The following is a 52219-nucleotide window of genomic DNA, read 5'->3' as shown; positions in this document are numbered from 1 at the left end:
GGACTGGGCCTGGCGGCGAAACCCGCGCCAACCATGCAGCCGATAGGTCGCCACCCAGCGCCTGACCGTGGAGAACTCCAGGCCGTAGCGACGAGCAACGGCTTTGACCGATGTGGAGGTCTTGCAGGCCTCTTTGGCGACTTGCAGTTTGAAACGCGCGTCGTATCTGTTCATGTATCCCTCGGGGTTGGATCTGATGTCCAACTCCCGGGGGTCACTTCACCATGGGGGCTCGATCGGCGCATCCATGCGCCTCACGGTCCTGGCCAGGGTGCCCCACCGCCGCCAGACAGTTTCCCGCGCGGGCGGCAGCACATCACCGCGCCGAAGGGATTGCGCTTGAAAAGCAAAGAGCCGGGCAATGCCCGGCTCTTTGCTTTTGCTCTTCTTTGCCTTCCGCACCGTGGCGCGGGAAGCCGTCGAGCAGGGTCGGATGGGCCGGCGCAGGACCGTTGGCGCCATGGATGGCGCCATCGAGCCCCCATGGATGGGTTTACGGCGTGTCCTGCGCCGGCCCATCCGGCTCTGCCCCGCGATGATAATCAAGACGCCACGGAGCAACGCTTTCGATTTAGAACTCCGCCGCCACCGTCATGAACAGCTGCCGCGGCGCGCTCGCATGGATCGCATAGCGCGTGCCCTTCGGATCGGTGGGTGCGAACGAGCTCAGCTGGCCGGCGTAGCGCTTGTTGGTCAGGTTGGTCGCATTCAACGACACCCGAACGTTGCGCAGGCCCAGGCCCGGGCCGAAGTCGTAGCCTGCACCGGCGTCGAAGGTGGTCACGCCCGGCACCGACTGGTCGTTGGTGTAGGTGTAGTAGCGCTTGCCGGTGTACTTGGCACGCAGGCTGGCGAAGAAGCCATCGCGGTTCCAGCTGATCTCGCTGGAGGCCATGCGCTGCGGCGTATCCACCGTGATCTTGCCGGCCACCGGCACGATCGCGCCGCCCGAGGTGTAGTCATCCTCGTAGGTGGTCTTGTTCCAGGACAGCGCGTTGTACCACTGCAGGCCGTCGATCGGCTTGAGGATGAAGGTCAGTTCCGCGCCGTGGCTCTTTACCGAACCGACGTTGATGAAGCGCGTCACGCACTCCGGACGCGTGCCGACTTCGATGCTCGAGCACGGGTTCAGCGACAGCAGGCGGTTGTCGAATTTCACGTTGTAGGCGGCGATCGAGGCCTGGTACTTCTCGCCGAAGGTACGGAAGCCGGCTTCCAGGCTCTTAGACTTCTCCGGTTCCAGCCCGGCGCTGGCCGCGAACGATTCCGGCGACACCTGCAGCGGGCCACCGCTGCCGCCACCGACAAAGGCGGCGATGTTCTCGGCGTACGAGGCAAACAGTTCATTGTTGGCGTTGAGCTTGAAACCCAGGCCCACCTGCGGCAGCACCGACTTCTTGGCGGTCAGCGTGCCCGAGGCGATGCGGGTTTCCACGCCCGGCTGGGCGGTGGCGCGCATGCGGGTGTTCGGGCTCTTGATGCCCACGTCCACGGTCAGGCGCTGGTCCAGGAAGCGCATGCGGTCCTGCACGTAGAACTGGCGCGTGCGGATGTCGAAGTCCTGGTTGAACAGCAGGCGGTCCGGGTTCTTCAGGTACAGGTCGTCCAGGAACGGGCCACTGATGTAGTAGAAGTTGCGCGAGACGTTGTGGTCGTTCTGCTCGTACCACAGGCCGGCTTCCAGTTCGTGGATGCCCACCGTCCACGACAGCGCGGCGGTCAGACCATCGCGGTTGATCGTGTAGTTGGTGCTGCGGATCGAAATCGGCAGCATCCTGTCGGTGCCCGGGTAGGACGGCTGGCCCGGTGCCCACCAGTGGCCCTGGCCACGGTTGTCGTGGTGGTAGGCCAGCAGCTTCAGGCGACCCTGCTCGCCCAGGCGCAGGTCGGCATCGACCGAATACAGGTTGTCGTCGCGCAGTGCACGGCTCTGGTAGTACGCATCGTCGATGCTGTTGACGCCGCCGCTGAACCTGCAGCGCGCCTTGTTGTAGGTGCCCGGCGCGCAGTACGCGGCGGCGACGGCGCGATCCCAGTCCGGCGCGTAGATGTTCCAGTCATAGCCCAGGCCGCGGGCCAGCATGTCCTTGGACAGGTAGGCGTAGTTGGCCTGGCTGGCGCGCGAGGTCGCCACGAACGCACCGAAACGGTGGTCGCCGACATTCCACACGGCCTTGGCGTTGAACTGGCGGGTGGTCTGGTTCTGGTACGGCGCCGCCCACATGTCCTGGTCCTGGTGCACGCCGGACACATAGGCCGAGAAGCCGTTGAGGTCGCCGGTATCCACGCGCAGGTAGCCGCGACGCTGGTTGTTGTCACCCACGGTGACGCTGGCGCGGCCACCGAATTCGGTGGACGGGTCCATCGAGAAGTACTGGATGGTGCCGCCCAGGTTGCTGGTCGAAGCCACGCCCAGCGAGCCGATGCCCTGCGACAACTCTGCGCCGGCCAGGTTCTCGGCGATGATCGCGCGGGCAATGCTCAGGCCGTTGTAGTTGCCGTAGCTGTTGTCACCCAGCGGAATGCCATCAAGCGTGTAGCCGAGGCGGCTCTTGTCGAAGCCGCGCAGGCTGATGGTCTGCGATTCTTCGTTGGCGCCGAAGGCGTCGTTGGACTGCACCGACACGCCCGGCAGGCGGTCGAGGATCTTCTGGCCACTGGAGCCCGGCGGCAGCACCTGCTTGTCGACGGCGGTGATGCGCTGTACCTGGCGGGTCTCGCCCTGGCCGATCACGGAGACGGTATCCAGCGTCTGCGCGCTCAGCGCGGCTTCGGTGCTGGTGCCGGTATCGGCGGTGGTGGCGGCATGTGCGCTGGCGGCGGCGAAGAGCGCGATCGCCACGGCGATCGTCAGGTGTCGGGTCTGCATGATGGTCCGTTGCATGGGGGGTGGTCACCGGCACGGGTGCGCGGTGCATGGCCACTATGCGAACGGAACATGAAACCTTCTTTACGAGAAACCAACGAACGACGCAGGCCCCCGTGCGTGTCCTGCAACCCGATAGAAAAAGGGGCCGGATCCCCCTCGCGAACGAAGATTCACCGGCCCCGCGCACTCCGTGGGGGAGGGCTCAACCCATGTACAGGCCACCGTTGACCGGATAGTCGGCACCGGTCACGTACGAGGCTTCATCCGAGGCCAGCCACGCGCACAGGCCGGCCACTTCCTCGGGCCGACCCAGCCGGCGCACCGGCACCGAGGCGGCCAGCCGATCCAGTACATCCGGCGGGAAGCTGCTGATCGCCTGGCTGGCGATGTAGCCTGGCGACAGCGTGTTGACGGTGACCCCGCGCGAGGCCACTTCGGCGGCCAGTGCACGGCTGAAACCGTGCATCGCGGCCTTGGCGGTGGCGTAGTTCACCTGGCCGATCTGGCCCTTGTGGGCGCTGACCGAACCGATGTTGATGATGCGGCCCCAGCCGCGCGTGGCCATGCCATCGACCACCTGCTTGGTCAGGTTGAACAGCGCATTGAGGTTGGAGGCGATCACCGCGTTCCAGTCTTCCACCGTCATCTGCCGGAAAAGAAGGTCGCGGCTGCCGCCGGAGTTGTTGACCAGCACGTCCACCTCACCGACTTCTGCACGGACCTTGGCGAACGCGGCGCTGGTCGAGGCCCAGTCGGTGGCGTTGCCTTCGGAGGCGATGAAGTCGAAGCCCTGTTCGCGCTGCTCGCGCAGCCAGTTGGCCTTGCGCGGCGAGTTGGGCGCGCAGCCGGCGACCACGGTGTGGCCGCTGCGGGCCAGGCTCTGGCAGATGGCAGTACCGACACTGCCCATTCCACTGGTGACGTAAGCGATTCGAAGCGTCATTGCAGAAGGCTCCTTGGCAAAGGGTCAGGCGGCGAGGGGATACAGGCCGAACACCAGGCTGCCGATCATCAGCAGCATCGAAATGGCGATGGCCCACTTCAGGGTGAACTTCTGGTGGTCGGCGAATTCGACCTTGGCCAGGCCCACCAGCAGGTAGGTGGACGGTACCAGCGGGCTGAGCAGGTGCACCGGCTGGCCGGCCAGCGAGGCGCGCGCCATCTCCACCGGGGTGATGCCGTAGTTGCCGGCGGCCTCGGACAGGATCGGCAGCACGCCGAAGTAGAACGCGTCGTTGGACATGAAGAAGGTGAACGGCATCGATGCCACGGCGGTGATCACCGCCAGGTACGGGCCCCACGACTCCGGAATCACCGCCAGGAAGCTGTGTGACATCGCCTCGACCATGCCGGTGTTGTTGAGGATGCCGGTGAAGATGCCCGCGGCGAAGATCAGCGACACCACCGACAGCACGTTGCCGGCGTGGTTGACCACGCGGCGGCGCTGTTCGGCCAGGTTCGGGTAGTTGATCACCAGGGCGATGGCGAAGCCGACCATGAACAGCACCGGCATCGGCAGCACGCCGATGATCAGCGCGGTCATCAGCGCCACGGTCAGGGCCAGGTTGACCCACAGCAGCTTCGGACGCTTGATGTCCTCGGCGTCTTCCACGGTCGGCAGCGGATTGCTGTCATCGGACACGCTGTTGTCCAGCCAGCTGCCGCCCTTGGGCAGGGTCACCACGCCAAGGCGACGGCGTTCCTTCAGGCCCAGGTACCAGGCCAGCAGCAGCACGCCGGCACAGGCGATCACCATCGACGGGATCAGCGGCACGAACACATCGGCCGGGTCCACGTGCAGCGCGGTGGCCGCGCGTGCGGTCGGGCCGCCCCACGGGGTCAGGTTCATCACGCCGCCGGCCAGGATGGTCACGCAGGTCATGTTCAGCGCGTTCATGCCGAGGCGCTGGTACAGCGGCAGCATCGCCGAGACGGTAATCATGTAGGTGGTCGAACCGTCGCCATCGAGCGAGATCAGCATCGCCAGCACTGCGGTGCCGAGCACGATCTTCATCGGATCGCCCTTGACGAAGCGCAGGATCACCCGTACCAGCGGATCGAACAGGCCGGCGTCGATCATCACCCCGAAGTAGAGGATGGCGAACATCAGCATCACGCCGGTCGGCGCGATCTTCTTGATGCCCTCCAGCATCATCTCGTCGATGCCGGCACCGAAGCCGCCGATCAGCGCGAACAGGATGGGGATGGTGATCAGGGCGACGAGCGGCGACAGGCGTTTGCTCATGATCAAGTACATGAACGTAATGACCATGCCAAAGCCGAGGATGCTCAGCATCATCTGCGGACTCCTTGCGAAAACAGGATGTGGGGGAGTGGAAGGGGGGGGCGGTCGGTTTGCCCGGGACAGCTGGCTTAGAAGTCGTACTGCAGGCGGCCGGTGACCGCGCGCGTGCGGTCCACTGTGACCCCGGCCAGGCGGTCGCGATTGCGGCTTTCGATCACGTTGAGCATGAAGCGCAGGTTGTCGCGCAGGTACCAGTTGCCACCCAGCGTCCACGCTTCGGTGCTGCCACGGCGCAGGTCCGGCGCACCATCGAGATGCTGCGCACCCCACATCTGGTCGTAGCGCAGCGCTACTTCGAAGGCACCGGCCTTGTGGCGGATGTCCTTCACCCGCGCAAAGCGGCCGGTCTTGCGGTCGTAGGCACGGCTTTCGCCGGTGACGAACCAGCTGACCATGCCGTAGGCGGCCATCACGTCGCCACGCTGCGCACCGTCATCGAAGGTGGCGCCACTGAACTCGCCCTGCCACGACAACGGGCCGCGCACCTGCGCGTATTCCAGCGACCACTTGTTGACGTCGGTATCGCGGCCGGCGGAGAAGTCGACCAGGGTCAGGCGGCTGTTGTCGGACAGGTGACCGGCCGGGCGCGGGCGGATACGCAGGCCGGGCACGCCGTTGGCCCCCGGGTTGTCGTAGGCCTCGCGGGCCAGCGACAGGCCCAGGTGCAGCACGTCACCGTCGCTGGGCGAGGGCGCCCAGGTGACGCGACCACCCGCCGCGCGGCCCTTCACCTGCCAGGCGTCGATGCTCTCCAGGCTGTAGATGCTGGCCGCCCAGGTGAAGTCACCCGGGTTGGCCTGCCAGGACGCACCCAGGCGGTACAGCGGCGCCAGCGTGGTGCCGGCGTTGCCGCGCTCCAGGAAGCTGCCGTAGTTGGAGCTGGTACGGTCATCCAGCGAGAAGTACTGCTTGAACTGGCCCACGGTCAGCTTGCCGGCCTTGCCGAAGCTGCGCGCCAGGTACACGTCCTTGGCCTCGACGCGGTCGCCGGAGAAGTCGGCTTCCAGCTTGTAGTCGACCACGAAGAACCTGCCGGACACGTCCAGCCAGGCACGACGGATCTCGGTGTCGTCCTTGTTCGGGGTGCCGCGGTTGTCGTTGTCGAAGGTGGCGAAGTCCAGGTGCAGGCGGCCACCGAGAGTGGCGGTGACCGGGCGGTCGTCTTCGGCAGCGAAGGCCGGCGCCGACAGGGCAGCCAGCGCCATCATGGCGGCAGGACGCCGCCAGGCAAACGTGAATTCCACAAACCCTCCCAGGTGCGCGCCAGGCGCGCGGCAATCGTGGGCACCGGACGGTGCGCGGCCGCAGTCTGGGTCGGGCAAGCTGTCATCGTCCTGTCAGCGGTTTGTGCGGTGCAGCGTAAATCCGGCCGCTGCGCTCACTGGGCCACACCCGGCAAGCGCGGCGGCGGCATGCGGTAGCATTCGGTTCCCCTCCCACCCGTGTGCCCATGCGCCTGCTGCTGGTCGAAGACAACCCGGATCTGGCCGATGCGATCATCCGCCGGATGCGCCGCAGCGGGCACGCTGTGGACTGGCAGGCTGATGGCCTGGCCGCCGCCAGCGTGCTGCGCTACCAGAGCTTCGACCTGGTGGTGCTGGACATCGGCCTGCCCAAGCTCGATGGCCTGCGCGTGCTGGCCGGCATGCGCGAGCGCGGTGACAGCACGCCGGTGCTGATGCTGACCGCGCGCGATGGCATCGAGGATCGCGTGCAGGCGCTGGATGTCGGTGCCGACGATTACCTGGGCAAGCCATTCGATTTCCGCGAGTTCGAAGCGCGCTGCCGCGTGCTGCTGCGGCGTGCGCGTGGCCAGGCCAGCGAAGTGGTGCAGATCGGCGGCTTCCAGTTCGACAACGCTGCGCACCGGGTCAGCCTCGACGGCGAACCGATCGAACTGCCCAACCGCGAGTACCGCCTGCTGGAGATCCTGGTCGGGCGCCTCGGCCAAGTGGTCGGCAAGGATGAGATCGGCAACGGCCTGTTCGGTTTCGATGACGAAGCGGGCCCGAATGCCATCGAGTTGTATGTTGGCCGCCTGAGAAAGAAGCTGGCCGGCGCACCGTTGCGCATCACCACGGTGCGCGGTGTCGGCTATCTGCTGGAAGCCAGCGACGCCAGTGCCGACGCCGATGGCTGACATGCGCGCTGCAACGGCCGCGCCGGGCTCGCTGCGGCGCACGCTGCTGCTCTACCTCGGCGTGCTGCTGGCGGTGTTCGCAGTGGCCCTGCTGTTCGCCGCGCGCGATTACGGCCAGCGCGCCGCCAATCGATCCTACGATCACCTGCTGGTGTCCTCGGCGCTGTCCATTGCCGATTCGGTGGCCCTGGTCGATGGCCAGTGGCAGGTCGATCTGCCGTATGCGGCGTTGGACCTGCTGGCGATGGCACCGGAAGACCGCGTGTTCTACAGGGTGGCCGACAACCGCGGCAACCTGATCACCGGCTATGGCGACCTGCCGGCACCGCCGCGCCGGCCCGGTACCCAGCCGCAGCTGTTCGATGCCACCTACAGCGGCGAGACCGTGCGCTTCGTGGTGGTCGGTCGCAGCTTCGCCGCTGCCTCGGCGCAGGGCGAGGTGCAGGTCCAGGTCGGCCAGACCCGGCGTGCGCGCGAAGCGGTCGCGCAGGACATGGTCAATCGCGCATTGCTCGCGATCAGCGTGCTGTCCGGGCTGCTGCTGGCACTGGTGGCGTTCGGCGTGCATCGCGCATTCCGGCCGCTGGTGCGGGTGGAGCGCGAGCTGTCGCGACGGGAGCCGTCCGACCTGAAGCCGCTGGATGCCCGCGTTCCGCGCGAGATGGACCAGATGGTGGCGGCGCTGAACCGCTTCATGGAACGCCTGTCCAGCAGCAACGAGACACTGCGCGCGTTCATGGCCGAGGCTGCGCACCAGATGCGCACGCCGCTGGCTGCATTGCGCGCACAGGCACAGCTGGCGCTGGATGATGACGATCCGGAGGACATGCGGCGCAGCCTGCAGGCGATCGAGCGCAACGCCACCCATATGAGCCGGCTGCTGAACCAGCTGCTCAGCGATGCCAGCGTGATCCATCGTTCGCATCTGCAGCGCTTTGCAGCGGTGGACCTGGCCGAGACCGTGCACCAGGCCTTGCATGAAGCGCTGCCGCAGGCCGGTCCGGCGCCACGCGTGCAGTTGGCGATGACCGCCGAACCGGCACTGGTGCACGGCGATGCGCTGCTGCTGCGCGAGGCGATCAAGAACCTGGTCGACAACGCATTGAAGTACGGCGGTGACGGCGACTTGCAGATTGCCCTTACCGTGGAAGGCGAGCATGCCGTGCTGACCATCGCCGACCACGGCGCAGGCATCGCCCCGGCCGATGCCGAGCGCGTATTCGAGCGTTTCGCCCGTGGCGAAGGCGCGCCATCCGGCGGTGCCGGGCTGGGCCTGGCCATCGTCAAGCGCGTGGTCGACAGCCATGGCGGCCGCATTGACCTGAGCAACCGCCCGCAGGGCGGGCTGGTCGCCACCATCCGCCTGCCCCGGAGCAGTCCATGATCCGCTTGTTCGCGACGACTGTTGCGCTGCTGCTGGCCCTGCCGGTGTTGGCCGCGCCCGGCGATGTGCGCCGTTTTCCCGCACAGGGAGCGGCCACCGCGCAGCTGCGCATCCACGGCACCACCGACATCGAAGTGTTCGCGGTGGTCATCGCCGACTACCAGCGCCTTCATCCCGGCACCGAAGTGGTGTACGAGGACATCATCACCCAGGACCTGTACGCGCGTTACCTGCACGACCGTGGCGGGCCGGCATCACCGGACCTGCTGATCTCCAGCGGCATGGACCTGCAGACCAAGCTGGTCAACGATGGCCATGCGCTGCCGCACCGCTCGGCGCAGACCGCGGCGCTGCCGGCGTGGGCGCAATGGCGCAACGAGGCATTCGGCATCAGCTACGAGCCGGTGGTGATGGTCTACAACACCCGCGCACTGCCGGCAGCGAAGGTGCCGCACACGCGCCGCCAGCTGCTGGACCGGCTGCGTGCTGAAGGTGCACCGCTGCGCGGCAAGGTCGGCACCTATGACATCGAGCGCAGCAGTGTCGGCTACCTGCTGGCGACCCAGGACGCGCAGCGCGGCAGCATTGCCGGCGCGCTGCTGGGCGCGCTCGGCGACAACGACGTGGTGCGCGAGGAGCGTACTGGCGTGCTGCTGGACCAGGTGGCCAGTGGCCAGCTGTCGCTGGTCTACAACGTGCTCGGCTCCTACGCGCAGGCACGTGTCGATGCCGGCGCGCCACTGGCCATCATCGAGCCCGAGGACTACACGCTGGTGGTGCTGCGCACCGCGGTGATCCCGCGCACCGGCCCGCACCCGGAAGAAGCGCGGCGCTTCCTCGATTACCTGCTGTCGCCGCGTGGCCAGCAGGTGCTGTCGCGCGAGGCGCGGCTGATGCCGATCGTGACCGGCAACGCACGCGGTGACGATGCGCCCGGCCGCAGCCGCCGTCCGATCCAGCTCGGCCCGGGCCTGCTGGTGTACCTGGACGCGCTCAAGCGTCGCCAGTTCCTCGATGCCTGGCGCAGCAGCGTCGAGCCGGCCGGGCGCTGAGGCGGCGACCTGCCCGTACAATGGCGGCATGAGCGAATACACCATCCTGATCGCCGATGACCACCCGCTGCTGCGTTCTGCGGTGGTGCAGTCCTTGCGGCAGAGCCTGCCGCTGGCGCAGGTGCGCGAGGTGGCCAGCGCCGAGGCATTGGCAGAGGTGCTGGATGCACAACCGGACGTGGACCTGGTGCTGCTCGACCTGACCATGCCCGGCGCACACGGTTTTTCCGCACTGCTGCACGTGCGCGGCTCGCATCCGGATATCCCGGTGGTGATCCTCTCGTCCAACGACCATCCGCGGGTGATCCGCCGTGCCCAGCAGTTCGGCTCGGCCGGTTTCATCCCGAAGTCGGCCCCGGCCGAGACCATCGGCGAGGCCGTGCAGGCGGTGCTCGACGGCGGCCTGTGGTTCCCGGCAATGGCCGCCGAGCGCTCGGAGGCCGATGCGCTGCTGGCCAGCCGCCTGGCCCAGCTGACCCCGCAGCAGTTCCGCGTGCTGCTCTGCCTGGCCGATGGCCTGCTCAACAAGCAGATCGCCTACACGCTGGGGCTGGCTGAGAACACGGTGAAGGTGCATGTCACCGCCATCCTGAAAAAACTCGAGTGCCATAGCCGCACCCAGGCCGCGGTGCTGGTGAAGGCGCTGGAGCCTGAAGGCGACGCCGGCATCGGGCTGTAGTTTCCAGCCAACGGCATAGCCCCTCGTGGGTAGACACGTAGAGCAGTTCATGGGGGAGGCCGGGCAGGTTCCGTGCGCGTCCACCCACGGAAGAGAAAAGAGGATCAAAAGCAAAGGCAGCCTGGCAGGCCGCTTTTTGTAGAGCCGAGCCCACGCTCGGCTGCTTTCTGGCTGGTCGGTGAAGCCGAGCATGGGCTCGGCTCTACACAAGCAAGCGCAGCGCGCGACTCGCTTTTGATCTTATTTTCTTCTCCGCGGGTGGACGCGCACGGCACGTGTCCGTGGCCGGGTAGATGGGCTGCGCCGTTGGCTGGAAACTACCCGCGATGCCGGATCAACAACTGACTCATCAGCGCCCGCAGCGCAGGCGGCTTTACCGGCTTGGCCATCATTCCCCAGCCGCGCTCGGCGGCCATCTCACGCAATCCCGCATCGCGCTCTGCAGTGACCAGCACCACCGGCGGGCGTGCCTGCCACAACTCCGCCAGCGTCTCGTACAGCACCGGCCCGTGGTGATCGCCCATGCGCACATCCAGCAGCACCAGCTCCGGAACCGTCTCGGCACTGGCCAACTGCAGCGCCGCCGGTGGCCCATCGGCCAGCGCCACCTCGCAGCCCCAGCGCTCCAGCAGCGCACGGCTGGCCGCACACACGTGCGGATCGTCGTCGATCACCCACACCCGACGCCCACGCAGCGGGTTGTCCGCGCCCGGTTCCTGCGCCAGTACCGGCGCAGGCGCGGTGGCCGGAATCGCGCTGGCTTCGCCGAACGGTACGCCTACCGCGAACACGCTGCCCCGGCCCAGCTGCGAGCGCAGCCGGATCGGATGGCCGAGGAGGCGGCCGATGCGGTCGACAATGGCCAGGCCAAGGCCGGCGCCGCGCTGCTGGCCGTCGTGCAGGCGTCGGAACTCCTCGAAGATCTCGCCCTGCAACGCGTCGGGAATACCCGGGCCCTGGTCGTGCACTTCGATCCACAGCAGTCCTTCACGGCGGCGGCAGCCAAGCAGCACGCGGCCGCGCTCGCTGTAGCGCAGTGCATTGGACAGGAAATTCTGCAGGATGCGGCGCAGCAGCGCTTCGTCGCTGACCACCACGGCATGGGTATCGACCCAGTCCACCACCAGCCCGCGTGACTGCGCGGCGATGCCGAACTCGCGCGCCAGCGTCTGCAGCAGGGGGCCCAGCCGGAACGCCTGTACGCGGGTGGGCAGGCTGCCTGATTCCAGCCGCGCGATATCCAGCAGGCTGTTGAGGATCGCGTCCTGCGCCGCCAGCGCGGCATCGATATGATCGGCAGTCTGCTGCTGCGCCGGGTCGCCCAGCTTGCCGCGCAGCACTGAGACGAACATGCGCGCAGCGTTGAGCGGCTGCAGCAGGTCGTGCACCGCCGAGGCGACGAAGCGGGTCTTGTAGCGGTTGGCCTGCTCGGCCTCGCGCCGCGCCTCGTCCAGGTCGCGGGTGCGTTCGGCGATGCGGTGTTCCAGCGCATCGGCCAGCGAGCGTAGTTCGCGCGCAGCGTTCTTGTAGCTGGTGATGTCCGCATAGCTGGTGACGAAGCCGCCGTCGGGCAGCGGATTGCCGCGGATCTCCAGCACCGTGCCGTCGTCCTTTTCGCTCTCGCGCATGTGCGGGCGGCCACTGCGCAGGTGGTTCAGGCGGCGCTCGATGGCCTCGTCCACCGGGCCGGGACCGAGCAGGCCACGACGGGCATTGAAACGGAACAGTTCCTCGATCGGCCGGCCCACGCGCACCAGGTCTGCCGGGAACCGGAACAGTTCCAGATAGCGCGAATTCCACGCGACCAGGCGCAGGTCGCGGTCGATCACCACCACACCCTGCGGCAGGTGTTCGAGGCTGCGGCTGAGACCACTGTCGGCGTCGGTGGCGGCCTGCAGCAGGCCATCCTGTGCGGTGCGCAGCTCCTGTGCGTGCTGCTTGAGCAGGGTTTCCAGTTCGCGGCGGCTGCGCAGGCGATGCTTGGCCAGGCGCCTGCGCTGCTGCACGAACAGCACCAGGAAGCCCAAGGCCAGCCACGCGGCACCGCCGGTCAGGGCGGCCGCGCGACCTGCTGCAGTAGCGGCGCCGGCGTCGTGCAGCAGGTGCAGGTTCCAGCCTTCGGCGGGCAGCGCCAGGCTTTGCCACAGCATCGGCTGCGGCAGCGCAGGATCCAGCAGCCGCACCATGCGGCCGCCATCGGACAGCACGTCTTCGGTACGTGCACGCAAGGGCTGCAGGGCACGGTCGGCGTACTGACGGGCATCGAGCATTTCGCGGCGCTCACCGGCACGTAGCGGACGCAGCAGCCGGTAGCGCCAGCTGTCCCGGTTGGCCAGGAACACGACGTCATGGTCGTCGCTGGCCAGCACCACGTCCGGGCTGCTCAACCATTCCTGTTCCAGCGCGGACAGCTCGACCTTGATCACCACCACGCCGAGCCGCTTGCCGTCATCCTCGATGGCCTGCGAAAGGTAATAGCCGGGCACCCCGGTGGTCATGCCGATGCCGTAGAAGCGACCACGGCCCTGCGCCAGCGCTTGGCGGTAGTAGGGGCGGTAGCTGTAGTTCTCGCCGACGTTGCTGGTCGGTTGGTCCCAGTTGCTGGCCGCCACCGCCACACCATCGTGGCCGACCAGGGTCAGGGTCGAGGCCCGGGTGACTTCATTGGCACGTTGCAGCTTGAGGTTCAGTCGCTGCCGTTCGCCGGGCGAGGGCGGCACACGCAGTGCGTGCAGCAGATCCGGATCCAGCGCCATGACCTGCGGCAAGGTGCCGAAGCGGTCGATGCGCTGTTGCAGGCCCTGGCCATACAGTTGCAGCTGGCGTTGCACCTGGCTGCTTTCGTCGCCGAGCGCGCGCCGCCAGGCGTAATGGCCAGCGGCGACCGCGCACAGCACGGTGCCACCGACCATCACCAGGATGGTCAGCAACAGCATCCGGTGGCGGCTGAGCCAATACATGGCGGCAGTCTACGCAGGGCCGGCGGGCGTGGCGTGCACGCCCGCCGGGGTCTGACGTGGAAGGGGTCAGAAGTGCATCTGCGCGCGCAGTTCGAAGATCTCCGGCGTGCTGTGCACGCCACGACGGCTGGCGTCGACCTTCACGTAGTTGGCCTGGAACTTGAAGTGGCTGGTCAGGTACCAGTTCGCACCCAACGTCAGGTCGTGCTGGCGGCCACCCAGGATGTCACCATCGTCGAGGTCCAGGCGGCTGTAACGCGCCACCAGTTCGACCGCACCGTAGTTGTGAGCCGGCTTGATGTTGGCCACCGCGCCGGCGTTGTACGGCCGCGATTCGCCGGTCAGCACCCAGCTGGCCATCGCGTACTGGCCGCTGCCGGTGAAGTCGGGCTTGCCGTCATGGCGGGTGACCGTGGCGCGCAGCGCTTCGGCCTGCAGCGAGAACGGGCCGCGGATCCAGATGCCTTCCAGGCCGGTGCGGCGGATCTGGTCGGCAGTGACCAGCGCGCCGGAATCGACGTAGCGGATGTCGGTCAGGCCGGCTTCCGGGCGCGCGCGCAGGCGCGCGCTGGCCTCGTGGTGCACGTCGCGGCCATCGCTGTAGCCGCGTGGGTTCTCCTGCGAGTAGGCCAGGCCCAGGTGGATAACGTCACCCGGTGCCTTCACCGGCGTCCACACCGCACGCACCGCCTGGGTGGTGCCGGGGTTGTCGCCCTGCAGGTCCTTGCCGCCATAGGCGCCTGCCTGCAGCAGGTACTGCGGGCGCTCCAGCACCCATTCCACACCGGTACGGCGGCCTTCGTAGAAGGCCTGCACCGGCAGCGAGGTTTCCAGGAAACTGCCGGCACGCGAAGAGGTGTTCGCATCCAGGCCGACCGGCGTCTTCATGTAGCCGAAGCGGAAGCGGCCGACGTCACGGCCGAAGAAGGCCTTGCTCTCGAAGCGCACGAACACGTCCAGCCAGGTATCGGCCTGGAAGTCGTAGTAGACCATCGCGTCGTACACGCCCTTCTTCTTCAGCGTCGCACCGAATTCCTTGCGGCGCATGGCGTCGTCGTCCTCGAGGCCACTGGCCGAGGAAAAGTCGTTGTAGTCGTAGGCGATGTTGGCGGTAGCGGCCAACTCGGTGCCATCGCCGAAGGTGTACTTTGTCGGCCAGTTGTCGAAATCGGCAGCCGAAGCGAAGGCGGGAAGGGCGGCCAGCGACAGGGCCAGCAAGGTGGGATTCGGGCGCATGTAGGGTGCGGCTCTCTCAGATTGCGTGTGGACAGGACATCAACGGCCGCAGGGGCCGAAACTTTCGCAGGGACATGCCCAGCCGTTCAGCCCGGGCCACCGGCCTTCCCGTTTCCGGGCGGTGCGGCGCCAGTGTAGGCACCTGTGCCACCTGAACCGGGGGGCTAGTACCAATAGGTTATCTGCGCCGGCGTGCCTGGCGCGTACAAAGGCGTCCATTGGTCGCACCCCCTGTGCGTGCAGTACAGGGCCTGCGATCAGTTTCCACGGTAACGGCTCCCGTGCAGTCCCGGGGCCGTACGTGCCTGAAAACGCCCCTTCCGGAGTCCGCCATGCACATCCCGACCGCAGCACCGGTGCCTGCAAAGCCGTTGCCGATCTATCGCCAGCTGTACTTCCAGGTGATCGTGGCGATCGTCCTGGGTGCCATCCTCGGCCATTACGAGCCACTGGTCGGCGAGAAGATGAAGCCGCTCGGCGATGCCTTCATCAACCTGGTGAAGATGATCATCGCGCCGGTGATCTTCCTCACCATCGTCACCGGCATCGCCAGCATGACCCACCTGCGCACGGTGGGCCGGGTGTTCGCCAAGGCGATGGCGTACTTCCTGTTCTTCTCCACGCTGGCGCTGATTGTCGGCATGATCGTGGCGCACGTGGTACAGCCCGGCGCGGGCATGAACATCAACCCGGCCGAGCTGGACCAGACCGCAGTGCACAGCTACGTCGAGAAGTCGCATGACCTGACCCTGGTCGGCTTCCTGATGGACATCATCCCGAAGACACTGATCAGCGCGTTCGTCGATGGCAACATCCTGCAGGTGCTGTTCGTGGCCGTGCTGTTCGGCATCGCGCTGGCATCAGTGGGCGAGAAGGGCAAGCCGATCGTGAACTTCCTGGAGGCGCTGGTCGCCCCGGTGTTCAAGCTGGTGCACATCCTGATGAAGGCCGCCCCGATCGGTGCCTTCGGTGCGATCGCCTTCACCATCGGCAAGTACGGCGTCGGCTCGCTGATCAACCTCGCCTGGCTGGTGGGCTCGTTCTACCTCACCGCGTTCCTGTTCGTGGCGGTGATCCTCGGTGTGGTCTGCCGCCTGTGCGGCTTCTCGGTGTTCAAGCTGGCGCGCTACCTGAAGGCCGAACTGCTGCTGGTGCTCGGCACCTCCTCGTCGGAGTCGGCGCTGCCGTCGCTGATGGAGAAGATGGAACGCGCCGGCTGCAGCAAGTCGGTGGTGGGCCTGGTGGTCCCGACCGGCTACTCGTTCAACCTGGACGGCACCAACATCTACATGACCCTGGCGGCACTGTTCATCGCCCAGGCCACCAACACCGAACTGACCCTGGGCCACCAGATCGCCCTGCTGCTGGTCGCCATGCTCAGCTCCAAGGGCGCGGCCGGTGTCACCGGCGCCGGTTTCATCACCCTGGCCGCCACCCTGGCCGTGGTGCCGGAGGTGCCGGTGGCTGGCATGGCGCTGATCCTGGGCGTGGACCGCTTCATGAGCGAATGCCGCTCGCTGACCAATTTCATCGGCAATGCGGTGGCCACCGTGGTGGTCTCGCGCTGGGAAGGCGCGCTGGACCGCAACCGCCTGCAGCTGGCGCTGGATGGCCGCGAGAGCGAACTGCCGCCGCCGGTCGATGCGCTGCCCGAGGCGCTGCCGGCCAAGGGCTGATCCAGGTGTGTGGTACCGCGGGGCCGATCACGTCAGTGGTACGGCCCCGCGGCGTTTCAGGGCGTCCCATGGCTGTCATGGGCAGCGCCGAAGCTGGTATCGCGGTACCGTCGCATACGGCACGGAATTGTGCGGTCGCAGCATGCTTGCGACAGGATAGCGACAGGTCCGGACGCTCCAACGGGGGTATCATCCCCTGTCCCTTCTGCCCATTCATGTAACCCACATCGATGTCCAACGAAGATTTCAAACAGGCCGCCCTCGATTACCACCGGATGTCCCCGCCGGGAAAGATCAAGGTTTCCGCTACCAAGCCCATGCTGACCCAGCGCGACCTGTCGCTGGCGTATTCGCCGGGCGTGGCGTACGCCTGTGAAGCGATCAAGGCCGACCCGCAGCAGGCCAGCGAGCTGACCGCCCGCGGCAACCTGGTGGCGGTGATCTCCAACGGCACCGCGGTGCTGGGCCTGGGCAACATCGGCGCGCTGGCCGGCAAGCCGGTGATGGAAGGCAAGGGCGTGCTGTTCCAGAAGTTCGCCGGCATCGATGTGTTCGACATCGAAGTGGATGAGACCGACCCGGACAAGCTGGTCGACATCATCGCCTCGCTGGAACCGACCTTCGGCGGCATCAACCTGGAGGACATCAAGGCGCCGGAATGCTTCGTGGTCGAGCGCAAGCTGCGCGAGCGCATGAAGATCCCGGTGTTCCATGACGACCAGCATGGCACGGCGATCATCGTCGGCGCGGCCGTGCTCAACGCGATGGCGATCACCGGCAAGAAGATCGAGGAAGTGAAGCTGGCGACCACGGGCATGGGCGCGGCCGGCATTTCCTGCGTGAACATGCTGGTGCAGCTGGGCCTGAAGCCGGAGAACATCCTGGCCTTCGATCGCGAGGGCGTGATCCATACCGGTCGTACCGACCTGGACCCGGAAAAGCAGCGCTATGCGCGTGACACCGACAAGCGCACCCTGGCCGAGATCGTCGACGGCGCGGACATCTTCCTGGGCCTGTCGGCACCGGGCATCCTGACCGCCGACATGGTCAAGACCATGGCGCCGGATCCGGTGATCTTCGCGCTGGCCAACCCGACCCCGGAAATCATGCCGGAGGTGGCGCGCGCTGCGCGTCCGGACGCGATCATCGGCACCGGCCGTTCGGACTACCCGAACCAGGTCAACAACGTGCTGTGCTTCCCGTATCTGTTCCGTGGTGCGCTGGACGTGGGTGCGACCGCGATCAACGAGGAAATGAAGATCGCCTGCGTGCGTGCCATCGCTGCACTGGCACGCCGTGCAGCCACCGACATGGGCTCGGCCTACGGCGGCGAGACCCCGAGCTTCGGCCGTGAATACCTGATCCCGCGCCCGTTCGACCGCCGCCTGCTGGTGGAACTGTCGGCCGCCGTGGCCCAGGCCGCGATGGACTCGGGCGTGGCCTCGCGCCCGATCGAGGACATGGGCGCCTACCGCGACAAGCTGGCCCAGTTCGTCTACCGCACCAGCCTGATGATGAAGCCGGTGTACGACCGCGCGCGCAGCGACAAGCAGCGCGTGGTGTACGCCGAGGGCGAAGAGGAAGTGGTGCTGCAGGCGGTGCAGAACGTGGTCGATGACGGCCTGGCGCATCCGATCCTGATCGGCCGCCCGGAAGTGATCGAGTCGCGCATCGAGCGCCTCGGCCTGCGCCTGAAGATCGGCGAGAACGTTGAAGTCACCAACATCAACGACGACCCGCGTTTCAACGAATACTGGCAGTACTACCACGGCCTGACCGGCCGTCGTGGCGTGACCGTGGCCGCGGCGAAGAACCTGATGCGGTCGCGCCCGACCCTGATCGCAGCGGTGATGGTCGCCCGTGGCGAAGCCGATGCGATGCTGACCGGCATCGTCGGCCGCTTCCACAAGAAGCTGGGCTACGTGCGCAGCGTGCTGCCGCTAGAGCCGAAGGTCACCTCGACCTCGGCGATGACCGGCGTGATCAACCAGCAGGGCGTGTTCTTCTTCGTCGATACCCATGTGCAGGAAGATCCGACCGCCGAGCAGCTGTGCGAGGCGACCCTGCAGGCGGCCTATCGCATGAAGCTGTTCGGCATCGAGCCGAAGGTGGCGCTGCTGTCGCACTCCAACTTCGGCAGCCATGATTCGAAGGATGCGCTGAAGATGCGCCAGGTGCGCGAGCTGCTGCTCAAGCGCAACCCGCGCCTGAACGTGGATGGCGAAATGCAGGGCGACACCGCATGGGATGAAGCGCTGCGCCAGAAGCTGCTGCCGGGCTCGACCCTGCAGGGCCGCGCCAACCTGTTCGTGCTGCCGAACCTGGAAGCGGCCAACATCGCCTACAACCTGGTGCGCGTGTTCACCGACGGCGTGGCGATCGGCCCGATCCTGATGGGCGTGAACAAGCCGGTGCACATCCTGACCACCAGCGCGACCTCGCGCCGGATCCTGAACATGACCGCCATTGCGGCGGTCGATGCGCAGATCCGCAAGCAGATCGAAGCGGAGAAGAAGGCGTAAGCCTTCGCTCCGCTGCGATCTGCAGAAACGCGCCCTTCGGGGCGCGTTTCGTTTCCGCCCAGCGGAAACCGGATCGGGTAGCGCCGGGCCATGCCCGGCGAGCGCGCAGCGCGGCGCTTCTCGCATTCCGCCGGGCATGGCCCGGCGCTACCCGGTGAATTGCAGTCCGGCGGTCATTTCCCTGCAACGCCGCTGCGGCCCAATACGCCCACGCGGCCCGGCCGTGGGAAGGGACCGGACCGGCCTTCCCACCCTGGGCCCGACCAACTTCCCATCGGCGAGGGTGTCATGCGCAATCGAGTGACGCGGCGGTACTTCCAGCAGCTGTTCGCGCTGTACGCCGGTTTCGTGCAGTCGCGCTGAGGCGCCGGCGACAGCGTGGGCGTCAGCGCCGCTTGCCGCGGCGTGCAGGGGCCGGCGGCGGAGCGTCGGAACGCGGCTTGGCGTACTGCGCCCACAGCGCCGGCAGTGCCTTGCCGGTGTGCTTCTGCCACAGCGCCGGTGCATAGCGGCCGTCGCGCAGGGCCTTGTCCAGTGCGAGCACCAGTCCCGGGTGTTCGGCGTCGGCCCACTTCAGGAACGCACCGGTCACCCGGTAGCCACTGTCGAAGTTCTGTCCCTTCTCGACCTTGCCCGGCAGTGCCCAGCCCGCGGCGGCATTGTCCATGCCGTAGCGGTCGCGTGCGTAGTCGGCGATGCCCTCCACCAGCCAACCCGGCACCCGTGCGTCGCCATAGCCCGGATAGCCCTGCACGATGTGCATGGCCTCATGGGTGACCAGGTCGATGTCGTTGGGGTGCTGCGCCAGCCAACCCGGGTTGATGGTGATCGTTGCGGCCTGGTCCTTGTCACCGACGAAGGCGATCCCGGTGTAGGCCGGGTCGATCACGATGCGCACCATCGACGGCGCGGCCGGGTGGAAGTCCGCACGTTCGCGCAGGTAGGCGAAGTAGAACGTATCGATGATCCGCTTGCGCTGCGGCGCGGCCAGGGCGCCACGGGCGTCCTGGTAGTTCAGCGTCACGCCGTCGCGGGTCAGCTGCGCATCAAAGGCCTGGGTCTGGCCGAAGCTGGAGAAGGAAAGGGCAACAAGGGCCAGAGGCAGCAGACGGTAGCGCATGGGGCTCATTGTACGGCGCTGGGCGCCAACAGTTCGATCTCCGCCAGCGGCAGCCGGCCCGGTGCGGCCAGGCGCAGCCGATACTCGCTGTAACGACCGGGTTTGGCGATGCGGAACGGTCGGGTCTGGCGGGCAGACTCGAAGGCTTCGCCGCTGCGCTGGTCGAGCACGATCCAGCGGCCGTTGCCACTGCGCGCTTCCAGCGTCCATTCGCCGCCCTGGATGCGGCCGTCACCGCTGGTGAGCGTGTACATGGTCGGCACGCCGTCGCCCAGGCCGGTCAGTGCGATGGTTGCGCCGCCGCCCAGGCCGACGGTCGTGGCGGCATCGTCGTCGACCAGCGCTGGCAGGGCGCGACCATCGGCCAGCGTCGCCTTGGCGCCACTGCCGAGCAGGTCGTGCAGCAGCTGCGGGCGCTGGCCCCGCGCGGTCAGCGAGCGCGGCACATCGTCCACGCCGCTGCCCCAGCGCGAAGGCTGCGGCCCCATCACGAAGTCCAGCGTCGCGCCCTTGGCGATCAGCTCGTGCGGCACCCAGGTCTTCGTCCACGGCTTGCCATTGATCTTCAGCGACTGCACGTAGACGTTCTCGCGTGAGTTGTTGGCCGCGTTCACGGTCAGCACCGCACCGCCCTGCAGTTCCACCCTCGCATGTTCGAACGCCGGTGAACCGATCACGTACTCCGGGGCGCCCATGCGCAGCGGATACAGGCCCAGCGAAGCCAGCACGTACCACGCGGAGGTCTCGCCGTTGTCCTCGTCGCCCGGATAGCCCTGGCCGATCTCGCTGCCCACATACAGCCGCGACAGGATCTCGCGCACGTGCTGCTGGGTCTTCCACGGCTGCCCGGCGTACAGGTACATCCATGGGATGTGGTGCGCCGGCTGGTTGCTGTGCGCGTACATGCCCATGCGCACATCGCGCGCTTCGGTCATCTCGTGGATGGTGCCGCCGTAGGATCCGGCAAACGCGGGGTCGGCGGTTTCCGGGGTGGAGAAGAAGGCATCCAGCTTCGCTGCCAGCTTGTCACGGCCACCATAGAGCGCGGCGAGTCCTTCGCCATCGTGGGCGGCGGTGAAGGCGAAGGTCCAGCCATTGGATTCGGTGTAGTCGTGGCCCCACACGCGCGGGTCGTAGGCCTTGGCGTCCACGCGCCACTGGCCATCGGCCTTGCGGCCCTGGAAGAAGCCGGCGGCCGGATCGAACATCGTCGCGTAGCTGGCGGCGCGATGGCGGAAGTAGTCGGCCTCGGTGCTGTAGCGCTCGCGTGCGGCCGGCGTGGTCGCGCGTTTGGCCAGGGCCTCGGCCATGTTGGCGATGCCGAAGTCATTCAGTGCGCCTTCCATCGTCCACGACATGCCTTCGTGCACGTCCGCGCTGGCATAGCCACGGAAGGTCGAGCGGTCCATGCCCTTGCGGCCGACGTGGCGGTCGGGGGGGACCACGGTCGCGTTCTTCAGCGCGGCCGCGTAGGCCTCTGCCGGATCGAAGCCACCGACGCCTTTCAGCCACGCATCTGCAAATGCCACGTCCGAGCTGGTACCGACCATCAGGTCGGCGTAGCCCGGCGACGACCAGCGTGCGATCCAGCCACCGGCACGGTACTGCTCGATGAAACCCTGCACCATCTGCCCGGCATCGTCGGGCGTGAACAGCGCATAGGCTGGCCAGGTGGTGCGGAAGGTGTCCCAGAAGCCGTTGTTGACGAACACCTTGCCATCGCGCACGCCGGTGAAGCTGCGGTTCGCGCTGCCCTCGGTGTTGTCGTCGCTGGCGCTGGCCTGGTTGGCGTAGCGCCAGTCAGGCGCGGCCGCGCTGCCGGCATTCTCGTGGCCGGAGTTGGGATACAGGTACAGCCGGTACAGGCTGGAATACAAGGTGGTCTTCTGGTCGTCACTGGCATTGCCGATGTCGAAGCGGGCCAGGCGCGCGTCCCATGCATCCTGCGCACGGCCGGCCACGCTTTCCAGCGTGTCGGCGGCGGCGATTTCCAGCGCCAGGTTGTGACGCGCCTGTTCCACCGAGATCAGCGAGGTGGCGATACGCATCGTCACCTGCCGGTCGCTGCCGGCATTGAACTTGATGTAACCGGTCGGGCGGTCGGTGTCGAGGCGGCCGCTGCTGCGCCACGGCTTGTCGAAGCTGGCCACCACGTACATGCGGCTGGCGCCGTTGGACAGGCCACTGCGCGTATCGGTGTAGCCGCTGAGGGTCTGCGTGGCCGTGTCCAGGGTCAGGCCACCACGCGCATCGACATTGTCGAACAGCAGGTTGGCGTCGCCGCCCTCGGGGAACTCGAAGCGGAACAGCGCGGCATGGTCGGTCGGTGCGATGGCAGCAGCGATGCCATTGTCGAAGCGCACGTCGTAGCGGTAGGGGCGCGCGCTTTCATGACGGCGGTCGAACGACAGCGCGCGCTTGCGGCGGTCGGCGTCCGGCACGCCACGGCTGGCCGAGGGCATCACCTGGAAGGTCTGGCGGTCGCCCATCCACGGGCTGGGCTGGTGGCTCAGTGCCAGTGCCTGCAGCTGCGGGCGGTTCTGCGCATCGTTCTGTTCGTTCCAGCGGTACAGCCAGTTCAGTGCGCCGGCGTCGGTCACCGGGGTCCAGAAGTTGAACCCGTGCGGCACCGCCGTGGCCGGGAAATTGTTGCCGCGCGAGAAGGTGCCGTTGGCCTGGGTGCCGCGGGTGGTCAGCACCCAGTCGGAGACGCGCTGCGGCCGCTGCCGCGGTTGGGCATCCAGGCGCACGTCATCAATCCAGCCAGAGACCGGCGCGCCCTCGGCGCTGGCCACCTCCAGCTCGATCGCCACCACGCGGCGGCCCTTCAGCGTGGGCACGTCGCCCAGCCGCACCGCCTTGCGGGCCCACTGTTGCGGGTACAGCGTCTTCGATTCGCCCTGCGCGCGCGCGCCGATCGCCACGCCATGCTGGTCGCGTGCCGCACCGGCCGAGACGCGGCTGCCATCGTCCAGCAGCAGGTCCAGCGATACATAGGTCGAGGCGACGGTGTCCTTGCCGACGATTTCCGGCAGCACCAGCCACGACAGCGTGGTATCGGCCTCGATGGGCAGGTCGGCCTTGAACAGTTCGCGCCGCGCGCTGCCGCCTTCGCTGCTGTAGCGCAGCGCATGCAGGCCGCTGTAGCCGGCGTTGCGCTTGGCGGCGTAGGGCGCGGCCGGTCCATTGCCGATCGTGACCTGCAGCGCACCGGTGGCCTGCGCCGGGACAGGTTCGCCCGGTTCGAACGAGGTCTGCAGCCCCTGCGCCCGCGCCGGCATCGCAGGGGTCGCACAGGCCAGGGCCAGGGCGAGCGGAAGCAGGGCGCGGCGCGGATCGGACAGGGTCATGCAAGGGTCTCCCGGAAGGGCTGGCGGCGGGCGAACCCGCATCGGCGGACACCACGGACAGCATCGCTCCGCCCGCCAGGCTGGCAGTGGAAGAGGCGATGCCGGTCCGGTGGGGGCGGGCCATGCGATCGGGTTGGATTGGGTGGGTCGAGGTGCGACCTGGCCCGATCCTGCAACAGCCGCCGCGCGCTGGCAAGTGCCATTTAGTTCGATCCAAATGCGGGAAATATCGCTGGAGTCGATTCTGGCGAGCGAACCTGCCGGAACGACCGCGAAATCCCCGGAATCACCGCCGCCCGGCGTGCGGCGGGGAGATGCGAGGCATCGGCGGCGGCGTGCAAAGGCCCGTTGCGGGGCAATGTCGTTGCGGCCCAGATGCTAGAATCACAGGCCTCGCAACCCGTTCACCGAATCCGCCATGAGCCATACCGCCACCGCGCCCGCCAACGCCGAGAAGCGCTACACCGTGCACCGCAGCGATCTGCCGTTGAGCTGCCCGACCCCGGAAATGGCGCTGTGGAACTCGCATCCGCGCGTGTACCTGCCGATCGAGGACGAGCCCAACGGCGAAGCGCAGTGCCCCTACTGCGGGTCCGTGTTCGTGCTGGCCGACTAAACGGCGGCCCCTTCGATGCGCCGATTGACCGTGGTGCAGTTGCTGCCGGCGCTGCACTCCGGTGGTGTCGAGCGCTCGACCCTGGAAATCGCTGCGGCCCTGGTTGTCGCCGGCCATCGCGCGCTGGTGGTGTCTGCCGGCGGCCGCCTGGTGCAGCCGCTGCTGGACAGCGGTGCCGAGCACCTCACCCTGGATATCGGCCGCAAGTCGCTGCTGACCCTGCGCCATCTGCCGACCCTGCGCCGGCTGTTTGCCGAAGTTGGTGCGGACATCGTGCATGCCCGTTCGCGGCTGCCGGCCTGGTTGGGCCTGTACGCGATCCGCGCCATGCCCGCCGCACAGCGCCCGCATTGGGTGACCACCGTGCACGGGTTGAACTCGCCCAGCCGCTACAGCGCGGTGATGACCAGTGGCGAACGCGTGATCTGCGTGTCCAACACCGTGCGTGCCTACGTGCAACGCCATTACCCGACGGTGCCGGAAGAAAAACTGCGGGTCGTACCGAGAGGTGTCGACGTCAACCAGTTCCCGCGCGTGGCGCGCGCCGACCGCCGTCCGCGGCTGGCCCTGGCGGCCGACTACCCGTGGCTGGCGCAGGTTGAGGGCCCGCTGCTGCTGCTGCCGGGGCGCGGCACCCGACTGAAGGGCCACGCCCACGCGCTGCAGCTGCTGGCCGACGTGCGTGCCGCCGGCGTGCCTGCCCAGCTGTGGATGCTGGGCACCGACGAACCCGGGCGCGAGGCCTACGTGGCTGGCCTGCGCCGCCAGGCCGCGGCGCTGGGCGTGGCCGAGGCCGTACAGATCAGCACGCCTACCGTCCGCATCGCCCAGGCCTACGCCGCCAGCGATCTGGTGCTGCAGCTGTCGGACAAGCCGGAAGCCTTTGGCCGCACCGTGCTCGAGGCGCTGTCGGTCGGCCGCCCGGTGCTGGGCTGGGACCACGGTGGCGTCGGCGAACTGCTGCAGCAGCTGCAGCCCAGCGGTGCGGTGCCGCTGGGCGACGCGCACGCGCTGGGTGAACGTGCGCTGGCCCTGCTGGCGCAGCCGCCGTCCCTGCCGACCCGCATCCCGTTTACCCTGCAGGCCATGCAGCGCGACACCCTCCGCCTCTATGCCGATCTCGCCGGCTGACCCCGCTGCCATCGTGCGCGACGACCGTGCCGGGCGCTGGGCGCCCTGGTGGGTGCTGGCGTACGTGGCGATGTGGCCGCTGCCGGGCATTGCCGAAACCGTGCTGGGCCTTGGCGCGGTCTATGCTGCCGCGCGCATGGTGATGCGCCGGCTGCAGCGCCGCCCGCACCTGTTGAGCACGGCGGCGTGGGCGCTGACCTCGATCCTGTTCCTCGGCTACTGGCTGCCGCAGGCGTTTTCGGCCATCGATGCGATCGACCCTTCGGCCTCGTGGACCAAGGCGGCCGCCGGACTGCGCTACCTGCCCTTCATGTGGCTGGTGGCGATCGCGGTGGCCACGCCGGAACGGCGGCGCTTGACCTTCGGTGGCCTGGCGCTGATCACCGGCGTGTGGACGCTGGACGCGCTGGTGCAGGCGCTGGCTGGCACCAGCCCGTGGTTCTGGTCGCTGGAACACCTGAAGCTGGCCGTGAGTGGCCAGGCGCTGTGCCCGGCCGACGAAGCCGCACTGGCCGACCGCCTCAGTGGCGCGCTTGGGCCCTGCAATCTGAAATTCGGCCAGGTGCTGGCCAGCCTGTCACCGTTCCTGCTGCTGCCGATGGCGCGGCGTTTCGGCAATGCAGGGTGGTTGCTCGCCGCTGCGACACTGGGGTGCGTGCTGCTGCTGGCAGGTTCGCGCGCCTCGTGGATCACCTTTGTGCTGGTGCTGGCCTACAGCGGCGTGCGCCAGTTCGGCTGGAAGCGGCTGCTGCTGCTGGCCCTGGTGGCAGCGCTGGGTACGGCCGCACTGACAGCGGGCGTGCCGCAGCTGCGCGAGCGTGTCGCGCGCACGGCGCAGGCATGGAACGAAGACGGGCAGGGCGTTGACGAGGCCCTTTCGGGGCGCGCGCGCATCTGGACCGCGGCGGTGTGCATGATCGAGGAGCATCCGGTCAACGGTGTCGGTGCGCGCGGCTTCCGCGATGCGTATCCGGCCTGCGTGTCAGATGAGGGCCCCGCCGTGTGGGGCAACCAACCGGCGTTGCACGCCCACCAGATCGTGCTGGAAATCCTTGCCGAGACCGGCGTTCTGGGCCTGCTGCTGTGGTTGGCGGCGGTGGCGCAGGCCTGGCGGGCCTGGCGCTATGCCCCGGCGGCTGCGCGTGATCGCGCCCGGCCGGCGATGCTGGCGCTGGCGGTCACGGTGTTCCCGCTCAATACGCACCTGGCGTTCTATTCCGCTTTCTGGGGTGGCCTGACGGTGCTGCTGGCTGCGTTGTTCGCCGGCAGCCTGCTGGCGCGGGACGCGGGCGACACGCCGACGGTGGTCTGATCGTCCATCCACGCATGGCGCGGCTCTACTGCATGTACCGGACGGAGCGTGCTTTGGTAGATCCACGCCATGCGTGGATGGAGCATTCCCGACGCACCGCTATTTGTAGAAATCACTCCGGCCGCCGGGCTGGCGCTTGAAGCGGCGGTGGATCCACAGGTACTGGTCGGGAGCCTCTCGCACCATCGCTTCGATGGCCTGGTTGACCCGGGTGGTATCGGCTTCCACATCCTCGCTGGGGAAGTTCTCCAGCGGCGCGCCGATCTTCAGGAAGTACTTTCCGCCTTCGCGCCGGTGGAAGTACGGAATCACCGCACAGCCGGTCATGCGTGCCAGCTGATGGGTGGCGGTGATGGTCGAAGCGGTGTGGCCGAAGAACGGCACGAATACGGTGTCTTTGCCCCGCATGTCCTGGTCTGGCGCGTACCAGAGGAAGCCGCCCTTCTTCAGGTGGCGCACGGTCGCGCGGATGTCCTCGTTGGCGAACATCGCCTTGGCATAGCGCAGGCGGCCGAACTTGACCGCCCACTCATACACCGGGTTCTTGTGCTTGCGGTACATGCCGGAAAGATCGACGTAGTCGCACAGCAGGCGGCCGCACATCTCCAGGGTCATGAAGTGGCCGGAGACCAGCAGGACGCCGCGGCCTTCGGCCTGCATCTGCCGCAGGTGTTCCAGGCCTTCGACCCGTACCTGCGGGCGGATGCTGTCGATGCTGCCCCACCAGGCGCGGATGCACTCGAACACGCCGACGCCCAGCGCATCGAAACTGTCGCGCACCAGGCGCTGCCGCCACGCTTCGTCCTTCTCGGGGAAACACAGCTGCAGGTTGACCTCGGCGGCGCGGCGGCGGCTGCCGAGCAGGCGCCAGGTGATCCAGCCGACGCCCCGGCCCAGCGCGCGCTGCAGCATCCACGGCAGGCGGGCGATGGCGAAGGCGCCGAACATGGCGGCGAACATCGGCCAGTTGCGCGGATCGCGCAGCGACGGGCGGACGGCGGTGGAGGCATCTGACATGGGGCCATTCTACCAAGGCGGCCGCGTGTCTTTCCCGGGGGGCTCCCGTATCCTTGCCGCATGCGTAAAGACCCTGTCGAATGGATCCTGCGCGGCCTGTACTCGGTCGTGCTCTATATCCTGCTGCCGATCACCGTGTACCACCTGGTCTGGCGCGGTTTCCGGGTCCGTGAGTACTTCCGGCGCTGGGACGAACGCTACGCCTCCTATCCGCAGCCGACCGGCCAGCCACGGGTGTGGCTGCACGCGGTCTCGGTGGGCGAGGTCAATGCCGCCGCGCCGCTGGTCAATGCCCTGCGCCAGCAGCGCCCGGACATCCGCTGGGTCATCACCACCATCACTCCGACCGGCTCCGAGCGCGTGCGTGCGCTCTGGGGCGACGCGCTGGACCATGTCTACCTGCCGTACGACGTGCCGGGCAGCGTCAACCGCTTCCTCGGCCATTTCCAGCCCAGCCTGGCGCTGATCCTGGAAACCGAGTTGTGGCCGAACATGCTGTTCGGCTGCCGTGACCGTGGTGTTCCGGTCTACATCCTCAATGCCCGGTTGTCGGCGCGTTCGCTGCGCGGCTACCGGCTGCTGGCCGCATTGATCCGCCGCGCCCTGCGCACCGTCACCTGCGTGGCCGCGCAGTCGCAGGACGATGCCGAGCGCTTCGTGCAGCTGGGGGCGGAGCCCGGCCAGGTGCAGGCACTGGGCAACCTGAAGTTCGACATCACCACGCCGGACGTGCAGGGCTTCGTCGAACAGTTCCATGCACGGGTGCCGGGCGCGCGCCCGGTATGGATCGCCGCCAGTACCCATGACGGCGAAGAGCAGGCGGTGATCGACCTGCACCGCCGCCTGCGCCAGCAGCATCCGGATCTGCTGCTGCTGTGGGCACCGCGCCATCCCGAACGTTTCCCGAAGGTGGAAGCGCTGGCGCGCGAACAGGGCTGGAGCGTGGCGACCCGCCGCGTGGACCAGTGGCCGCACGCCGCCACAGACGTGTTCGTCATCGATACCCTCGGCGAGCTGATGCCGTTCTACGCCTGCGCCCAGGTCGCCTTCGTCGGCGGCAGCCTGCAGGCCATCGGTGGCCACAACCTGCTGGAGCCCGCTGCGATGGGAACCGCGGCGGTGACCGGCCCGCACCTGCACAACTTCGCGGAAATCTCCCGGCGCATGCGCGAGGCCGGTGCGCTGCTGATCGGCGAAGATGCGCAGGCGGTGGGCGACCTGCTGCAGCATCTGCTTGAAGATGCGCAGGCCCGCGAGGACATGGCGCGTGCGGGCTGCACGTTGGTCAGCAATGGCCGTGGCGCGCTGCAGCGCACGCTTGCGCTGGTCGCACCGCACCTGCCACCGGCACGCGATTGATCCCGGCAGCGCGGCGTCGGCGGCGCTGCGCTGCGTTGTCGTGATCAACTTCATCAATTCTGCTTAGCGACGATTTTTCTGTCGTTGCTGGACCGACCCTGCCGATGGCAGCGTGCCTGCCATCACATCGTGGCGCACGCAGCACCGATTCTGATTCCGCAGGACGACGCAGGCTGCCAGCCTGCTGTCGACCGCGCTTGGGCGGATATCAAGGGAACTTGCGATGGACGGCGACAGGGGCAGGGACGGCACCGGTGGGGCGCGCTTGGGGATGGACCACCTGGCTGTGGTGGCACTGACGTTGCTGGTGGGCGGCAGCGTGATCGCGCTGGTGGGCCAGCACACGGCGGCACAGGCTGGCCCCGCCATCGTACTGAGCCTGTTGCTGGCCGCACTGGGGGCTGGCCTGGTGCTGTGCTGCCTGCAGGATCTGGTGCTGCGACTGCCGGCGGCCGATGGCCTGTACGGGCTGCTGGCCGCCAGCTGGGGGCCACGGGTGGCCGTCGTTCTGGGCACGATCCTGTTGCTTGAGCTGACGGCGACCACGGCGGGCGCGGCACAGTCCATGGCCCGCCATGTACATGCGGTGCTGGCTACCGGAGGCCTCCATGCCAACGACTGGCTGCCCGTGCAGATAGCGGCGGCCGTGGGCCTGCTGACGTTGAGCGTGCTCGCGTTGCTGCCGCCGCGGGGTGTGGCCCTTGCGGCCTGTGCGCTGCTGACGGTGAAGATCGGTGTGGGGGTGTTGCTGCTGGCGCTGGCGGCGCGTCACGTGCACTACGGGCATTGGATTCCCTGGCTGCCTCCGGCGACCGCGCCGTATCGCTTCGGGCTGGGGGGCGTGCTGGCGGCTGCGGTGCCGCTGCTGGGCATATTTGCCAGCGTGGGCCTGGCACTGGGCTTTCCTGCGCTGCGCCGCCAGGGTGCGATGTGGCAGCCGGCGGTGCTGGCGCTGGTCTCGTTGCTGGCGATGCTGCTGCTGATCGTGCTGGCAGCATTGCAGGCCGGGCTGGTCGAGTTTTCCGCGCTCGCCAGTACCCGGCCACTGGCCGTGGCGCTGCAGGTGCACCCCCAGCTGCAGTGGATGCTGCCATTGTTGCCCCTGGCCGGGGCAGCGGGCCTGGCCGCCCTGCAGTTGGTGCTGCTGATGCTGGCCGTCCGGTTGGCTACATCGTTGTGGCTCCGCGCAGCTGACGCGGCGGGACGATCCCGCACGCGCCTGAGCGCAATGGTGGTTGCGCTGCCGGCGGTGATGCTGGTGCTGGGGCTACCGCAGGGCACCTTGCCGGCGCTGCCGGGTCCGGCAACGCTGGTGGTGATGGCGGCGCTGTGCCTGGCGGTGCTGCGGCGGCGTCGGGATGACACCCCGCAAGGCGCAGCCGGCTGCGGGCTGATGATGTCGATGCTGGCCCCCTTGGCAGCCGCGCTGTGCGTGCTTGCGGCGTTGGAACGCCTGCGCGCATGGCCGGGCTGACGGTTCGTGGGGCCACGCCGGGGGGGGGCGCGTGTGGATGCAGCACCTGCAAAAAAGCCACCCTCGCGGGTGGCTTTTTCGTTGCAGGGGCGGCGACTCAGTGCGTGGTCGTGGCCGGGTTGCCCGCGTCCTGGGTCAGCAGTCGATTGACGTCCTGCAGTTCGGCCACGTCCAGCGCACCCAGCGACTGGCTCAGCAGCAGGCGGTTCTGCAGGAAGGTGTAGCGGGCCTGGGCATAGTCCAGCTGCGCCGAGAACAGGATGCGCTGGTTCTGGATCACATCCAGCACGGTACGGGTACCGACTTCCAGGCCCACCTGCGAGGCGTCGTACGCGCTCTGTGCCGAAACCACCGCCAGGCGGCGGGCTTCCACTTCGCTGATGCCCTGCATCAGGGTCTGGTAGGCATTGCGGGTATTGCGATCCAGGGCACGCTTCTGCTGCTCGTAGCCGTCCTGGGCGATGTCACGCTGCGCCAGAGCCTGGCGCACGCCGGACTGGGTGGCGCCACCGGAGAAGATCGGCACGCTCAGGGTCAGGCCGATGCTGTTGGTGCGCGCATCCGGCGACAGCGAACCGGCACCGGTGCTGTCGCCCCAGGTGGCGCTCTTGCCCCAGCTGCCGCCCAGCGACAGGGTCGGGTAATGGCCACCACGGGCAGCCTGCACGCCGGCTTCAGCGGCACTGACCTTCAGCTCCTGCGCCTTCAGCGCCGGATTCTGGGTGGTAGCCTGCTGCACCAGCTCGTCGATGTTGCCGCGGTTGGCCGGCACTTCCGGGCGGAAGTCCGCCGGCAGGCCACGCAGGTTGGTCACCGGCTGGCCGGTCAGTTCGGTCAGGGCCTGGTAGTTATCGGCCAGGGTGTTCTGCGCAATGATGGTGTTGGCGCGCGCCTGGTCGTACTGGGCGCGTGCTTCGTGCACGTCGGTGATCGGCGCCAGACCCACTTCCAGGCGCTTGTCGGCGAAGTCGAACTGCTTCTTCGCGGCCGCTTCATTGGTCTGTGCGGCGTTCAGCGATTCGATCGCCACCAGCACATTGAAGTAGGCCGCCGAGGTGCGCACGATCAGGCTGTCGTTGGCCGACTCGAGGGTGAAGTCCGCTGCCTTGCTCAGCTCACGCTGCGAACGCAGATTGTTGATCTGGGTCCAGTTGAACAGCGTCTGGCTGCCGTCGATCGCGTAGGTGCGGCGCTTGTTGGTGAACGAGCCGGAATTGGCGTCGGCGTTCGGCTCGCTGCGCGTGCGGTTCAGCGTGGCCTGGCCGTTGATCTGCGGCAGCAGGGCGGCACGCGCCTGCACGGCGCCTTCCTTGTCGTACAGCCGGGTCGATTCGGCGGCCGACAGCTGCGGATCGCCGTTGCGGGCCATTTCGTAGACCTGCAGCAGGTCGGCGGCATGGGCGGACAACGGCAGCAGGGCAGTGGCCAGCGCAACAGCGAGGGATCGGCGGATCATTGCGGCTTCCTTGGACTCAGAGGTGGAACTGGGGGGCCGGGGCGGCACCACGCAGGTAATCGATATCGGTCTCGAACAGGGACTCGGAGCTGCCGTCGGCCTTGACCAGCAGGGCCTCCATCGCCGGCGAGCGGCCGTGGATCACGAACAGGCGGCCACCCGGACGCAGCCACGAGGCGAACTGTGACGGCACCACGTCGACCGCACCAGTGACACAGATCACGTCAAAGCGGCGTTCGGTCTGCCAGGACAGGGCATCGGCCACTTCCACGCGGACGTTGCTGCCCAGGCCGGAGGCGTCCAGGCGGGCACGCGCAGCGGCGGCCAGCTCCGGGTCGATTTCCAGGCTCAGCACATCGCGCGCCAGCGCGCCGATGCAGGCCGACAGGAAGCCGCTGCCCGTGCCGATTTCCAGTACTTCGTCACCCGGCTGCAGGTCCAGTGCCTGCAGGGTACGGCCCTCGATGACCGGCTTCATCATCTTCTGGCCGTGGCCGATCGGCAGTTCGACATCGGCGTAGGCCAGTGCCCGGTGCGCGTCGGCGACAAAGGCCTCGCGCGGCAGGCGGGCCAGGACGTCGAGCACCTTGATGTCCAGCACGTCCCAGGGACGGATCTGCTGTTCCACCATCAGTTCGCGGGCGTGGGCGTAATCAATCGTCATGAGGTTCAAATCCAGCGCAGTGGGCCGGCCATTTTACCGGTGCCGGAGGCCGGCGGCGCGCCCAGAGCATCAGCTGCCGGGGGCCGGGGTCGCAGTGCCGGAAGTCATCGCGACCTCCGGTTCGTTCAGTTTTGGTTATTCAGCCGGTCCGGCCCCTCGCGGCGCGTAGGCGCGCAGGAAGAAGTCGATGCTGGCGGTCACGTGGGCAACAGGGTCGCATTCCACGGGTGACAGTGGCATGCCGCACATCATATGCATGTGCACTTCGCCCTTGACCAGGGTCAGGAACTGCTCGCCGGCCAGAGCACAGTCGGCGATCTCCAGTTCGCCACGTTCGGCGCGGGCGCGCAGGAAATCGGCCAGCGCCTCGCAGGTACGCTCGGGGCCGGCTTTCCAGAACAGCGCGCGCAGGCGTTCGTCGGTCTCCGGCGCCATCATCATGCGCTGGATCGAGATCGCCGCGTCGGAGGTGATCAGCTCGAAGAAGGCCAGGCCGATACCGATCAGCTGGTCGCGCAGCGGGCCGTCCGCGTCGGCTACGAACAACGCGTCGGGCAGCATTTCAATGCACTTTGACTGCACCGCCTCGGAGAACAGCGTCTCCTTGTCGCCAAAGTGGCTGTACACAGTCAGCTTCGAGACGCCGGCCTGAGCGGCGATGGTGTCCATGCTCACGCCGGTATACCCCTGTTCGATGAACAGTGCCTTGGCTGCTTCAAGGATCGCCGCGCGCTTGCCGAGGTCCTTGGGGCGCCCGGGTCCGGCGGCCTTGGCAGCGGGCTTGGCCGACGGCTTGCGGGAAATGTGGGAACTCATCGCGACAATACTAGACCAAGCGGTTCGATATTTATACTATACCGGCCGGTTTATTAAATTGGGCCGGCAGTCGCGGCTCCCTCCTTAGTTGCAACCCTGCGTTTCAGGACGTTGACCGATGAAGATCGTGCGCTGGATGGGCGGTATGGTGTGGATGGCTGCGCTGGCAGCCTGTTCGGGGCAGGAACAGGCGCCACCGGCGGCCGTACCGGTGCTGGTGGTTCACCCCGGCGAGCAGGCCGGGCAGGCGCCGGCGGCGTTCCCGGGCACGGTGCGTGCCCGGCAGGAAAGCCCGCTGTCGTTCCGCGTTGGCGGCAATCTGGTCAAGCGCCACGTCGATGCCGGGCAGCGGGTCAAGAAGGGCGACGTGCTGGCCGAGCTGGACGTGGCTGACTTCGCGCTGCAGGCCCGTGCCTCGCAGGCGCAGCTGGCGGCAGCCGAAGCCGATCTGGTGCGTGCCCGCGATGACCTCAAGCGTTACCAGGTGCTGGCCGACCAGCAGCTGGTCAGCCGCTCGCAGCTGGACCAGCAGTCCGCCGCGTTCAAGGCTGCGCAGGGCCAGGCCAACGCCGCCCGCGCCAACCTCGATGTGTTGCGCAACCAGGCCGGCTACGCACAGCTGCGCGCGCCGGCCGACGGTGTGATCGCCAGCCGCGAGGCCGAGGCCGGGCAGGTAGTGTCCGCCGGGCAGACCATCTTTAACCTGGCCGCCGACGGTGGCCGCGAAGTGCTGATCGACCTGCCCGAGGCCACCATCCGCGACTATGCGGTGGGCCAGCCGGTTGAGGTGGAGTTGTGGAACCGCCCCGGCCAGCGCCTGCCGGGCACGATCCGGGAGATCGCCGCCGCTGCCGATCCGCAGGCACGTACCTATGCGACCCGGGTCAGTCTGCCCGCCGATGCGCTGGCCGACGTCGAACTGGGCCAGAGTGCCCGCGTCTACAGCAGCGCCGGTCGCCACGGCACCCTGCAGCTGCCGCTGGGCGCGCTGCAGCGCGGTGCCAACGGTGCCGCCAGCGTATGGGTGGTCGATCCGGCCAACAGCACGCTGAGGGCCGCACCGGTTACCACCGGTGCGTTTGGCAGCGAGACGGTACCGGTGCTGTCCGGCGTGAACGCGGGTGACTGGGTGGTTGCTGCGGGTGGCCACCTGCTGCGGGCCGGTCAACCGGTGATCGCCGTGGACCGGCAGAACCGTCCCGTGCTGAAGCCGGCTACGCCGGCCGCTGCCGCCAAGGCCAGGGAGTAAGCCGGTGCGCCGCTTCAATCTTTCCGAGTGGGCGTTGTCCAACCGCCCGCTGGTGCTGTTTGCGATGCTGGCCTTCGCGCTGATCGGCGCATGGTCGTACAAGCATCTGGGCCAGTCCGAGGACCCGCCGTTCACCTTCAAGGCGATGGTGGTGCGCACGTTGTGGCCCGGGGCCACTGCCGAGCAGGTCTCGCGGCAGGTGACCGAGCCGCTCGAGAAGGCGCTGATGAATACCGGCGAGTACGAGTTCATCCGCTCGTACTCGCGTCCGGGCGAATCGCAGATCATCTTCATGGCGCGCGACAGCCTGCGCTCCAGGCAGATCCCGGACCTGTGGTACCAGGTGCGCAAGCGCGTGGGCGACATCCGCCCGACGCTGCCACGCGAGATCGTCGGTCCGTTCTTCAACGATGAGTTCGGCGACACCTACGGCAACATCTATGCGTTGACCGGCAAGGGCTTCGACTATGCGGTGATGCGCGACTACGCCGACCGCATCCAGCTGGAACTGCAGCGGGTGCCCGACGTCGGCAAGATCGACCTGGTCGGCCTGCAGGACGAGAAGGTGTGGATCGAACTGTCCAACACCCGGCTGGCCACGCTGGGCGTGTCGATGCAGCAGGTGCAGCAGGCGCTGGCCGACCAGAATGCAGTGACCGGCACCAGCTTCTTCGAGACCGCCACCGATCGCGTGCAGCTGCGGGTGACCGGCCAGTTCAACGACATCGAAGCGATCCGCCAGTTCCCGATCCGCGCCGGTGACCGCACCGTGCACCTGGGCGACATCGCCGAGGTCAAGCGCGGCTTCGCCGATCCGGCGTCGCCGAAGATGCGCTTCATGGGCGAAGAGGCGATCGGCCTGGCGGTGGCGATGAAGGATGGCGGTGACATCCTCAAGCTCGGCGCCAACCTCGATGCCGAGTTCGAACGCCTGCAGAAGACCCTGCCGGCCGGTATGCAGCTGCGCAAAGTGTCCGACCAGCCGCAGTCGGTGGAAGAGTCGGTCGGCGAGTTCGTGCAGGTGCTGACCGAGGCGGTGGTGATCGTGCTGCTGGTCAGCTTCTTCTCGCTGGGCCTGCGCACCGGCCTGGTGGTGGGCGTGACCATCCCGCTGGTGCTGGCGATGACCTTCTTCGTCATGCACTACTTCGACATCGGCCTGCACAAGATCTCGCTGGGTGCATTGGTGCTGGCGCTGGGCCTGCTGGTGGACGATGCGATCATCGCGGTGGAGATGATGGCCACCAAGATGGAGCAGGGCTATGACCGCCTGCGCGCCGCCAGTTTCGCCTGGGAGTCGACCGCGTTCCCGATGCTGACCGGCACCCTGATCACCGCGGCCGGCTTCCTGCCCATTGCCACTGCGGCATCGAGTACCGGTGAATACACCCGCTCGCTGTTCCAGGTGGTGACCATCGCGCTGGTGGTGTCGTGGATCGCGGCGGTGCTGTTCATCCCGTACCTGGGCGACAAGATGCTGCCGGACCTGTTCAATCCGCAGCCGCCGAAGCCGGGCAGCCTGTCCGCGCGCTGGCTGGCCAGGCGCCAGCAGTGGGCCGACCGCTACCCGGCGCTGGCCAACCTGATCGCGCCGCCGCAGCACGGGCATGACCATGATCCGTACCAGCGCCCGTTCTACCGCAGTTTCCGTCGCTTCCTCGATGGCTGCCTGCGTCACCGCTGGTGGGTGATCGCCGCGACCATCGCGCTGTTCGTGTTCTCGCTGATGATGTTCCGCTTCGTGCCGCAGCAGTTCTTCCCGGATTCGACCCGGCCGGAATTGATGGTGGACATCGAGCTGGCCGAGGGCGCCTCGCTGCGCTCGACCCAGGCCCAGGCCGAGAAGCTGGAGAAGCTGCTGTCCAGCCGCGAGGGCATTGCCAACTACGTCTCCTACGTGGGCACCGGTTCGCCGCGCTTCTACCTGCCGCTGGACCAGCAGCTGCCGGCGACCAACTTCGCCCAGTTCGTGGTGCTGGCCAAGGACATCAGGTCACGCGAAAGCACCCGCGACTGGCTGCTGCACGAGGTGATCCCGAAGTTCCCGGACGTGCAGATGCGCGTGACCCGCCTGGAGAACGGCCCGCCGGTCGGCTATCCGGTGCAGATGCGCATCTCCGGCGAGCACATCGAGAAGGTGCAGGCGATCGCGCGCCAGGTCGAGGCCAAGGTGCGGGAGAACCCGCACGTGATGAACGTCAACCTGGACTGGAGCGAGCCGAGCAAGGTGGTGCGCCTGGTAGTCGACCAGGAGCGCGCCCGCGCGCTGGGCGTGAGCAGCGCCCAGGTCAGCCAGTTCCTGTCCAGTTCGTTGGCCGGGCAATCGGTCAGCGTGTATCGCGAGGGCAATCGCCAGATCGAGATGCTGCTGCGCGGGCCGGCCGATGAGCGCAACCAGCTGGAGCTGCTGTCCAGCCTGTCGATGCCCACCGCCAACGGTGGCAGCATCACGCTGTCGCAGGTGGCGACGATGGAGTACGGCTTCGAGGACGGCATCATCTGGCACCGTAACCGGTTGCCGACGGTGACTGTGCGCGCCGACATCAGTGATGGCATGCAGGCGCTGGACGTGGTGCATCAGATCCTGCCCACACTGGACGGCATCCGTGCCGAGCTGCCCAGTGGTTACCTGCTGGAAACCGGCGGTACCGTGGAGGATTCGGCGCGTGGCCAGAACTCGATCAAGGCCGGCATGCCGCTGTTCCTGGTGGTGGTGGCCACGCTGCTGATGCTGCAGCTGCGCAGCTTCTCGCGTGCAGCGATGGTGCTGGTGACCGCGCCGCTGGGCATCATCGGCGCGACCCTGTTCCTGCTGCTGTTCCGGGCGCCGTTCGGCTTCGTGGCGCTGCTGGGCACGATCGCACTGGCCGGCATGATCATGCGCAACTCGGTGATCCTGATCGACCAGATCCAGCAGGACATCGATGCCGGGCATGACCGTTGGCATTCGATCATCGACGCCACGGTGCGCCGCTTCCGCCCGATCGTGCTGACCGCACTGGCAGCCGTGTTGGCGATGATTCCGCTGTCGCGCAGCGCGTTCTACGGATCGATGGCGATCTCGATCATGGGCGGCCTGATCGTCGGTACGGTGCTGACCCTGGTGTTCCTGCCGGCGTTGTACGCGGCGTGGTTCCGGGTGAAGCCCGATGAATCCGGGGCGTGATGCCCCGGCGTCCACGGCCAGCGCCTCTGGCAGGTGCCAACCTTGGTTGGCACTGCTCGCGGTACCTGCTTTCTGTAGAGCCGAGCCACGCTCGGCTGCTCTTCGCGCGTTGATGGGATGAGTCGAGCATGGCTCGACTCTACACAAGCATCACGCAGGGCATGGATCTACCGCAGCTGCAGGCCGGTCCGTAGCACCGGCAGCAGCCATTCGATGAACACCTGCACGCGCAGCGCACGGTGCTGCCGATGCGGCTGCAGCAGGGTGACCGGCAATGGCTGTGCGACGTGCTGTGGCATCACTTCCACCAGCGCGCCGGATTGCAGCTCGGCCTGTACGTCGTAGCGCGGAATCTGCAAAAGACCCAACCCCGCCACACAGCACGCGATCGATGCCTCGGCGCTGTTCACACGCACCCAGCCAGGCATCGGCAGCGTGCGCAGTTGGCCGCCGTCCTGCCACTCCCACGGTTCCACCCGTGCCGTGGTCGGCGACGCGTAGTTCACCGCGCGATGCTGCGGCAGGTCGGCAGGATGCTGCGGCACGCCGTGTTCGCGCAGGTAGGCCGGCGCCGCGACGTTGGCAAAATCCAGTTGGCCCAGCGTGCGCGCCACCAGGCTGGAATCGCCCAGTTGGCCGACCCGCAGCACCGCATCGCAACCGTCTTCGATCAGGTTCACCGCGCGGTCGGTCATGCCCAGGTCCACTTCCACCTGCGGATACTGCGCGAAGAACCCGGGCAGCGCCGGTGCGATGATGCGGCGGCCGATGCGGCTGGGTACGTCGATCTTCAGCAGGCCCGACGGCTGGGCGTCGACCTGGAGGAACAGCGATTCGGCGTCTTCGACCTCGGCGATCAGGCGCAGGCAGCGGGCATGGAACACGTCGCCGTCGTGGGTGGTGGACACCCGGCGGGTCGAGCGCTGCAGCAGGCGGGTGCCGAGCCGCTGCTCCAGCTCCGCAATGGCTGCCGAGACCGTGGAACGGGGCAGGCCGAGCTGGTCGGCGGCGCGCGTGAAGCTGGCGCACTCCACGACCCGGGTGAAGATGCGGAAGCGATCGATCCGGTCCATTGTTCGCTGACTCTGGAAAGTTAAGTCAAAGTGGCGGGCTTTATCCGCATTTTCTGCACGATATCGTCGTCAGGGCAGGGTTGCCACCCCGGGCAGCCCCCTCCCGAGACCGAAGCCATGACCGAGCATTCCCTCAAGGGCAAGACCGTGCTGATCGCCGGTGGCGCCAAGAACCTGGGTGGCCTGATCGCCCGCGACTTCGCCGCACAGGGCGCCAAAGCCATCGTCATCCACTACAACAGTGCCGCTACCCAGGCCGATGCAGAAGCGACGGTAGCCGCGGTGCAGGCCGCCGGCAGCAAGGCGGTGGCCCTGCAGGGCGACCTGACGTCGGCGGCAGCGATGGAGCGCTTGTTCGCCGATGCCGTGGCCGCAGTCGGCCGTCCCGACATCGCCATCAATACGGTCGGCAAGGTATTGAAGAAACCGCTGCTGGACATCAGCGAAGTGGAGTACGACGAGATGAGCGCGGTCAATGCCAAGGCCGCGTTCTTCTTCCTGAAGGAGGCAGGTCGCCACGTCAATGACGGTGGCCGCATCTGCACCCTGGTCACCTCGCTGCTGGGTGCGTTCACGCCGTTCTATTCCAGCTACGCCGGCACCAAGGCGCCGGTCGAGCACTTCACCCGCGCGGCGTCGAAGGAATTTGGTGAGCGCGGCATTTCGGTGACCGCGATCGGTCCCGGTCCGATGGACACGCCGTTCTTCTATCCGGCCGAGAGCGCCGATGCGCAGGCGTATCACAAGACTGCGGCGGCATTGTCGGCGTTCACCCGCACCGGGCTGACCGACATCGCCGATATCGTGCCGTGGATCCGCTTCCTGGTGACGGATGGCTGGTGGATGACCGGGCAGACGATTCTGGTCAATGGTGGGTACACCACCAAGTAACGCAGCCACGCACGGCGTGGGTCTACGAGTAGAGCCACCCCATGGGTGGCTGCGCACGATATCCGACGGGAAGCGCGCCACGCATGGCGTGGCGCTACCGGATCAGCCCAGCTTCGCCAGCACCGCGTCGGTCGCTGCCGCGGTACTCACGGCCTGGCCCTTGGCGGCCAGGTCGGCAGTGAACACCCCATCATCCAGCACCGCATGCACGGCGGCTTCCACCGCGGCCGCTTCGGCTTCCAGCCCCAGCGAATGGCGCAGCAGCATCGCGGCGCTGAAGATTGTCGCGTACGGATTGGCGATGCCCTTGCCGGCGATGTCCGGGGCCGAACCGTGGATGGGCTCGTAAATGCCCACCGCACCCGGCTCGCCCAGCGAAGCCGACGGCAGCAGGCCCAGCGAACCGGCCAGCATCGAGGCCTCATCGGTGAGGATGTCGCCGAACATGTTCTCGGTGACGATCACGTCGTACTCGCGTGGCTTGGCCAGCAGGTGCATGGCCATCGAATCGACCAGCTGGTGCTCCAGCGCCACGTCCGGGAACTCCTCGCGGCCGATGCGTGCGGCCACGTCGCGCCACAGGCGCGAGGTTTCCAGCACATTGGCCTTGTCCACCGAAGTGACCTTGCCGCGACGCTGCTGGGCCAGGCGGAAGGCACTGCGCAGCACGCGTTCGATCTCGGCCACAGTGTAGCGGCACAGGTCGCTGGCGCTGTCGGCGTCGCGGGTCTTGTCGCCGAAGTAGATGCCGCCGGTCAGTTCACGCACCACCACGAAGTCCACGCCCTGCAGCAGCTCGGCCTTGATCGGTGATGCGTGCAGCGCGGCTTCGTGGGTACGTACCGGGCGCAGATTCGCGTACAGGCCCAGCGCCTTGCGGATCGCCAGCAGGCCCTGCTCGGGGCGCACCTTGGCGTTCGGGTCGGACCACTTCGGGCCACCGACCGCGCCCAGCAGTACCGCATTGGCGGCCTGGCAGGCGGCGAGGGTCGACGCCGGCAGCGGTTCACCGTGGCGGTCGATGGCGATGCCACCGATGTCGTGCTCGCTGAAAGTGAAGGTGTGGTTGAAGCGTCCGGCGACCGCCTTCAGGACGGCAACTGCCGCGGCGGCCACTTCCGGGCCGATGCCATCACCGGGCAGGACAACAATCTCAGCGTGCATGCTCACTCTCGTAACGTTCGATTTCAGGGACACGGCCCAACAGATACCCCAACTGGTCGACGCCTTCCAGCAGGCAGGTCTGCGAGAAGCCATCCAGCGGGAAGGAATAGACGCGGCCAGCGGGGGTGCGCAGCTCGCGCGCAGCCACGTCGATGGTCAGCGCATCGTCCGGGCGCTGCATCAGCGCCTGCACGTCGGCCTCGTCCAGCACGATCGGCAGCAGGCCGTTCTTCAGCGCGTTGCCGCGGAAGATGTCCGCGATCTCGCTGCTGACGATGGCACGCAGGCCCAGGTCGGTCAGCGCCCACGGTGCATGCTCGCGCGAAGAACCGCAGCCGAAGTTGCGGCCCGCCAGCAGGATGCTGCGGCCGGCGTTGTGCGGCTGGTTGAAGGCGAAGTCGGCCACCGGCGAACCATCAGCTTGCCAGCGCCAGTCGTTGAACGCGTTGCGACCCAGCCCGGCACGCTCGGTGGTGGACAGGAACCGCGCCGGGATGATCTGGTCGGTGTCGATGTTGGTCTGGCGCAGCACCACGCTGGCCGAGGTCAGGGTACGGAAACCGGCCATCACGCCACCTCCTGTGCGAACAGTTCGCGGGTGTCGGCCACATGCCCGTTCACCGCGGCCCACGCGGCGCTCATCGGCGAGGCCAGCAGCGTGCGCGAACCGGGCCCCTGCCGGCCTTCAAAATTGCGGTTGCTGGTGCTCACGGCCAGCTGGCCGGGGGCGACCAGATCGCCGTTCATCGCGATGCACATCGAGCAGCCCGGCTCGCGCCATTCGGCACCGGCCGCGCGCACGATCTCGTGGATGCCCTCGGCTTCGGCCTCGCGCTTGACGATCTCCGAGCCCGGCACCACCAGCATGCGCACCCGGTCGGCGACGCGACGACCGCGCAGCACCTGCGCCACTTCGCGCATATCACTCAGGCGGCCGTTGGTGCACGAACCAACGAACACTACGTCCACCGGTGTGCCCGCCAGCGCCTTGCCGGCCTGGAAGTGCATGTAGTCCAGGCCCTTCTGCGCGGCGGCATCGTTGGCGGCGGGAATCGGCGCATCCACGGCGATCGCGGTACCCGGATGCGTACCCCAGGTCAGGGTCGGGCGGATGTCGGCGGCGTCGATGTGCACTTCGCTGTCGAAGCGCGCGCCGTCATCGCTGCGCAGCTGTTGCCAGCGCGCCACGGCAGCGTCGAAGTCGGCGCCCTTGGGGCCGCGCGGCGTAGCGGCGACGAAGTCGAAGGTGACCTGGTCGGGCGCGACCATGCCGGCGCGTGCACCTGCTTCGATCGACATGTTGCACAGGGTCATGCGCTGTTCCATGTCCATCGCTTCGATGGTGCTGCCACGGAACTCGATCACATGGCCGGTGCCGCCGTTGACGCCGATCACGCCGATGATGTGCAGGACCACATCCTTGGCGCCGACGCCGGGTGCCAGCGCACCGTCAACGGTGATCGCGAAGGTCTTGGCCTTGCGCTGCAGCAGGCACTGCGTGGCCAGCACGTGGCCGACCTCGCTGGTGCCGATGCCGAAGGCCAGCGAGCCGAATGCACCGTGGGTGGAGGTGTGGCTGTCGCCGCAGACGATGGTCATGCCGGGCTGGGTGAAGCCCTGTTCCGGCGCAATGACATGGACGATGCCGCGGTTGTCCGAGGCCATGTCGAACAGTTCGATGCCGTGCTCGGCGCAATTTCGCGCCAGGGTGGCGACCTGTGCCTCGGAAGCGGCGCTGGCGTAGGGCAACGTGCCGTCCGCGGCGGCCGGCAGGGTCGGCGTGGAATGGTCCATCGTCGCCTTGGTGCGGTCCGGCCGGCGCGGCGACAGGCCGCGCTCGCGCAGTTCGGTGAATGCCTGCGGTGAGGTCACCTCGTGGATCAGGTGCAGGTCGATGTACAGCACGGCGGGCGCGCTGTCGGATTCGGGAACCACCACGTGGGCGTCCCACAGTTTGTCGTACAGGGTGCGGGGTGCGGAAGTCATGCGTATGCCTGGCAGAAGTACGAAATAGCGAACATCAGTAAAGAAAGCGGAACGGTCAAGTCAGCGCCGGCGGGCGAGCACACGCAGGCGCACGTAGTCGGCCAGCGGCTGGCCGGCGGCATTGCGTGGCAGGTCGGCCAGCAACGCGGTGGCAGCCTCGCGCACGGTGGCGCGGGCCTCGGCGGGCAGGTCATCCAGCAGCGGCGCGGCGAATACCCGCAGCCAGCCGGCCACGCCGGTCGGCAGTGGGGTCGGGCGCGGCGTGCATTCGATCAGCTGCACCTGGAAGCCATGCTGGCGCAGGCGGTCGGCATAGGCATCGGCGCTCGGGAAGTACCACTGGAAGGTGCTGGCGCCATGGCCGTGGGCCACGCGTGCGGCCTGTACCGCGGCGACGATCGTGGCGACGTTGCCATGGCCGCCGAACTCGGCGACGAAGCGGCCACCGGGGCGCAGCGCGCGACGCACGCCTTCCAGCACGCGGTCCGGGTTGCCCATCCAATGCAATGCGGCATTGCTGAAGACCGCATCGAACTCGCTATCGAACGACAACGCGTGGCCGTCCATCACCTGCGCGTCGACGCCACGTGCACGGGCGGCGATCACCAGTTCCGGCGACGCGTCCACGCCGTGGATGCGCGCGCCGCTCAGGGCCAGTTCGGTGCTGAGCACGCCGTCGCCACAGCCCAGGTCGAGGATGCGCTCACCGGCGCGCGGATCGAGCAGGCGCGCGACCGCGCCACCGAGCAACGGTACGAAACCGGCATCGATCGCATAGTCCTGGGCGTTCCACTGCTGGCCAGCGGCTGCGGTAGGAGTGTCGAAGGCGCTCATCTCGGGTTCCTCAGGCGGTTGCGGGGGTGGGAACGTCGGTGCTGCTTTGGGCGGCGGCGTGGCGCTGGCGCAGCAGGCGGTTGGCCACGTCCAGCCAGGCCAGCGCGGAGGCTTCGATGATGTCCTTGCTGGTACCGGTGCCGTCGTACTCCACGCCGTCGTGGCGCACACTCAGATTGGCCTCGCCGCGGGCATCGGCGCCGATGCCCACGCTGTGCACGTGGTAGCTGTCCAGCATCAGCTGTACGCCGGTGGCGGCCGACAGCGCGCCGAACAGGGCATCGACCGGGCCGTCGCCCTGCGCGGTCTCGGCCACGCGGTTGCCGTCCGGGTCGGACAGTTCGACCAGCGCGTTGGCACGGCTGCCGACATCGCTGATGGTCATCGACGCCAGGCGGTAGCCCTGCGCGTTGGAGCCGCCCTGCATCAACGTCTGCAGGTCGGCATCGGTGACCACGCGCTGCTGTTCGCACAGGCCCTTGAACTGCTCGAACACCAGTTTCAGTTCGTCTTCGTCCAGCCAGAAGCCCAGCGCACGCAGGCGCGCTTCAACAGCGGCGCGGCCACTGTGGCGACCCAGCACCATCTGCGAATCCTCCCAGCCCACATCTTCCGGGCGCATGATTTCGTAGGTGCCGCGATGACGCAGCATGCCGTGCTGGTGGATGCCCGATTCGTGGGCGAAGGCATTGGCGCCGACGATGGCCTTGTTGCGCTGCACCGGCATGCCGACCAGGCGCTGCAGCAGCTGCGAGGTGCCGACGATGCGCGGGGTGTTGATCGAACTGTCCTGCTCGTAGAAGGCCTGGCGGACTTTCAGCACCATCGCGATCTCTTCCAGTGAACAGTTGCCGGCGCGCTCGCCGATGCCGTTGACGGTGCACTCGACCTGGCGTGCACCGCCCTCGATGGCGGCCAGCGAGTTGGCCACGGCCAGGCCCAGGTCATTGTGGCAGTGCGCGCTGAAGATCACGTTGGCGGCATTCGGCACATCGGCGACGCCGGCGATGACCTGCTGGAACATCGCGCGGATTTCTTCCGGCGTGGTGAAGCCGACGGTGTCGGGCAGGTTGATGGTGGTGGCGCCGGCGGCAATGGCTACGCGCGAGACTTCGATCAGGTAGTCCAGCTCGGTGCGGGTGGCATCCTCGGCCGAGAATTCGACATCGTCGATGTACGAGCGTGCCAGCGATACATGCTTGCGTACCGATTCCAGCACCTGCTCGCGGGTCATCCGCAGCTTGTGTTCGCGGTGCAGCGGGCTGGTGGACAGGAACACGTGCAGGCGCGGGTTGGCCGCAGCTTCCAGGGCACGCGCCGAGGTTTCGATATCGGCCTGCAGGCAGCGCGACAGCACGGCCAGGCTCAGGCTCGGGCGGCGCAGCTCACGGCCGATCAGGGCCATCGCCTCGCGGTCGGACTGCGAGCTGGCCGGGAAGCCGGTCTCGATGATGTCCACGCCCAGTTCGTCCAGCGCACGCGCCATCACCAGCTTCTGCGGCGGGCTCATGCTGCAGCCGGGGGACTGCTCGCCGTCACGCAGGGTGGTGTCGAAGATGCGGATGCGCGGGGTGGTAATTCGTTCGATGGTGGTCACAGGGAAATCTCCTCGACAGCGGGTGCGGCGGCTTGCAGGGGGGAAGGGGAAGAGGTGGGGGACGCGAGGGCGCTGGCCTTGCCGGGCGAGCGTGGGGTTTCACTACGCCGTCGCCGTGGTTTGCGCGGCGGGCGCGGCCGGATGTCGGTGAGCAGGCCGGCCAGGACACCCGCATCGATATTCCCGCCGGACACCACCGCGCACTTGCGGCGGCCAGCGACACGGCGGCCTGCTGCCAGCGCCAGCGCACCGGCGCCCTCGGCGATGATGTGTTCTTCCAGTGCCAGCCGGACCAGGGTTTCACGCAGTTCGGCTTCGCGAACGATCACCACGTCGTCCAGCAGCGAGGTGCACAGGCGTCGGGTCAGGAATCCGGGGATCTTCACCCGCACGCCGTCGGCCAGCGAGGCGACGGGGGCGATCTCGCGCACGTCGCCGCGGATGGCGCGCGCCATTGAGTCAACGCCTTCCACCTGGGCGCCGATCACGCGCACGCCCTGTGATTTCAGCGCCAGTGCAACGCCGGAGGCCAGTCCGCCACCACCAATCGGCACGATCACCACGTCCGGTGCGTGCGCGGCCAGCTCGATGCCGACCGTACCCTGGCCGGCAATCACATCGGCGTCGTCGAACGCGGACAGGAAGCGGTAGCCATGGCGCTGTGCCAGTTCGACGGCGAAGGCGTAGGCCTCGTCATAGCTGGTGCCATGCTGGCGCACGGTGGCGCCCCAGTGAGCGACGCCGGCGATCTTGGTGGCCGGTGCGCCATGCGGCATCACGGTGATGGCCGGGACGTCCAGGCGGTAGGCTGCCCACGCCACGCCCTGGGCATGGTTGCCGGCCGAGGCGCAGATCACCGGCCGGGTATCGCCGCGCTCGCGGCCGGCCAGCAGCGCGTTCAACGCGCCGCGCACCTTGTAGGACCCGGTGCGCTGCAGGTTCTCCAGCTTCAGCCAGGTGCCGAAGCGCTCGGCATGGTGCAGCGGGGTAGGCGGCAGGAAGCGGCGCAGCCGGGCCTGCGCCGCCAGTACGTCGGCGACGCTTACGTCGCCGACATCGCTTTCCTGGCTGGCATCAGCGGCCGGCATGGGCCACCAGCGGGGTGCAGGCGACCGCCGCATGCGGGCACGGGCGGCGAAGAAGACGCCTCCGTACCGGCACCGTGGTCACTACGGTACGGGTGTTCATACGGATGCTCCTTCCACGGCGGTAACCTGCACGGACACGCAGTCGTAGATCTTCTCGATCTGCCGGCACAGCGTTTCCGCCGGGCGCTGGCCATCCACCACCAGCTGCAGGTGCCAGCGGCCATCGTCGGCGGCCACCGGCGCACCGCTGATCGCACGGGGCGCGAAGCCACGGCGTTCGGCCATGCCGATCACGCGCAACAGCGCGCCTTCGGCCGGGTGCAGCACCAGGTCAAGCCGGTAGTGCATTGGGGATCTCCTGGCGGGCATGGGCGGGGTTGCTTTCCAGCATCGTGCTGTTGGCGGTGTTCGGTGGCACCAGCGGCCATACGTTGGCGCGTGCATCGATGGCCACGTGCAGCAGTGCCGGGCCGGGTTCGGCCAGCAGCGCGGCCAGGCCACCCTCGACGTCATCCCGCGCGTCGATGCGGGTGGCGGCAATGCCGAATACCTGCGCCAGCGCCACGAAGTCCGGGTTGTCGGACAGGTCGATCTCGCTGTAGCGCTCGGCGAAGAACAGCTCCTGCCACTGCCGCACCATGCCCAGCGAACTGTTGTCCAGCAGCACGATCTTCACCGGCAGGCGGCAGCGGGCAATGGTGGCCAGCTCCTGCACGTTCATCATGAAGCTGCCGTCGCCGGACACCAGCACCACGGTGCGATCGGGGCAGGCGAACTGCGCACCCATCGCGGCCGGCAGGCCGAAGCCCATGGTGCCCAGCGCGCCACTGGTCAGGTGGTTGCGCGGGTGGTTGAAGCGGCAGTGCTGGGCCACCCACATCTGGTGCTGGCCAACGTCGCAGGCGATCACCACATCGGCCGGGGCCAGCTCGCTCAGGCGCTTCAGCAGCGCCGGGGCGTAGATGTGCTGACCCGGTGCGTCGTAGCGCGCGGCGAAACGATCGCGGTGCTGTGCACAGCGCTTGCGCCACGCCTCCTGGTGGGCCTTGGGGGAGGGGAAGGCCGCACGCAGGGCGCGGATGGCATGACCGACATTGCCGGGCACGGCGACATCGGCGCTGCGCAGCTTGGAAATCTCATATGCGTCCGCATCGATGTGAACGACGCGGGCGAACGGTGCAAACTCCGCCAGCTTGCCGGTGGCACGGTCGTCGAAGCGTGCGCCCAGCACCAGCAGCAGGTCGCTTTCCTGCACCGCCATGTTGGCCGCGCGGGTGCCGTGCATGCCCAGCATGCCCAGCGACTGCGGATGGCTGGCCGGCAGTGCGCCGAGGCCGCGCAGGGTCATCACGGTGGGGATGGCACTGGCCTCGACGAAGTCGCGCAGGTCCTGCACGGCATCGCCCAGCGCGATGCCGCCACCGGCGTAGACCACCGGCTTCTCGGCCGCCGCCAGCGCGGCGATGGCCTCGGCAATGGCGGCCTCGGCTGGCGCCGGCGGTGGTTCGACGCTGCTGGGCACATGCGCCGGCAGATGGCTGGCATCGGCCAACTGCACATCCTTGGGCAGGTCGATCAGCACCGGGCCGGGGCGACCTTCGCGGGCGATCCGGAACGCATCGGCCACCACGCGCGGCAGGTCATCGACGCTGCGCACCAGCCAGCTGTGCTTGACGATCGGCATCGTCAGGCCGAACACATCCAGTTCCTGGAAGGCGTCGGTGCCCAGCAGCGGCGTGCCGACCTGGCCGGTGATGCAGACCATCGGTACCGAGTCCAGCATCGCATCGGCGATGCCGGTGACCAGGTTCGACGCGCCCGGCCCGGAGGTGGCCACGCAGACGCCCACCTGGTTGCTGGCGCGGGCGAAACCATTGGCGGCCAGCGCCGCGCCCTGCTCATGGCGTACCAGGATGTGCTTCAGCGACGAATCCACCAGCGCGTCGTAGAACGGCATGATGGTGCCGCCGGGATAGCCGAACAGCGTGCGGACGCCTTCGGCCTCCAGCGCCTGGGTCAGCCAGCGCGCGCCGTTGGGCGGCGCGCTGCGGTGTGTGGAAGAGTTCATGGGGGAACCTTGCAAAGCGGGTGGGGGAGGGCCGCGCGGTTACGCGGCCTGTCCTTGCAACCAGACCATCTTGGCGCGCAGTTCCTTGCCCACCTTCTCGATCGGGTGCTCCAGGTCGGCCTGCTTGAACCTGTTGTAGTTCGGCAGGCCCGCTTCGTACTCGGCCACCCAGTTCTTGGTGAAGGTGCCGTCCTGGATGTCCTTCAGCACTTCCTTCATGCGTGCCTTGGTGCCGGCGTCGATCACGCGCGGGCCGCTGACGTAGTCGCCGTACTGCGCGGTCTCGGAGATGAATTCCAGCATGCGCGAGATGCCGCCTTCATAGAACAGGTCGACGATCAGCTTCAGCTCGTGCAGTACCTCGTAGTAGGCGATCTCCGGCTGGTAGCCGGCTTCCACCAGGGTCTCGAAACCGGCCTGCACCAGCGCCGACGCACCACCACACAGCACCGCCTGCTCGCCGAACAGATCGGTCTCGGTCTCTTCCTTGAAGGTGGTCTGGATCAGGTTGGCGCGGGCACCGCCGAGGCCAGCCGCATAGGCCTGGGCATGCTGCGCGGCCTTGCCGCTGACGTCCTGGTAGACCGCCCAGATGCACGGCACGCCACGGCCGATCTCGTACTCACGGCGCACCAGCGCACCCGGACCCTTCGGCGCGACCAGCACGACGTCCAGATCGGCGCGCGGCTCGATCATGCCGTAGTGCACGTTCAGGCCGTGGGCGAACAGCAGGCACGCCCCCTGCTTCATGTTCGGCGCCAGCACATCGTTGTAGAGCTTCTTCTGCACCATGTCCGGGGTCAGCACGGCGACCAGGTCGGCGTCCTTCACCGCATCGGCGGGCGCCACCACGGTGAATCCATCGGCCTGGGCCTTGGCTTCGGTCGGGCCGCCCGGACGCAGGCCTACCACCACGTCGAAGCCGGATTCGCGCAGGTTCAGTGCGTGGGCGCGGCCCTGGCTGCCGTAGCCGATGACGGCGATCTTGGTCTGGGGCAGGTCGTTGGTGCTCATGGGGGAGGTTCCTTGCGGTGGGAAGAAAAAAGAACGGCCGGTCGTCGAGGTGACGTGCCGGCCGGTCAGGGGAAAGCGGTGGAGGGGGCGCCGCGCATCGCACAGGCACAGCCACAGCCACCACGAGGCGTGGTGCTGCAGGTCCGGGTTGTGCGATAAGCGTTGGTCATGGTGGTTGCGTCTGAAACCAGGTCCTGAAATGAAAAAACCCGCACCGGGGCGGGTGCGGGTTTTTGAAGAGTTCCGGTGTGTCTGTTGCTTACACGCTGGCTCGTCCCGCACCTGTCGGTTGGGTAATAAGTACGAGCACAAGAATCGAACGCAGCGAGGCGGCGCCGATGGCGGCGGCTTCGATGTGGGTTCGCGGCGGCGTGTTGTGATGCAACATGTGATCGAGAGAAACACAGCCGTTTTGGTGGTGTCAACCCTCGCGACAGTTTTTTTATCGGTTTCCAGTGAGTCCAGCTAAATCGCTTGCGGCACAAGGATGGTTGCCGCTGAAAGTGTTTCAGTGAACCCGAATTCACTCTTTTCAGAGCGGTTTTTGCGCGGAATCCGGCGGCTTTCTGGCTTCCTCCGCATCTAACGCAGGATCAACGTCCATGACCTCTGCCCGATACCGTAGGAAGGTCGCAGCGGCGAAGATCGAGGGACCACCCTTCCACCGGAACCCGACCGTGTCCCGACGCCTTGCCCGCTCCCTGCTCGCCGCCGCCGTGCTGGCTGCCGTGCCTGCACTGTCCATCGCCGCCGACCGCATCACCGGCCACACCTTCGCCACCCGTTCGGAGGTGATCGCCCCGCATGCGATGGCGGCTACCTCGCAGCCGCTGGCCACCCAGATCGCGCTGGACGTGATGAAGGGCGGAGGCTCGGCAGTCGACGCGGCGATCGCGGCCAATGCCGCGCTCGGCCTGATGGAGCCGACCGGCAACGGCATCGGTGGCGACCTGTTCGCCATCGTCTGGGACCCAAAGACGCAGAAGCTCTACGGCTACAACGGCTCGGGCCGCTCGCCGAAGTCGCTCACCCTGGCCGAGTTCCAGCGTCGTGGCCTGAAGGACATCCCGGCCACCGGCCCGTTGCCGGTGTCGGTGCCCGGTGCGGTCGACGGCTGGTTCGCCCTGCACGACCGTTTCGGTCGCAAGCCGATGGCCGACAACCTGGCGCCGGCCATCCGTTACGCCCGCGAAGGGCACCCGGTGGCCGAGGTAATCGCCTACTACTGGGACCGTTCGGTGCCCAAGCTGTCGCAGTACCCGGGCTTCAAGGAGCAGTTCACGATCAACGGCCACGCCCCGCGCAAGGGCGAGATGTGGAAGAACCCGAACCTGGCCAGCACCCTGCAGAAGATCGCCGACGGCGGGCGCGACGCCTTCTACAAGGGAGACATCGCGCGCACCATCGGTGACTACTTCAAGGCCAACGGTGGCTACCTGAGCTACCAGGACATGGCCGACCACCACGGTGAATGGGTCGAGCCGGTCAGCAGCAACTACCGTGGCTACGACGTCTGGGAGCTGCCACCCAACAGCCAGGGCATCGCTGCGCTTCAGATCCTCAACGTGCTGGAAGGCTACGATTTCTCGAAGATCCCGTTCGGCTCACCCGAGCACGTGCACCTGTTCGTCGAAGCGAAGAAGCTGGCCTTCGCCGACCGTGCGCGCTTCTACGCCGACATGGCATTCCAGCCGGCGCCGGTGCAGAAGCTGATCTCCAAGGAGTACGCCGCGCAGCGCCGGGCACTGATCTCGATGGACAAGGCCTTGAAGGAAGTGCAGCCAGGCACACCGAAGCAGCTGGAGGAAGGCGACACGATCTACATGACCGTGGCCGACGCCGACGGCATGATGGTCTCGTTGATCCAGTCCAACTACCGCGGCATGGGCAGCGGCATGGCGCCGCCGGGGCTGGGCTTCATCCTGCAGGATCGTGGCGAGATGTTCGTGCTGCAGAAGAACCATCCCAACGGCTACGCACCGGGCAAGCGCCCCTTCCAGACCATCATTCCGGCGTTCATTACCAAGGGTGGCAAGCCGTATGCCAGCTTCGGCGTGATGGGGGGCGCGATGCAGCCGCAGGGCCATGCGCAGATCGTGATGAACCTGGTGGACTTCGGCATGAACCTGCAGGAAGCGGGCGACGCACCGCGAATCCAGCACGAAGGCTCGACTGAACCGACGGGTCAGGCCACGGCGATGACCGACGGTGGTGAAGTGAATCTGGAAACCGGCTTCCCGTATGAAACAGTGCGTGCGCTGATGCGCAAAGGGCATCGCATCGTGTTCGCAGATGGGCCGTATGGCGGTTACCAGGCGATCATGCGCGATCCCGACACCGGGGTTTACTACGGTGCTTCGGAGAGCCGCAAGGATGGGCAGGCGGCGGGGTATTGAGGTTTCCCGGCCACCGGGCTGAGCCCCCTCTGCGGTGGGTTCCGGAAAGCGGGATCATGTGATTGGGCCGGGCGGGTGGGCTGGACGGGGGACGCCGCGAGTACGTCCTTGTAGGCTTGGCCGCGGCATCCATGCCGCGGACACCCCCGCCCAGCCCACCCGCCCGACCCCTGACAGTTTCCTGCGGCCGCCACCGCAGGAAGAGAAAGAAGAAGATCAAAAGCAAAGGCAACAGCAACAGCCGCGCGCTGTGGGTTGGGGTCAGATCCGTTTTCCGAAGGAAAACGGATCCGACCCCTTCTTGTTTTCCGATACACCTGATCCACGCATGGCGTGGATCTACTACCGTCACAGGAAATCTGTCGGGGGTGGGGCGATATGGGGGGCAGGACCGTTGGCGCCATGGATGGCGCCATCGAGCCCCCATGGTGAAGTGACCCCCGGGAGTTGGACATCAGATCCAACCCCGAGGGATACATGAACAGATACGACGCGCGTTTCAAACTGCAGGTCGCCAAAGAGGCCTGCAAGACCTCCACATCGGTCAAAGCCGTT

38 protein-coding genes are annotated in these 52219 nt (G+C 67.5%); 15 read left to right on the top strand and 23 right to left on the bottom strand.

What is annotated here, in order from left to right:
• The 5 genes from AC5P5V_RS16080 to AC5P5V_RS16060 form a co-directional block, all read right to left on the bottom strand.
• On the bottom strand, positions 1–174 hold a 174-nt coding region (locus tag AC5P5V_RS16080), incomplete at its 3' end, for a transposase (RefSeq protein WP_495215952.1).
• 397 nt (positions 175–571) lie between these two features.
• The gene (locus tag AC5P5V_RS16075) at positions 572–2869 is read right to left on the bottom strand and encodes a TonB-dependent receptor (protein WP_134968459.1); all 2298 of its coding nucleotides are present in this window, start codon (positions 2867–2869) and stop codon (positions 572–574) included.
• 202 nt (positions 2870–3071) lie between these two features.
• On the bottom strand, positions 3072–3812 hold the full coding sequence (phbB, locus tag AC5P5V_RS16070; RefSeq protein ID WP_005419193.1) for an acetoacetyl-CoA reductase: 741 nt from the start codon (positions 3810–3812) through the stop codon (positions 3072–3074).
• Positions 3813–3836: 24 nt separating this feature from the next.
• On the bottom strand, positions 3837–5165 hold the full coding sequence (locus tag AC5P5V_RS16065) for a CitMHS family transporter (protein WP_134968458.1): 1329 nt from the start codon (positions 5163–5165) through the stop codon (positions 3837–3839).
• A 77-nt stretch (positions 5166–5242) separates the two neighbouring features.
• Positions 5243–6382 (bottom strand): OprO/OprP family phosphate-selective porin, encoded by a 1140-nt coding sequence (locus tag AC5P5V_RS16060; RefSeq protein ID WP_134968457.1) that lies wholly within the window; start codon positions 6380–6382, stop codon positions 5243–5245.
• A gap of 242 nt (positions 6383–6624) precedes the next feature.
• Here AC5P5V_RS16060 and AC5P5V_RS16055 point away from each other — a divergent pair, with 242 nt between their 5' ends.
• Genes AC5P5V_RS16055 through AC5P5V_RS16040 form a run of 4 tightly spaced genes read left to right on the top strand, consistent with a single transcriptional unit; the run spans position 6625 to position 10429 of the window.
• On the top strand, positions 6625–7314 hold the full coding sequence (locus AC5P5V_RS16055; RefSeq protein ID WP_014038433.1) for a response regulator transcription factor: 690 nt from the start codon (positions 6625–6627) through the stop codon (positions 7312–7314).
• Positions 7307–8698 carry a sensor histidine kinase gene (locus AC5P5V_RS16050; RefSeq protein WP_134968456.1) on the top strand — a complete coding sequence of 464 codons (1392 nt, stop codon included), beginning with the start codon at positions 7307–7309 and terminating at the stop codon, positions 8696–8698. Before AC5P5V_RS16055 ends, AC5P5V_RS16050 begins: the two co-directional genes overlap by 8 nt.
• Entirely contained in the window at positions 8695–9750 is a 1056-nt protein-coding gene (locus tag AC5P5V_RS16045; RefSeq protein ID WP_069139221.1) for an ABC transporter substrate-binding protein, read from the top strand. The genes AC5P5V_RS16050 and AC5P5V_RS16045 overlap by 4 nt, the downstream gene beginning before the upstream one ends.
• Positions 9751–9778: 28 nt before the next feature.
• On the top strand, positions 9779–10429 hold the full coding sequence (locus AC5P5V_RS16040; RefSeq protein WP_134968455.1) for a response regulator: 651 nt from the start codon (positions 9779–9781) through the stop codon (positions 10427–10429).
• A 317-nt stretch (positions 10430–10746) separates the two neighbouring features.
• On the opposite strand, the gene AC5P5V_RS16035 is transcribed toward AC5P5V_RS16040, so the two are convergent.
• Together AC5P5V_RS16035 and AC5P5V_RS16030 are read right to left on the bottom strand one after the other, a co-directional pair.
• A complete protein-coding gene (locus tag AC5P5V_RS16035) occupies positions 10747–13389 on the bottom strand; it encodes a hybrid sensor histidine kinase/response regulator (RefSeq protein WP_231352289.1) in 2643 nt (880 codons plus the stop codon).
• A gap of 66 nt (positions 13390–13455) precedes the next feature.
• Entirely contained in the window at positions 13456–14625 is a 1170-nt protein-coding gene (locus tag AC5P5V_RS16030) for an OprO/OprP family phosphate-selective porin (RefSeq protein ID WP_134968454.1), read from the bottom strand.
• 332 nt (positions 14626–14957) lie between these two features.
• Here AC5P5V_RS16030 and AC5P5V_RS16025 point away from each other — a divergent pair, with 332 nt between their 5' ends.
• Positions 14958–16301, top strand: a complete 1344-nt coding sequence (locus tag AC5P5V_RS16025; protein ID WP_061479575.1) for a dicarboxylate/amino acid:cation symporter — start codon at positions 14958–14960, stop codon at positions 16299–16301.
• A gap of 230 nt (positions 16302–16531) precedes the next feature.
• Positions 16532–18823, top strand: a complete 2292-nt coding sequence (locus tag AC5P5V_RS16020) for an NADP-dependent malic enzyme (protein ID WP_061479574.1) — start codon at positions 16532–16534, stop codon at positions 18821–18823.
• A 385-nt stretch (positions 18824–19208) separates the two neighbouring features.
• Here AC5P5V_RS16020 and AC5P5V_RS16015 read toward each other — a convergent pair whose 3' ends face one another.
• Together AC5P5V_RS16015 and AC5P5V_RS16010 are read right to left on the bottom strand one after the other, a co-directional pair.
• Positions 19209–19952, bottom strand: a complete 744-nt coding sequence (locus AC5P5V_RS16015; RefSeq protein ID WP_049416677.1) for a basic secretory protein-like protein — start codon at positions 19950–19952, stop codon at positions 19209–19211.
• Entirely contained in the window at positions 19949–23293 is a 3345-nt protein-coding gene (locus AC5P5V_RS16010) for a GH92 family glycosyl hydrolase (RefSeq protein ID WP_231352288.1), read from the bottom strand. Before AC5P5V_RS16010 ends, AC5P5V_RS16015 begins: the two co-directional genes overlap by 4 nt.
• 418 nt (positions 23294–23711) lie before the next feature.
• On the opposite strand from AC5P5V_RS16010, the gene AC5P5V_RS16005 reads away from it, so the two are divergent.
• The 3 genes from AC5P5V_RS16005 to AC5P5V_RS15995 are packed head-to-tail and all read left to right on the top strand — an operon-like array spanning position 23712 to position 26352.
• Complete coding sequence (locus AC5P5V_RS16005; RefSeq protein ID WP_005410967.1) at positions 23712–23909, top strand: zinc-finger domain-containing protein; 198 nt, start codon at positions 23712–23714, stop codon at positions 23907–23909.
• A 15-nt stretch (positions 23910–23924) separates the two neighbouring features.
• On the top strand, positions 23925–25040 hold the full coding sequence (locus AC5P5V_RS16000) for a glycosyltransferase (protein ID WP_231352287.1): 1116 nt from the start codon (positions 23925–23927) through the stop codon (positions 25038–25040).
• Complete coding sequence (locus tag AC5P5V_RS15995) at positions 25021–26352, top strand: O-antigen ligase family protein (protein ID WP_134969511.1); 1332 nt, start codon at positions 25021–25023, stop codon at positions 26350–26352. Before AC5P5V_RS16000 ends, AC5P5V_RS15995 begins: the two co-directional genes overlap by 20 nt.
• A 99-nt stretch (positions 26353–26451) precedes the next feature.
• On the opposite strand, the gene AC5P5V_RS15990 is transcribed toward AC5P5V_RS15995, so the two are convergent.
• Positions 26452–27369 carry an LpxL/LpxP family Kdo(2)-lipid IV(A) lauroyl/palmitoleoyl acyltransferase gene (locus AC5P5V_RS15990; RefSeq protein WP_061479569.1) on the bottom strand — a complete coding sequence of 306 codons (918 nt, stop codon included), beginning with the start codon at positions 27367–27369 and terminating at the stop codon, positions 26452–26454.
• Positions 27370–27429: 60 nt separating this feature from the next.
• Between AC5P5V_RS15990 and waaA the strand changes: the two genes are divergently transcribed.
• Positions 27430–28728, top strand: coding sequence for a lipid IV(A) 3-deoxy-D-manno-octulosonic acid transferase (gene waaA, locus AC5P5V_RS15985; protein ID WP_134968840.1), 1299 nt, complete (start codon positions 27430–27432; stop codon positions 28726–28728).
• A gap of 223 nt (positions 28729–28951) precedes the next feature.
• A complete protein-coding gene (locus AC5P5V_RS15980; RefSeq protein WP_134968841.1) occupies positions 28952–30202 on the top strand; it encodes an amino acid transporter in 1251 nt (416 codons plus the stop codon).
• 97 nt (positions 30203–30299) lie between these two features.
• Here AC5P5V_RS15980 and AC5P5V_RS15975 read toward each other — a convergent pair whose 3' ends face one another.
• The 3 genes from AC5P5V_RS15975 to AC5P5V_RS15965 form a co-directional block, all read right to left on the bottom strand.
• Entirely contained in the window at positions 30300–31658 is a 1359-nt protein-coding gene (locus AC5P5V_RS15975) for a TolC family outer membrane protein (protein WP_134968842.1), read from the bottom strand.
• A 16-nt stretch (positions 31659–31674) separates the two neighbouring features.
• Positions 31675–32322 (bottom strand): protein-L-isoaspartate O-methyltransferase family protein, encoded by a 648-nt coding sequence (locus tag AC5P5V_RS15970; RefSeq protein ID WP_049416694.1) that lies wholly within the window; start codon positions 32320–32322, stop codon positions 31675–31677.
• A gap of 135 nt (positions 32323–32457) precedes the next feature.
• Positions 32458–33138 carry a TetR/AcrR family transcriptional regulator gene (locus AC5P5V_RS15965; RefSeq protein ID WP_134968843.1) on the bottom strand — a complete coding sequence of 227 codons (681 nt, stop codon included), beginning with the start codon at positions 33136–33138 and terminating at the stop codon, positions 32458–32460.
• 118 nt (positions 33139–33256) lie between these two features.
• On the opposite strand from AC5P5V_RS15965, the gene AC5P5V_RS15960 reads away from it, so the two are divergent.
• On the top strand, positions 33257–34387 hold the full coding sequence (locus tag AC5P5V_RS15960; protein WP_134968844.1) for an efflux RND transporter periplasmic adaptor subunit: 1131 nt from the start codon (positions 33257–33259) through the stop codon (positions 34385–34387).
• Between the two features lie 4 nt (positions 34388–34391).
• Positions 34392–37553 (top strand): efflux RND transporter permease subunit, encoded by a 3162-nt coding sequence (locus AC5P5V_RS15955; RefSeq protein WP_134968845.1) that lies wholly within the window; start codon positions 34392–34394, stop codon positions 37551–37553.
• A gap of 167 nt (positions 37554–37720) precedes the next feature.
• Here the strand turns inward: AC5P5V_RS15955 and AC5P5V_RS15950 are convergent, their stop codons facing one another.
• Positions 37721–38626, bottom strand: coding sequence for a LysR family transcriptional regulator (locus AC5P5V_RS15950; protein WP_134968846.1), 906 nt, complete (start codon positions 38624–38626; stop codon positions 37721–37723).
• Between the two features lie 117 nt (positions 38627–38743).
• Between AC5P5V_RS15950 and AC5P5V_RS15945 the strand changes: the two genes are divergently transcribed.
• The gene (locus tag AC5P5V_RS15945; protein WP_134968847.1) at positions 38744–39517 is read left to right on the top strand and encodes an SDR family oxidoreductase; all 774 of its coding nucleotides are present in this window, start codon (positions 38744–38746) and stop codon (positions 39515–39517) included.
• A 102-nt stretch (positions 39518–39619) separates the two neighbouring features.
• On the opposite strand, the gene leuB is transcribed toward AC5P5V_RS15945, so the two are convergent.
• The 9 genes from leuB to ilvC form a co-directional block, all read right to left on the bottom strand.
• A complete protein-coding gene (gene leuB, locus AC5P5V_RS15940) occupies positions 39620–40681 on the bottom strand; it encodes a 3-isopropylmalate dehydrogenase (protein WP_053499071.1) in 1062 nt (353 codons plus the stop codon).
• Positions 40671–41249 carry a 3-isopropylmalate dehydratase small subunit gene (leuD, locus tag AC5P5V_RS15935; protein ID WP_111201712.1) on the bottom strand — a complete coding sequence of 193 codons (579 nt, stop codon included), beginning with the start codon at positions 41247–41249 and terminating at the stop codon, positions 40671–40673. Before leuD ends, leuB begins: the two co-directional genes overlap by 11 nt.
• Positions 41249–42667 carry a 3-isopropylmalate dehydratase large subunit gene (gene leuC / locus AC5P5V_RS15930; RefSeq protein WP_061479558.1) on the bottom strand — a complete coding sequence of 473 codons (1419 nt, stop codon included), beginning with the start codon at positions 42665–42667 and terminating at the stop codon, positions 41249–41251. Before leuC ends, leuD begins: the two co-directional genes overlap by 1 nt.
• A 60-nt stretch (positions 42668–42727) precedes the next feature.
• On the bottom strand, positions 42728–43501 hold the full coding sequence (locus AC5P5V_RS15925; protein WP_231352286.1) for a class I SAM-dependent methyltransferase: 774 nt from the start codon (positions 43499–43501) through the stop codon (positions 42728–42730).
• 10 nt (positions 43502–43511) lie between these two features.
• Positions 43512–45098 carry a 2-isopropylmalate synthase gene (locus AC5P5V_RS15920; protein WP_061479556.1) on the bottom strand — a complete coding sequence of 529 codons (1587 nt, stop codon included), beginning with the start codon at positions 45096–45098 and terminating at the stop codon, positions 43512–43514.
• Positions 45095–46186, bottom strand: a complete 1092-nt coding sequence (locus AC5P5V_RS15915; RefSeq protein ID WP_053499063.1) for a threonine dehydratase — start codon at positions 46184–46186, stop codon at positions 45095–45097. The genes AC5P5V_RS15920 and AC5P5V_RS15915 overlap by 4 nt, the downstream gene beginning before the upstream one ends.
• A 96-nt stretch (positions 46187–46282) precedes the next feature.
• On the bottom strand, positions 46283–46534 hold the full coding sequence (locus AC5P5V_RS15910; RefSeq protein WP_005419108.1) for an ACT domain-containing protein: 252 nt from the start codon (positions 46532–46534) through the stop codon (positions 46283–46285).
• Positions 46518–48254 carry an acetolactate synthase 2 catalytic subunit gene (gene ilvG / locus AC5P5V_RS15905; protein ID WP_134969179.1) on the bottom strand — a complete coding sequence of 579 codons (1737 nt, stop codon included), beginning with the start codon at positions 48252–48254 and terminating at the stop codon, positions 46518–46520. Before ilvG ends, AC5P5V_RS15910 begins: the two co-directional genes overlap by 17 nt.
• Before the next feature lie 39 nt (positions 48255–48293).
• Entirely contained in the window at positions 48294–49268 is a 975-nt protein-coding gene (gene ilvC / locus AC5P5V_RS15900; RefSeq protein ID WP_053499062.1) for a ketol-acid reductoisomerase, read from the bottom strand.
• 677 nt (positions 49269–49945) lie between these two features.
• Here ilvC and ggt point away from each other — a divergent pair.
• The gene (ggt, locus tag AC5P5V_RS15895; RefSeq protein WP_134969180.1) at positions 49946–51664 is read left to right on the top strand and encodes a gamma-glutamyltransferase; all 1719 of its coding nucleotides are present in this window, start codon (positions 49946–49948) and stop codon (positions 51662–51664) included.
• The last annotated feature ends 555 nt before the right edge of the window (positions 51665–52219 follow it).

The sequence above is a fragment of the Stenotrophomonas sp. YJH_SMC_130 genome (assembly GCF_059369035.1).
This window is presented reverse-complemented; position numbering and strand designations above follow the sequence as displayed.

What these genes read in the sequence shown, in the direction of transcription:
- AC5P5V_RS16075 (WP_134968459.1), bottom strand. Translation starts at nt 2,869, where the DNA reads ATGCAGACCCGACACCTGACGATCGCCGTGGCGATCGCGCTCTTCGCC.
- phbB (WP_005419193.1), bottom strand. Translation starts at nt 3,812, where the DNA reads ATGACGCTTCGAATCGCTTACGTCACCAGTGGAATGGGCAGTGTCGGT.
- AC5P5V_RS16065 (WP_134968458.1), bottom strand. Translation starts at nt 5,165, where the DNA reads ATGCTGAGCATCCTCGGCTTTGGCATGGTCATTACGTTCATGTACTTG.
- AC5P5V_RS16060 (WP_134968457.1), bottom strand. Translation starts at nt 6,382, where the DNA reads ATGATGGCGCTGGCTGCCCTGTCGGCGCCGGCCTTCGCTGCCGAAGAC.
- AC5P5V_RS16055 (WP_014038433.1), top strand. Translation starts at nt 6,625, where the DNA reads ATGCGCCTGCTGCTGGTCGAAGACAACCCGGATCTGGCCGATGCGATC.
- AC5P5V_RS16050 (WP_134968456.1), top strand. Translation starts at nt 7,307, where the DNA reads ATGGCTGACATGCGCGCTGCAACGGCCGCGCCGGGCTCGCTGCGGCGC.
- AC5P5V_RS16045 (WP_069139221.1), top strand. Translation starts at nt 8,695, where the DNA reads ATGATCCGCTTGTTCGCGACGACTGTTGCGCTGCTGCTGGCCCTGCCG.
- AC5P5V_RS16040 (WP_134968455.1), top strand. Translation starts at nt 9,779, where the DNA reads ATGAGCGAATACACCATCCTGATCGCCGATGACCACCCGCTGCTGCGT.
- AC5P5V_RS16035 (WP_231352289.1), bottom strand. Translation starts at nt 13,389, where the DNA reads ATGTATTGGCTCAGCCGCCACCGGATGCTGTTGCTGACCATCCTGGTG.
- AC5P5V_RS16030 (WP_134968454.1), bottom strand. Translation starts at nt 14,625, where the DNA reads ATGCGCCCGAATCCCACCTTGCTGGCCCTGTCGCTGGCCGCCCTTCCC.
- AC5P5V_RS16025 (WP_061479575.1), top strand. Translation starts at nt 14,958, where the DNA reads ATGCACATCCCGACCGCAGCACCGGTGCCTGCAAAGCCGTTGCCGATC.
- AC5P5V_RS16020 (WP_061479574.1), top strand. Translation starts at nt 16,532, where the DNA reads ATGTCCAACGAAGATTTCAAACAGGCCGCCCTCGATTACCACCGGATG.
- AC5P5V_RS16015 (WP_049416677.1), bottom strand. Translation starts at nt 19,952, where the DNA reads ATGAGCCCCATGCGCTACCGTCTGCTGCCTCTGGCCCTTGTTGCCCTT.
- AC5P5V_RS16010 (WP_231352288.1), bottom strand. Translation starts at nt 23,293, where the DNA reads ATGACCCTGTCCGATCCGCGCCGCGCCCTGCTTCCGCTCGCCCTGGCC.
- AC5P5V_RS16005 (WP_005410967.1), top strand. Translation starts at nt 23,712, where the DNA reads ATGAGCCATACCGCCACCGCGCCCGCCAACGCCGAGAAGCGCTACACC.
- AC5P5V_RS16000 (WP_231352287.1), top strand. Translation starts at nt 23,925, where the DNA reads ATGCGCCGATTGACCGTGGTGCAGTTGCTGCCGGCGCTGCACTCCGGT.
- AC5P5V_RS15995 (WP_134969511.1), top strand. Translation starts at nt 25,021, where the DNA reads ATGCCGATCTCGCCGGCTGACCCCGCTGCCATCGTGCGCGACGACCGT.
- AC5P5V_RS15990 (WP_061479569.1), bottom strand. Translation starts at nt 27,369, where the DNA reads ATGTCAGATGCCTCCACCGCCGTCCGCCCGTCGCTGCGCGATCCGCGC.
- waaA (WP_134968840.1), top strand. Translation starts at nt 27,430, where the DNA reads ATGCGTAAAGACCCTGTCGAATGGATCCTGCGCGGCCTGTACTCGGTC.
- AC5P5V_RS15980 (WP_134968841.1), top strand. Translation starts at nt 28,952, where the DNA reads ATGGACGGCGACAGGGGCAGGGACGGCACCGGTGGGGCGCGCTTGGGG.
- AC5P5V_RS15975 (WP_134968842.1), bottom strand. Translation starts at nt 31,658, where the DNA reads ATGATCCGCCGATCCCTCGCTGTTGCGCTGGCCACTGCCCTGCTGCCG.
- AC5P5V_RS15970 (WP_049416694.1), bottom strand. Translation starts at nt 32,322, where the DNA reads ATGACGATTGATTACGCCCACGCCCGCGAACTGATGGTGGAACAGCAG.
- AC5P5V_RS15965 (WP_134968843.1), bottom strand. Translation starts at nt 33,138, where the DNA reads ATGAGTTCCCACATTTCCCGCAAGCCGTCGGCCAAGCCCGCTGCCAAG.
- AC5P5V_RS15960 (WP_134968844.1), top strand. Translation starts at nt 33,257, where the DNA reads ATGAAGATCGTGCGCTGGATGGGCGGTATGGTGTGGATGGCTGCGCTG.
- AC5P5V_RS15950 (WP_134968846.1), bottom strand. Translation starts at nt 38,626, where the DNA reads ATGGACCGGATCGATCGCTTCCGCATCTTCACCCGGGTCGTGGAGTGC.
- AC5P5V_RS15945 (WP_134968847.1), top strand. Translation starts at nt 38,744, where the DNA reads ATGACCGAGCATTCCCTCAAGGGCAAGACCGTGCTGATCGCCGGTGGC.
- leuB (WP_053499071.1), bottom strand. Translation starts at nt 40,681, where the DNA reads ATGCACGCTGAGATTGTTGTCCTGCCCGGTGATGGCATCGGCCCGGAA.
- leuD (WP_111201712.1), bottom strand. Translation starts at nt 41,249, where the DNA reads ATGGCCGGTTTCCGTACCCTGACCTCGGCCAGCGTGGTGCTGCGCCAG.
- leuC (WP_061479558.1), bottom strand. Translation starts at nt 42,667, where the DNA reads ATGACTTCCGCACCCCGCACCCTGTACGACAAACTGTGGGACGCCCAC.
- AC5P5V_RS15925 (WP_231352286.1), bottom strand. Translation starts at nt 43,501, where the DNA reads ATGAGCGCCTTCGACACTCCTACCGCAGCCGCTGGCCAGCAGTGGAAC.
- AC5P5V_RS15915 (WP_053499063.1), bottom strand. Translation starts at nt 46,186, where the DNA reads ATGCCGGCCGCTGATGCCAGCCAGGAAAGCGATGTCGGCGACGTAAGC.
- AC5P5V_RS15910 (WP_005419108.1), bottom strand. Translation starts at nt 46,534, where the DNA reads ATGCACTACCGGCTTGACCTGGTGCTGCACCCGGCCGAAGGCGCGCTG.
- ilvG (WP_134969179.1), bottom strand. Translation starts at nt 48,254, where the DNA reads ATGAACTCTTCCACACACCGCAGCGCGCCGCCCAACGGCGCGCGCTGG.
- ilvC (WP_053499062.1), bottom strand. Translation starts at nt 49,268, where the DNA reads ATGAGCACCAACGACCTGCCCCAGACCAAGATCGCCGTCATCGGCTAC.